Source organism: Jiangella ureilytica, assembly GCF_004348545.1.
GTDB lineage: Bacteria > Actinomycetota > Actinomycetes > Jiangellales > Jiangellaceae > Jiangella > Jiangella ureilytica.
Genome location: NZ_SMKL01000050.1, coordinates 1 through 44,743 on the forward strand (window position 1 = coordinate 1; position 44,743 = coordinate 44,743).

Consider the following 44,743-nt stretch of genomic DNA (forward strand, 5'->3'; position numbering starts at 1 on the left):
GTGCCCGCCCGTAGGGTGGGACTCCCTCCCGGCCACACCCCGCCCGGCCGGGAGGGAGTCCCACCCTACGGGCGGGCACCGACAGCCGCCGTCGACGACGCGGCGGCTCTCTCGGGCCCGGGCACGGCCCGCCCGGGCCCGGTCGGCGTCGTCGGGACGGGGCGCATGGGCGCGGCCATGGCCGGGCGGCTGCGCGCGGCCGGCCTCGACGTCGTGCTGTGGAACCGCTCGCCCGCGCGGGCGGCCGGGGTGGCGGCGGACATCGACGCCCGCGCCGTCGACACCGCGCGCGAGGCGGCCGCCGCCGGCCCTGTCGTGCTGGTGTCACTGGCCGACGACGCCGCCTGCCGGGCCGCCTACGAGGGGCCCGACGGCGTCGCCGCGGGAGCCGGGCCCGGCACCGTCGTCGCCGACACCAGCACCGTGGCGCCGCAGACCGCGATCGACCTGGCCGCCCTGGTTCGCGCACGCGCGGGCGGCTCGATGCTGGACACCCCGGTCTCCGGCAGCGTGCCGGTGGTCGAGCGCGGCGAGCTGACCATCATGGCCGGCGGCGAGGCCGCCGACCTCGACCGCGCCCGCCCCGTGCTCGACGTGCTGGCCAGGCAGATCTTCCACGTCGGCGACCACGGCGCCGGCGCGACCATGAAGCTGGCGGTCAACGCGCTGGTCCACTCGCTGAACCAGGCCGTCGCCGAGGCTCTGGTGCTGGCCGAGCGGTCCGGCGTCGACCGCGCCGCCGCCTACGAGGTCTTCGCCGGCAGCGTCGCCGGCGGGCCGTTCGTGCAGTACAAGCGGGCGGCGTTCGAGCGGCCCGAGGACACTCCGGTCGCGTTCCGGCTCGACCTCGTCGCCAAGGACCTCGACCTCATCCTCGACCTCGCCGCCCGGGCCGGCGCCCCGATGCCGCAGGCCGTCACCAACCGCAGGGCCGTCGCCGATGCCGTCGCCGCCGGGCTGGGCGACGAGGACATGAGTGCGATCGCGCGGTTCCTGCGCGGCAGCAGCTGACCGGCCCGCGCCTGATCACGGCACAGCCTCCCCCGACCCGCCGCCGGGGCCGACCCGCTGGAAGCCGCCCAGGTAGGCGAGCACGCGCGAGGTGACGAAGCCACCGTCGGAGATCCCGACCGTGGCCGCCGCCCGCGCCGGAATGACCACGTTCACCACCCGATTCCCTGCCACACCAGGCCTGCAGGCCTCGTGAACCAGGAGACGTCCTCGTGACGTGCCCGGCGGACGGCGAACGGCGAACGGCGCCGCTCGCTCCGTCAAGGGCGCGCTACTGCGGCCAGAGCAGCAGTGACCCGCCCTTCACGACGCTGAGCCCGGGGCTCGTCCTGGTCCCTCGTCACTCCTGGTCTCACGTCACGTCCTCGTCCCCCGTCACGTCCTCGTCCCACGTCACGTCCTGGTCACGTCACGTCCTGGTCCCCCGTCACGCCGGACGCCGCCTCCGCGCCGAGAGCCGTGACACCGAACCTGGACGCAGACCGCGCGCCAACCGCCCAACCCCCGCGTCCCCTGATGGCTGCCGGTTCTCAGACCGCGGGCGCGCGGGTCAGAGAACGGGCAGCAGGGACGCGGAACCCAGCCCGACGGACGGCCCGTCCGCGTCAGTCGCAGACGGCCCCGTTGGCGGCCGAGCCGACCAGCTTGGCGTACTTCGCCAGCACGCCGCGCTGGTGCTTGGGCGCCGGCGGCGTCCACGCGGCCCGGCGGCGGGCGAGCTCGTCGTCGTCGACCAGCAACTCGAGGGTGCGGGCGGCGAGGTCGAGGCGGATGCGGTCGCCGTCGCGCACGAACGCGATGGGCCCGCCGTCGACCGCCTCGGGTGCCACGTGGCCGATGCACGGCCCCGTCGTGCCGCCGGAGAACCGGCCGTCGGTGACCAGCAGGACGTCCTTGCCCAGGCCCGCGCCCTTGATGGCACCGGTGACGGCGAGCATCTCGCGCATGCCGGGGCCGCCCTTGGGGCCCTCGTAGCGGATGACGATGACGTCGTTCTTCTCGAGCGTGTCGTTCTCGACGGCGTCCATGGCACCGCGCTCGCCGTCGAACACCTTGGCGGTGCCCTCGAAGACGGCGGTGTCGAAGCCTGCGGACTTGACGACGGCGCCCTCGGGGGCCAGCGAGCCGCGCAGGATCGTCAGGCCGCCGGTCTGGTGGATCGGGTTGCTCATCGCGTGGATGATCTTTCCGTCGACGTCGGGCGGCGCGATGTCGGCGAGGTTCTCGGCCAGCGTCTTTCCGGTGACGGTGAGCGCGTCGCCGTGCATGAGGCCGGCGTCGAGCAGTGCTTTCATGATGACCGGCACGCCGCCGACGCGGTCGACGTCGGTCATGACGTACCGGCCGAACGGCTTCACGTCGGCCAGGTGCGGGACCTTGTCGCCGATGCGGTTGAAGTCGTCGAGCTCGAGCTTCACGCCCGCCTCGTGCGCGATGGCCATGAGGTGCAGGACGGCGTTGGTGGAGCCGCCGACCGCCATGACGACGGCGATGGCGTTCTCGAACGCCTCCTTCGTCATGATGTCGCGGGTGGTGATGCCCAGGCGGAGCAGGTTGACGACGGCTTCGCCGGACTTGCGGGCGTAGCCGTCGCGGCGGCGGTCGACGGCGGGCGGCGCGGCGCTGCCGGGCAGCGACATGCCGAGCGCCTCGGCCGCGCTGGCCATGGTGTTGGCGGTGTACATGCCGCCGCACGCGCCCTCGCCCGGGCAGATGGCCCGCTCGATCTCGTCGACCTCTTCGCGGGTGATGAGGCCGCGGGCGCAGGCGCCGACCGCCTCGAACGCGTCGATGATCGTCACCTCGCGGTCACCGACCCGCCCGGGCAGGATCGACCCGGCGTACAGGAACGTGGCGGCGACGTCGAGGCGTGCGGCCGCCATGAGCATGGCCGGCGCCGACTTGTCGCAGCCGGCCAGCAGGACGGCGCCGTCGAGCCGCTCGGCGCCGAACACCGTCTCGACGGAGTCGGCGATGACCTCGCGCGACACGAGCGAGTAGTGCATGCCCTCGTGGCCCATGGAGATGCCGTCGGACACCGAGATGGTGCCGAACTCCATGGGGAACCCGCCGCCGGCGTGTACCCCTTCCTTCGACGCCTTGGCGAGGCGGTCGAGGGACAGGTTGCACGGGGTGATCTCGTTCCAGGACGAGGCGACCCCGATCTGCGGCTTCTCCCAGTCGTCGTCGGTCATGCCGACGGCGCGGAGCATCCCGCGGGCGGCGGCACGTTCGAGACCGTCGGTGACCGCCCGGGAGTGTGGCTTCAGGTCCGGCTTCGAGGGTGTCACGGTCATGCGGACACGCTAGTCCCGTCGTCCGGCAGGAAACGCACGAGGTCCGAGATCCGGACACGACGCTCGCGGGGTGGACAGGCGACGAGCCGCGCGATGTGACGGGCCAGGGCGGCCGGCTGGTCGAGCGGGACGAGCGTGCGGCTGTCCGCGACGGTGACGTAGCGGCCGTCGGCGAAGCAGGCGGCCAGCCGGCTCGCGTGCTCCGGCGGCATGACCCGGTCCTCGCCCGCCCACACCACCAGCGCCGGGCCGTGGAACGCGGCGAGGTGGGCGGCCGCGGCCGTGAGGTCGGTGTCCGGGATCGCGCGGACGAACGCGGTGAGGTCGCGGCGCACACCGCGGCTGGTGCGCAGCGGCCGGAACCAGTCGTCGAGCAGGTCACGCGGGATCGGCCGCTTCGCCATCCACCCCCAGGTGACCGGCAGCCGTGCGGCCAGGGGCAGCCGCATCGAGTGCGCCGCCAGCGCCAGCCCGCCGGGAACCCGGGCCGCGGCGGCGGAGACGCGTCCGGGCAGGCCGGGCGGGAGGTTCTCGAACGCCTCACAGGAGACGAGGACGACCCGGCCGACGCGGGCTCCGTCCGCCCCCTCGGCGAGCAAGAGCTGCGCGAGCGCGCCGCCGGTGTCGGCACCGACCAGCGGACGTCGTTCAGGCCGAGGCGGTCGAGGAACTCGCCGACCAGGCGGGCGACGCCGCGCGGGGTGAGGTCGGCACCGTCGCGCATGGGGGTCCGGTGCGCGCCGAGCGGCAGCGTCGGGACCACGCAGCGGTGCGACCCCTCGAGCAGCGGCACGACGCGGCGCCAGAGACCGCCGTCCATGTGCAGCCCGTGCAGCAGGACCAGCGGCGGGCCGTCGCCGCGGTCGTCGTAGTCGATGGGACCGGCCGAGAACTCGATGGTCGCCATTCCGGGTCTCCTCGCGAGCGATGTAATCACTTGATTATGCGCTACAGTAATCATATGATTACGGACGGCGCAAGCACCAAGGACCGGCTGCTCGCCGAGGGCATGCGGCTGTTCGCGCTGCAGGGGTTCCGGGCCACGACGGTCGGCCAGATCGAGGCGGCGGCCGGGCTGCAGCCGCGGCGCGGCGCGCTCTACCGGCACTTCCCCAGCAAGGAGGCGCTGCTCGACGAGGCCGTGCGGCGGCATCTCGACTCCGTCCGCGCCCGGCGCACCGAGGTGGTCCGCGGCGAGGTCGCCGACGTGTACGACGAGGCGCTGGCGCTCGGCCGCTACGTCCTCGACGAGCTCGCGTCGCAGCGGGCCGTCGTCGACGTCTTCGAGCACGAGGGCGATCGCGTCGCCGAGCAGCGCGACGCCTTCCGGGAACAGGTCTCCGACGCCGGCTACCGCGTCATGGCCGAGGCGCTGCGGCGCTGGATCGGCGGCGACCCGGCGCCCGGGTTCGACGTCGACGGCGCCGCGGTCCTGCTGCTGGGCGCGCTGATCAACGTGCACCGGTCCACGTGGACGTTCGCCGGAGCGCCCCTGGGGCTGGACGAGGCACGGATACTGGCGGCATGGTCCCTGCAGTGCGTGACGGTGGTGGCGGCGGCGCGGTCCTGACGGCGCGCCGGTCGGAGCTGCGCTGGCCGGGGCTGCGGTCGGTGTACTGCTGGCAGCCGCCGACAGGGCGGGTCGGGGTCAGCGAGCCACAGCAGATCGGGGTCTCGTTCGCGGAGCACCGCGGCGTGGTCGCCGAGTCCGGCGGGCACGGCGACCGGTTCGACATCCGGCCCGGCGACGTGTTCGCCAACGGCCGGTCGCGGGTGTACTGGAGCGAGGTCGTGCGCCCCGACGAGCTGGTCGAGATGTACCCGGGCGACGACCTGCTGCGGGCCGCGGCCGGGTCGTCGCGGACGCCCGAGATCGAGCCGCTGCGGGGTGTGCGCGACGCCGTCGTGCTGGGGGCGGCGTCGATCCTCAAGCGGGCGCACGTCGGCGCCGCGTACGTCGACACCGTCCGCGCCAGCGCCCTCGCCCACCGGCTGGCCGAGCACGTCGTCGGACACTATGCGGGCATCGCGCCGCCTCGCCGGGCACTCGCCGGGCGGCTGGACCGCGTGCTGCTGGACCGGGTCGCCGACGTGGTCGAGACGCGGCTGGGCGACCCGCTCACCGTCGACGACCTCGCCGCGGCCGCGACGCTGAGCCCGTTCCACTTCGCCCGCGCGTTCAAGGCGACCACCGGCCTGGCGCCACACGAGTACGTCACGTCGCGGCGCATGGAACGGGCCAAGTCGCTGCTGCTGAACGGGCGGCTGAGCGTCCCCCAGGTCGCCTACTCCGTCGGGCTGTCCAACCTCAGCCACTTCCGGCGGCAGTTCCGCCGTCACACCGGCTATCTGCCGTCGCAGCTGAGAACCGCAGGATCGGACCCTCCCGGCGACGGTGTCGGCGCGGCAGGATCGGCGGCATGAACGATCCGGTCACCGCGCTGCTGCACGCCGTCGACACGCTGGACTGGGACGGCGTGCTGGCCGTCCTGGCCGACGAGGTGCGACTCGACTACACCTCGCTGTGGGGCGGGTCGGCCGAGACGGTGGCCGCCGCCGACGTGGTCGCGCGCTGGCGCGGGCTGCTGCCCGGCTTCGACGCGACGCAGCACCTCACCGGCCCCGTGCTCGTCTCTCCCGGCGGCCGCTGCACGACGACCGTGCGCGCCTACCACCGCATCGTCGACGGCGACCGCTCCGGCACGTGGCTGGTCGCCGGCCGCTACGACATCCGGGTCGACGACGGCGCGGGCGGCCGGGTCGCGGCGTGACCGACGGGGCCGCCGCCGTCGCCGTCGTCACCGGGGGCAACCGCGGGATCGGGCGTGAGGTCGGCCGTCAGCTCGCCGCCCGCGGGCACACCGTCGTGCTGACGGCCCGCGACCTCGCGGCCGCCGAGTCGGCGGCGCGCGGAATGGCGGGGCCGGGTGCCGTCGTCCCGTACCGGCTCGACGTCACCAGCGCCGCCGACGCCGACGCGCTGGCGGGCTTTCTCCGCGCCGAGTACGGGCGGCTCGACGTGCTGGTCAACAACGCGGCGATCCACTACGACACCTGGCAGCGCGCGGCCACCGCCGACCTCGACGTCGTCCGCGAGGCCGCCGAGACCAACGTCTACGGGCCCTGGCGGCTGGCGACGACGCTGCTGCCGCTGCTGCGGGCGAGCGCGCACCCGCGGATCGTCAACGTGTCGAGCGAGGGCGGGTCGCTCGCGAGCATGGGCGGCGGCACGCCCGCGTACAGCCTCACGAAGGCCGCGCTCAACGCCGTCACCCGGATGCTCGCCGCCGAGCTGCGCCGCGACGGGATCCTGGTCAACTCGATCTGCCCCGGCTGGGTCGTCACCGACATGGGCGGCCCGGGCGGGCGGCCGGTCGCCGACGGCGCGGCCGGCATCGTCTGGGCGGCCACCCTGCCCGACGACGGTCCGACCGGCGGCTTCTTCCGCGACGGCCGCCCCGTCCCCTGGTGAGGCCCGGCCCGCATCCCGGGTGCACGTCCCAGCGCGCGCGCTCTGTCGGTGCCCGCCCGTAGGGTGGGCACCCTCCCACCGGGCGGGGACCACCTGCCCCCGACCAGGGCCGCCGACCAGCGCCGGCACGTCCGTTGATCACGGAGAAGGTCGGCTCCCGGTCGGCTCCCGGCCGGCTCCACGCCCGACCTTCTCCATGATCAACCGGAATCGCGAGCGTGATCGGTCGCCGCCGACTTCACCGGACGTTCACGCCGTCGCTGGGGCGGCGTGGGTACGGTGCGCCGCATGACCGATGCGTACCGTCCGTCCCGTCCGTCCCGTCGTTCCTTCGTCGCCGGTTCGCTGGCCGGCCTCGGCCTCGCCTCTCTCGGGGGTGCGACGACGGCGTCGGCGTCGCCCCGGCCGCCGCGGATCCTCGTCGCCACCAACGAGCCGTGGGGCACCTACCACGTGCGGCCGCTGCTGCCGGAGATCGCCCGCCGCGGCTGGGACGTGCGCCAGCTGGTCCCCGACCTGACCCAGATCGCACCCGGTGAGACCGTGCCCGTCGTCACCCCGGCCGACGACCCCGCGGCCGACCTGCTCGTCGTCACCGGCGCCACCGACTGGCCGGCCGACTGCGCCGCCGCGTTCGGCCGGCACACGCCGCTGGCCGCGACGTCGCTGGCGTACCTCAACGCCACCGAGGCGCCGCGGGCGCACGAGTTCGAGCGGCGGCTGCGGCTGGTGACGTCGTCGTCGGCCGCGGAGGGCCGGTCATTCGCCGGGCACCTCGGCACCCGCCGCCGGGTCCGTGTCGTCGGCTCGCCGCAGACCGACACGCTGCCCACCCCCGCGCCGGAAGCCGGCACCGTCCTCGTCCTCACCAGCGTCACCTACCCGGACCAGACCGGCGGCGCGGCGCCCGGGACGCAGCTGCTGCTCGACTCCGCGGCCGCGCTGGAGGCGGCCGGCAAGCACATCCTCGTCGGCCTGCACCCGCGGGAGAACCCGGCGCTGTGGAGCCGCTACGAGATCAGCCCGGTCCCGTCGCTGCAGGCGTCGGCGCGGGCCGAGGTCGCCATCGGCATCCCGGGCACGGTGTTCCCGCTGATCGCGGCCGCCGGCGTGCCCGTCGTCGGCTGCGTCGACCCGCGGCTCGTGGTCCCGGACTACCTGCTCGCCGTCTGCTCGTCGGTGATCGACACCGCGGCCGAGGCGCTGCCCGCCGTCGAGACGGCGACCCTGCCGGCCGACCTCGAGGACGTCGTCGGCCCGATCGGCGGCTCGTCCGCGCGGCTGCTCGACTCGTGGGGCCGGGCGGCCCGTCCGAGCCGCGGCTGACACCGTCGTCGCCCGTCGTCCGTCTGGCGTTCAGCAGGATTGCAATCCGACATTGCAATCCTTTTCCGACACCTCCCCGTACAGCTCCATCGAGGGTCAGTACCCCACCATCGATGGAGGCAGGCGTGGAGACGACAGCAGGGACGCCCGAGGGCGTGAGCCGGCGCGGGTTCCTCACCCGGGTCGGGGCGGTAGGCGGAGCGACGGCGCTCTACGGGACGATGGAGGCGCTCGGCCTGATCGCCACGCCGGCACACGCGGCGCAGGAGGCGGGCGACTTCGAGGCGCTGCGCCCCAGCGACCTCCCGGCCGCGGCGAACGGCACGAAGGTCGCGATCCTGGGCGCGGGGACGGCGGGGCTCGCGGTCGCGTACGAGCTGGGCAAGGCGGGCTACGACTGCCACGTCATCGAGGCCCGGTCCAAGCCCGGCGGCCGGGCGCTGACCGTCCGCCGCGGCGACCGCCTCACCGACACCGACGGCGTGACCCAGGTGTGCAGGTTCGACGAGGGCCACTACTACAACGCCGGCCCTTCGCGGATCCCGAGCCACCACCTGACCATCGACTACTGCCGCGAGCTGGGCGTCGCGATCGAGCCGATGGTCAACGCCAACGCGCAGGGCCTCTACTACCACGAGAACACGCCGACGGTGAACTACGGCCCGCTGGCCGGCACCGCCGTCACGCACCGGCAGGCCAAGGCCGACGTCTACGGCTACATCTCCGAGTTGCTCGCGGCCGCCGTCGACCAGGGCGCGCTCGACGACCGGCTCACCGGCACCGACGGCCAGCGCCTGGTCGAGCTGGTCAACAGCCTGGGCGGGCTGACCGGCGGCCGGTACACCGGCAACAACCGCCGCGGCTACAGCGTCGCGCCGGGCGCCGGCAACGAGCCCGGCACCGTGGCCGGCCCGCCGCCCGCACTCTCGGACATCCTGCAGAGCCGGTTCGGCACTCGGTTCGCGACCGAGTTCGGATTCGACCAGGCCATGATGATGTGGCAGCCGGTCGGCGGCATGGACCGGATCGCGGCCGCGCTGGCGTCGGCGATCGGCGGGCGCCGTCGCATCACCTACGACGCCCCCGTCACCGGGATCGACAACACGTCGACCGGCGTGCGCGTCAGCTACCGCCTGAACGGCCGGATCCGCACGCTGGACGCCGACTACTGCGTCGTGACGATCCCGCCGATGGTGCTGCGGAACCTGACGACGAACTTCTCCGCCGAGACCAAGGCCGCGCTGACCGTCCCGGCCGGTGCCAACAGCGGCCGCATGGGCATCCAGTTCAAGCGCCGGTTCTGGGAGCAGGACCTGGACATCTACGGCGGCGTCACCCACACCAACATGGACATCTCCGGCATCTACTACCCGTCGTACGACTACTTCTCGCAGAAGGGCGTGCTGGTCGGCTACTACTCCGGCTCCTACACCAACCTGTCCGTGGCCGAGCGGGAGGCGCGTGCGCTGGCGCAGGGAGCGAAGATCCACGGCGACGTGTACCACCAGGAGTTCGACAACTCGTTCTCCGTCGCGTGGCCGAAGGAGCCGTACAGCCTGGGCGCCTGGGTGAGCTGGCCCGGTGGGCGGGGCGCGGCCTACCAGCACCTGCTGCAGGCCGACGGCAACACCTACTTCGCCGGCGACCACCTGAGCTACTACACCGCCTGGCAGACCGGCGCGTTCCTGTCGGCGCGCAAGGTCGTGACCGACCTGCACACCCGGGTGGCGGCAACAGCGGCCTGACGGATCATGGCGCTCCTTCTACTGCCCTGGCCGTAGAAGGAGCGCCGTCAGCAGACGCGTACTAGGGTGTGTCTCCCAAGTCCATGGCCTACTGCGCGACGCCCAGGCGGCGCCTCGCTGCGTTCTCGTCGGTCGTCATAGAACCCCGCTATGACTCCCTCCTCGGCCTTGCGAGGCATCCGCCTGGACGCCGCTCGCTACGGCCGAGACTTGGGAGACACACCCTAGGCGACCCCGACGGTCAGGATGAGCACGGAGTCCTGGTCGGCGACGAGGTCGTGACGCTCCGGCGGGGCGTCGACCAACTCGCCCTCGGCGACGGCGACGGCGCGCTCGCGCGTGTGCAGCGTGACGTGCCCGCGCAGGCACAGCACCGTCGCGTCGCCGGGGCTCTGGTGCTCGTTCATGCGGGTGCCGGCCGTGAGCGCGATGAGGGTCTGGCGCAGGCGCGTGCCGCTGTGCAACGTCCGGGACGCCCGGCCGGCGGTGGAGATGCGGGCTTCCTCGAGCTGGTCCGTGCCCATGGTCAGCAGCGTCATGTTGGACGGCGTACCCAGTGCTGGACTGCGGAAACGACGCCGGTGGGAGCGGGTACCGCTCATGTGGGCCCTCCTCGCGGGTCAGGTGGCCGCGGCGACCTCGGTGCTCGTGACGATGACGTCGACGCCCGCGGCCCGGAATCGCTCGACCTCGTCGAGAGGTGCGCCGTCGTCGGTGACCAGGGTCCACGTCGCGGGCATGCGCGCCCACGCGTGGAAGGGGCGCCGGCCGAGCTTGCTGGCATCGGCCAGAACGTACACCCGCCCGGCGCGGGCCATCATCATCTCCTTGAGGCGGGTCTGGTCGAGGTTGGCCTCGCAGATCCCGTGCTCGACGGTGACCGCGTCGGCGCCGAGGAAAGCACGGTCGGCGGTGATGCGTTCGAGCGCCGCCTCGGCGAACGGCCCGACCAGGCCCTGGCTGATGTGCCGGAGCCGGCCGCCCAGGCACAGCACCTCGACGCCGTCGGCCTCGGCCAGCTCGTTGAGCACCGTGAGGCCGATGGTGACGACGGTGAGGCGGTCGCGGTCGCGCAGTTCGCGCGCGAGCTGGCCGGTGGTGGTGCCGGCGTCGAGCAGGACGGTCTCGTCGGGACCGATCTGCTCGGCCGCCCACGCCGCGATGGCCTGCTTCTGCCGGAACGCCTCGCGCGAGCGCTGGCCCAGCGGCGTCTCGGGCGCGTGGCCGTGGGCCATGGCGCCACCGTAGGTGCGGGCCAGCCGGCCCTCGGACGTGAGCAGGGCGAGGTCGCGGCGGATAGTCGACTCGGTGACGCCGAAGTGCAATGCCAGCTGACCGACCCCGGCCCGCCCGTCGGTCCAGGCGAGGTCGACGATGGCCCGGCGCCGTTCGCGGGCGTTCAGCCGATCGGTCGTCATCCCCCACCTCGCTCGCTACGGGCTCGGCGCGAGCGCGGCGGCCTGGCGCAGAGCCTCGATCATGCTACCGGCGTCGGCGGTTCCGGTGCCCGCGATGTCGAACGCCGTGCCGTGGTCGACGGACGTACGGATGACCGGCAGCCCGACGCTGATGTTCACGCCCGCCTCGAGCCCGAGCACCTTGACCGGGCCGTGCCCCTGGTCGTGGTACATGGCGACGATGAGGTCGTAGTCGCCGCGACCGGCCAGGAAGAACGCGGTGTCGGCGGGCAGCGGCCCCTGCACGTCGATGCCGTCGGCCCGGCAGCGCTCGACCGCCGGGACGATCTTCTCCGCCTCCTCGCCGCGGCCGAACAGCCCGTTCTCGCCGGCGTGCGGGTTGATGCCGCAGACGCCGAGGCGTGGGCGGGCCAGTCCGGAGTCGCGCAGGGTCGCGTCGCCGCGGCGGATGGTCCGTTCGACCAGGGCGTCGTCGATGCGCTCGATGGCGTCGACGAGCCCGATGTGCGTCGTGACATGGATGACCTTCACGGTCGGCGTCGACAGCATCATGGACACTTCGTCGACGCCGCACAGCTCGGCGAGCAGCTCGGTGTGACCGGGGTACGGGTGGCCGCCGGCGTGCAGCGCCTCCTTGTTCAGGGGCGCGGTGCAGATGGCCTGCACGCGTCCAGCGACGGCGAGCTCGCTGGCCACCTTCACATACTGATAGGCGGCGTCACCGGCGACGGCGGACAGCACACCGAAGGGGAGGTCGGCCGGCAACAGGTCGAGATCGATCACCTCGACAGTGCCCGGCTCGAACGTGGCCTCCTCGGGCGAGTCGACCGCGCGCAGCTCGACCTCGACGCCCGTGATGCGGGCGGCGTCCTCCAGCCGGCGGAGGTCGCCTACGACCACCGGCCGGCACACCGCGCGCACCTCCGGGTCGGCGAGCGCCCGGACGACGACCTCGGGGCCGACGCCGGCGCCGTCGCCCATGGTGACGGCGACCAGTGGTGTCTTCATGTGTCCTCCTGATGCGGGCTGTGCTCGGCATGCAGATGCCATCGGGTGCTGGGAAGGCGCTGTGCGATGTGCACCAGCGTGCGCGGCCGGCCGAACGCGCCGGGCTTGGTGACGACGACGCGCCCGCCGGGCGCGGTGCTGACGACGACGCCGTCGGCCCAGGACTCGCGGACGTGCAGCTCGCCCACCCCCAGGGCGGCGAGCACGGCGCGCGCGGTCTCGCCGCCGGTGAGGACCAGCGCGGGGTGGGCGCGGGCGGCTGGCGCGACCAGCCGGGCCAGTGCGGCGACGACGCCGGGCGAGCGGGCGGCACCACGAGCGTCGGCGAGGTGGACGGCGGCGGTGCGTCCGGCAGTGCGCTCGGCGAGCTCCCGCGCCTTGTCGGCCTCGGCGTCGGCGAGCCCCGCGGGATCGAGCTCGATCACTGTGCCGATCTGGCGTCGCAGCCAGACGAGCTGGTCGCGCGCCGGCGGCGCCGCCGTTCCGACGATGAACAGGATCGGCCCCAACGGCGGCGGTGCCGGCCCACGCGACGGCCGGATCTCGGCGAGCCGCACCTCCATGACCCCCGGGGCGTCCGACGGTGTCGTGTCCGTCGGCGTGGCCCCACCCACGCGCCGTGCCTCCGTGGCAGCAGACCCACCCACCGTCTCGGGCGCGTCCGCCGGAATCGCTCCCCCGGCGGCCGCGTACGCGCGGGCGAGGGCCTGCGCGAGCCCGGCGGAACCAGCCCATCGCAGCGTCCGGTCATTTCGGCGAAGCAGTTCGCCCGCCGCGACGATGCGGTCCAGGTCGTCCTCGGTCTCGGCGTCGCAGATCGCGAGCCGGTCGCCGTCGGCAGCGGCACGCAGCACGTCGGCCAGACCCACGGCACTCCCGCGCACCACCGTCAGGTTTACGACCGACACCGGCAGCGGCGCGAGCGCCTCTGCCACGGACGCCGGGGCCGGCCGCGGCTCGGCGGCCCAAGCGTCCGATCGCTCGAGCGGCACGCCGTCGACCCGGACCGCTCCGCCGACGACGGTCCGGCCCAGCGAGGGCAGCGCCGGGGCGACCACGAGCAGGCAACCCGGCGCACGCAGCGCACCCAGCTCGGCGGCGAGCGGGCCACGCAACGTGGAGTCGAGCTTCTTGACCACGACGCCGCCGGGCGGCAGCAGCGCGAGCGCGGCCGCGATGCCATCGGCGGCTGTCAGCGGCGTGGCGTAGCGTGAATCGGTGTCCACGGCGACCACACAGCCGCTGTCGAACACGTCGCGCGTACCGCGCACCATGCGCAGATCGACGATGCGCGGTGTGCGCGCCACGAACGCGGCCGCCGCCTCCGCCGCACCCGTCAGGTCATCGGCGAGCAGCAGCACGGGAATGTCCACTGAACGCTCTCCTTCCTGCGCAGATGCGACGATTCACCACCGATCGGGGACTCGGGCCGACTCATCTCGGCGAGAGTGAACGCTACGTTACTTGCGCGTTTCGCGCAAAGATGCGAATGTGATCCGCACGACTCCCGCAGACCTCCGGAGGTGACGATGGACGGCAGCGCACGGCAGCGCCGCGGCCTGAGCCGGCGCGACCTGTTGCGGGCCGGTTTCGCGGCCGGCACCGGGCTCGCGCTGGGTCCGGTGCTCGCGGCCTGTGCCGGACCGACCGGCACGTCCGGCGCCGGCACCCTGACACTGGCGCTGAACCGGTCGTTGGTCAGCCTGGACAACAAGCTCAACCAGTTCGACGCGCACGTCACCGTCCAGCGGGCGGTGCGGCAAGCGCTCACCCGCATCGGCGACGGTCTGCGGGCCGAACCCGTACTGGCCGAGAGCTTCGAGCTCGTCTCCCCCACCGCTTGGAGAGTGCGGCTCCGGCCCCAGGCCGTGTACTCCGACGGCACGCCGGTCGCGGTGGCCGACGTCGTCGCGGCGCTCGACATGTACCAGCAGGTCGACGCCTCGTTCGTCGGCAACCAGTTCCCCGAGTGGCCGGTGGTGCAGCAGCTCGACGAGCACACGTTCGACCTCGTCACGCAGCGGCCGTTGGTCGGCCTCGACGCCCTCATGAGCAACATCCTCGTCACTCCGGCGGCGGCCAACCTGCCCGAGGAGTTGTCCGACGGTGTCGGCAGCGGCCCGTACGTGGTCACCCAGGCCAACCGCGGCACCGGCGACTACACGCTCAGCGCCAACCGCGACTACTGGGGTCCGGCGCCCGGCGTCGAGCAGGTGCGCATCCGGTTCCTGCCCGAGGAGACCAGCCGGGTGCTGGCATTGCGCAGCGGCGAGGTCGACGTCATCGACTCCATCTCCCCCGACTCCGCGGAGCAGCTCGACGGCTTGCCCGGCATCAGCCTGCTGCAGGCCGAGGGCACCCGCCTGGTGCAACTCTTCTACAACTTCCGCAAGCCGCCCGAGCATCCGTTGTCCAAGGCGTCGGTGCGGCAGGCGCTGAGCCTGGCCATCGATGGTCAGAGCATCGTGCGCGACGTCCTGCTCGACAGCGTCACCCCCACCAACGGCGTAGTGCCGCTCAGCCTCGACGGCGCGGTCGAGGTCGGCCGGTTCGAGTTCGACCCGCGCAAGGCCCGGCAGCTGCTCGACGCCGAGGGGGTCGACGACCTCGAGCTCACGGTCATCTGGGAGTCCGGCGAGTTCGCCTCCGACGCGTATGTCATGGAGGCGATCGCGCAGATGCTCGGCGACATCGGCGTGCGGGTGCACTTACGCCAGTTCGAGCCCGGCGGCGACCTCCCCACCTGGCGGCAGGGGCGCGGCGGCGACTTCGACCTCATCGGCAACGGCTACGGCAACCAGACCGGCCTGGCGCTCACCAGCCTGCAGGGCCTGTTCGCCGGCACGCCCGAGATGGAGAAGACCGGCGACGCGTTCATGGGGTTCGTCTACGACGACATCGCCTCCGGCATCACGGCGGCGGCGGCCGAGACCGACGACCAGCGCCGATCCACGCTGCTCGAGGACGTGCAGCAGTCCATCTGGGACCTCTGGCCGGCCATGTGGGCGTTCACCCAGGACGTCCTCCTCGCCCACCGCGACGTCGTGAGCGGCCTCGATCTGCTGCCCATCAACTCCTACGACCTCGCCGCCGTGCGGCTCGAGGAGGGATGACCATGGCCCGCTATCTGGCGCTGCGGGTGGCGCAGAGCCTGCTCACCGTCTTCCTCATCGTCTCGACGGTGTTCGTGCTGGTCCGGCTCGCCCCCGGCGACCCCGCCGCGGCCATCGGCGGGCCCACGGCGACGACCGCCGATCTCCAGGCCATCCGCGATGAGCTCGGCCTGGTCGGCTCGATCCCGTCGCAGTACTGGCATTTCGTCACCGGGCTGCTTCAGGGCGACGTCGGCCTCTCGTACTCCTTCCGCGAACCGGCGCTCGACGTCGTGCTCGAGCGACTGCCCTACACCATCACGCTGGCAGGGGCAGCCACCGTGCTCACGGCCCTCATCGCCATCCCGCTCGGCATCTTCACCGCTCGCCGGGCCAACAGCAGCTGGGACGTCGGCGCCAACATCGGCACCATCGCCGGGCAGTCCATGCCGGAGTTCTGGACCGGCATCATGCTGCTCACGCTGCTCGCCGTGGTGGTGCCGGTCTTCCCGGCGTCCGGGTTCACCTCGTGGTCGGGGCTGGTGCTGCCCGCGGTCACCATCGCGCTGCTGCAGATCGCGCTGATCTCCCGGCTGGTGCACCGCGAGATGGCCAGCAACCTCGCCGCCCCGTACATGACGGTGGCACGGTCGCGCGGCGTGGCGGAGCGGGCGCTGACGTGGCGGTACGCGTTCTCCAACTCCTCCATCGCGGTCGTCACTGCGCTCGGCACCCGGTTCGCGGCGATGCTCAACGGCGTCGTCGTGGTCGAGGTGGTGTTCGCCTGGCCGGGCATCGGCTCTCTGGTGGTCCGGGCGCTCGAGACCCGCGACTACCCGCTCATCCAGGCGACCGTGCTGGTGACCAGCCTGCTGGCCATCGGCGTGCAACTCCTCGTCGACCTCCTGTACCCGCTGTTCGATCCGCGGGTGCGCGTCGGAAAGGCGGTGTCGCGATGACGACGCGGACACAGGCCGCCCGGCCCAGTGCGGTCACGGCCGACCGGCTCCGGGCCTCGGCTGCGGCGCTGCAGCGGCGGGCCAGCCGGCTCAAGATCGTGCTGGGTGCGGTGCTGACCGGCATCGTGGTCGTGCCGATCCTGCTGGCGAACGTGCTGCCGCTGCCCGACCCGCTCGAGCAGGACCTTTCACAGCGCCGGCTGCCGCCGTTCACCGACGGTCACCTGTTCGGCACCGACCAGCTGGGCCGCGACCTGCTGTCGCGCGTTCTGCACGGCGGTCAGGTGTCTCTGACCATCGGCGTGCTGGCGGTGGTGGTCTCCGGCGTGGTCGGCGTCATCGCCGGCGCGGCCGCGGGCTATTACGGCCGCTGGGTCGACTCTGTCGTCTCGCGGCTGCTGGAAGCCCAGATGTCGGTGCCGCTGCTGCTCCTGCTGCTGCTCGTGGTCGCCCTGTTCGGGCCGTCCATCACCGTCATCACACTGGTCATCGCGTTCGCGCAGTGGCCCGAGCCGGCCCGGCTGACCCGGGCGATGGTGCTGGTCGAGCGCGAGAAGCCCTACGTCGCCTCGGCCCGGGTGCTCGGCCTGCGACACGCAGCGGTGCTCCTGCGCCACGTGGTGCCGAACATCATCAACCAGGTCGTCGTGGTCATGCTGCTGCTCCTGGCACAGGCCGTGCTGCTCGAGAGCGCACTGAGCTTCCTCGGCGCCGGCGTCGAGCGGCCGCACCCGACGTGGGGCCGCATCATCGCCGACGGCCAGGGCTACATCACCACCTCGTGGTGGCTGGTCACCCTCACCGGCCTGGTCATCGTGCTCCTGGTGGTCGGCGTCAACCTCCTCGGCGACGGGCTGCGCGACCGCGTTGGCCGGTCCCGGCCGGCGAAGGGAGAGTCGCAATGACACTGCTCGACGTCCAGGACCTGCAGGTCGAACTCATGACGGCCGGTGGGGTCGTCCGCGCGGTCGACGGCGTCTCGTTCACCGTCGGCCGGTCCGAGACCGTCACACTCATCGGCGAGTCCGGCAGCGGCAAGTCGACCACCGCCATGGCGGTGCAGGCACTGCTGCCGCGCAACCTCGCGGTCGTGTCCGGGCGCTGTCTCATCGACGGCGTCGACGTGGTCGCCCGGCCCAAGGAGGCGGCGCGGCTGCGCGGCCGCACGATCGCGATGATCCCCCAGGATCCGATGACGGCGCTCAGCCCGGTGGCCACCGTCGGCCGGCAGCTCGGCGAGGTGCTGGCCCGCAAGGATCCCGGGCTGTCCCGCACCGCCCGTCGTCACCACGCCGCCGACCTCCTCGACTCGGTCCGCATCACCGAGCCGCGGCGCCGGCTCGACGCCTACCCGCATCAGCTGTCCGGCGGCATGCTGCAGCGAGTGCTCATCGCCATGGCGCTGGCCATCGACCCGCACCTCCTGGTCGCCGACGAGCCCACCAGCGCGCTCGACGTCACGGTGCAGGCCGGCATCCTCGACCTGCTCATGGACCTGCAGGACCGCACCTCGGCGGGCATCCTCATGATCACCCACGACATCGGCGTGGCCCGGCTGGTCAGCGACCGCGTACACGTCATGCGCGACGGCCGGTTCGTCGAGAGCGGCGAGGTCGAGACCGTCGTCGGCGCGCCGACACACGACTACACCCGCCGGCTGCTCGACGCCGTACCGAAGCTGGGCACCTGGGATGGAGACGTCGCATGACCGAACCGCTGCTCTCGGTGCGTGACCTCACCGTCGAGTTCACCACCCACGGCCACCGCAACCGGGTCGTCGACGGCGTGAGCTTCGACCTCGATGCGGGCCGCACGCTGGCCGTCGTCGGCGAGTCCGGCTGCGGCAAGTCCACGCTCGCCCGCACGCTGGTCCGGCTCGAGACCCCGGCCGCCGGCTCCATCCGGTACGCGGGCCGCGATCTCGCGACGCTCGGCGAGAAGGAGCTGCGACCCGTCCGCGGTGACCTCCAGATGATCTTCCAGGACCCGTACGGCTCACTGGACCCACACCTCACCGCCGCCGGCATCGTCGCCGAGCCGCTGCGGCTGCGCGGCGTCAGCGGCCGCGGCGAGCGGCGCAAGCTGGCCGTCGAGCTACTCGAACGGGTCGGGCTGACACGCGAGCAGGCCGACCGCCGGCCATCGGAGTTCTCCGGCGGGCAGCGTCAGCGCATCGGCATCGCCCGGGCGCTGGCCAGCCGGCCCAAGGTCCTCATCTGCGACGAGGCCACCAGCGCGCTCGACGTCTCGGTGCAGGCGCAGGTGCTCGACCTCTTGCGCGAGCTGCAGGAACAGGAGGGCATCGCGTACCTGTTCATCTCACACAACCTCGGCGTGGTCCGCGAGATCAGCCAAGAGATCGCCGTCATGTCACAGGGCCGGTTCGTGGAGCAGGGGCCGACCGAGCAGGTGCTGAGCCGGCCGCGGCACGACTACACCCGCCAGCTGCGCCGCGCGGCGCTCGACCCGGCGCTCATCACCGGTCGCAAGCCGCGGCTCTTCGCCCCAGCGACCAGCGCGGGAGCCGTCTCGTGACCCGCGCACGGCGCCCGGTCCGGCCGGGCACGTCCGTCACCACCACAGGAGCCGTCTCGTGAGGGTCCCCCGCGCCGTCCTCGGCACCATGACGTTCGGCGACACCGTCGACCACGACACCGCGGCCGGCCTGCTCGACCTCGCCCACGACGCGGGCGTCACCGAGATCGACACCGCCAATGCCTATGCCGGCGGGGCGACCGAGGACCTGCTCGGCGAGCTGCTGGCGCGGCGGCCGGGCCGGTTCAGCGTCGCGACGAAGGCCGGCATCGCGCATCCTGACGCCGGCGACGCGGCGCCGCTGTCACCGCGGGCCATCAGGGCAAGCCTCGAGGGAAGCCTGCGCCGGCTCCGGCTCGACCACGTCGACCTGTTCTACCTGCACCAGCCCGATCCCGCGACACCGTTGGCCGACACCGTCACCGAAGTCGCGGCGCTGGCTGGCAAGGGGCTCATCGGCCGGGTCGGCGTCTCCAACTTCGCCGCGTGGCAGATCGTCGAGCTGAGGCAGCTGTTCGCCGCGGCAGGGGTGCCGGGTCCGGTGGTCGCGCAGCAGCTCTACAACCTCGTGGCCCGCCGCATCGACGACGAGTATGTGGCGTTCGCGCTGGCCAGCGGCATCGAGACCATGGTCTACAACCCGCTCGGCGGCGGCCTGCTGTCCGGCCGCTACACCTTCGAGGCCGCGCCCGCCGAGGGTCGCTTCGCGACGTCGCGGCTCTCGCCCATGTACCGCCAGCGCTACTGGGACCCACGGATGTTCGAGGCGGTCGGCGCGCTGTCGGCCATCGCCGCCGACGCCGGGGTGTCGCTGCCGGAGCTCGCCCTGCGCTGGCTCGTGTCGCGGCCAGTCGTCGGATCGGTGCTGCTCGGGGCGTCGAGGCCGGCGCAGCTGACGGCCAACCTCGAGGCTCTGGCCCGCGGCCCGCTGCCCGCCGAAGTGGTCGAGCGCTGCGACGATGTGGGCCGGCAGCTGCGCGGTCCCATGCCCGCCTACAACCGCTGAGAGTCTGGAGTCCCGCACCGTGAGCACCTCCCCCGCCTTCGAGGCCGTCGAACGCATCCGCCGCCGCAAGCGCTCCGTCGGCTACTGGATCGCCACCGACAACCCCGTCGGCACCGAGCGCATTGCCCGGGTCGGCTACGACTACGTCGGCATCGACGCCCAGCACGGCCTCATCGACTACAAGGGCTGGCTGGCCGCGCTCCTGGCCATCGAGGCCGGCGGGCGCAGCGCGGGCCTGGTGCGGGTCCCGTCCAACGACCTCACCTACATCGGCCAGGCACTCGACGCCGGCGCACACGGCGTCATCGTCCCGCTGGTCGACACCGCCGAGCAGGCGGCCGCGGCGGTGCGGTCCTGCCGCTACCCGCCCGAGGGCGGGCGCAGCTACGGCCCCATGCGGGCGGGCTTGCGCATCGGCCCCGCACCGGCCGAGACCAATGCACACGTGCTGTGCGCGGTCATGATCGAGACGCTGACCGCGCTCGACAACCTCGAGGCCATCGCGGCAACGCCCGGGCTCGACGGCATCTACGTCGGGCCGTCCGACCTCACCCTGGCGCTCGGCGGCGCGTCGTCCACCGACCCCGCCTACGCCGATACGCTCGACGAAGCGTGCGGCCGGGTCTGTGCGGCGGCCGCCGAGCGAAGCATCGCGGCCGGCATCCACTGTCCCGACGGCGCGACTGCGAATCGCCGGCTGGCGCAGGGGTTCACGTTCGCGACGGTCAGCTCCGACCTCGTGCACCTCGAGCAGGCCGCCGCGGCACACCTGGCGGCGGCGCAAGGCTGACGTCATGGAGTCGATCGACGATGCGCTGGCCACCGGACGACGTGGGCTGCGCACCCGCCCCGGCACGTTGCTGCTCGGCCCCACCGGCGCCCGCCTCTGGGCCGACTACCTCGAGCAGCGGCCCGGCTTCGTCGGCGCGATCGACCTCGTGCACAAGCTCAACATCCCGATGCTGTTCACCGTCGCAGGCGTCGAGCTGCCGGAACCATGGGAGGCGCACTGGCGGCCCAGCCGGCTGACGGTGTCAGCGGCGGGCGGTGCGGGCGCGAAGGTGGCGTTCGCCGAGGACAAGTTCGTCACCTGGGACGACTGCGCGGTGTCGCGGCAGGTGTGGACGAACCGGAGCGCCGAGCCGGTGACCCTGCGGCTCGAGGTCGACCGCTCCTGGATCGACGGCGACGGTTTCGGCTCGCGGCGGGTCGAACGACACGGGTTCACGGTGCTCACGCTGGTGCGCCCCTCCCACCCGGCGCTGTGGGACGGCCTCCTCGTCGGCCCCGGTCAGCGGGTCGAGTTGGTGGTCGCGGCGGCGCTCGGGCTGTCCGAGACCGAGACCCGCGACGACCTCGAGCGACGCCTCGACGATGTTCTGGCCACAGGCCCGGCCACAGGCCCGACGAGACCGCGGGCTGACGCCGTCGTCGATCGCCAGGAGCGCGAGTACCAACAGTGGTTCGACACCGTGCCGTCGTTCACCTGCAGCGACCCGGTGCTGACCCGCCTGTGGGCGTACCGGTGGTTCCTGCTGCGGCACAACCTCGCCGTGCCCGGGGTCGGCGGGCTGCGCGACTCGCTGTTCTACGAAGGCCGCGCGCACAAGATGACCAAGTCGCCGTGGGACCCCGGCGGCTGGGAATTCAGCAAGCTCATCCCGCTGTCCAGCCCCATGCACCTGCTCGAGGCGCGCTGGCATCCAGACCCGTCGCTCGGCGCCGGGCTGTGGCGCACGCTGCGGGCGGCCCAGGGCGACGACGGGCTTTACCGCAGCCGCACGGTCGCCAGCGAGTTCCACGCCTACGCCAACTTCCTCGGCTGGGCGAGCTACCAGTACGCCCTCGTCCACCGCGACACCGACGGCGCTGCGGAGATGCTGGCCTCGCTGGCAGCGCAGGTCCGCGGCGAGCGGCTGAAGCTCGCCACCGGCGGCGACGAGCTTCCGATCGAGACCGAGCACATCCTCACCGGCAAGGAGTACCAGCCAAGCTACTGGGCATTCCACGACTGGCCCGCCGACCCGCGCGACCGGTCCGGCTACACACCGCTCAAGCGGGTCGACCGCGCCGTCTACCACCACCTCAACGCGCGCGGCGTGGCCGGCCTGGCGCGGCTGCTGGGGGCAATCGAGCCGAAAGCCGACGAGTTCGACGCGCTCGCCGGCACCGTGGCGGCGCAGGTGCTGGCCAAGCAGTGGGATTCCGCCACGGGGTTCTTCTACGACCTGCACCACGCCACCGACCAGAAGGCCATGGTCCGCAACGTCGTCGGGTTCTACCCGTACTGGGCCGGCATCACCGGCGCGGAGCACCTGCCCGGCCTCGAGTCGGCCCTGCGACTCTTCGACACGGGTGCGCCACTGCCGTCCACCTCGCCCGGCTCGCCCGTCTACAGCCCCATCGGCGACTGGCGCGGAGTGTTCGTCAAGGGCCGCAACGGCTGCTCGTGGAACGGCCCCACCTGGCCCTACACCAACGGCGTGGTCATCGACGGCGTCGGCGCGACCAGCCGCCGGTTCGGCCATCGCTACGACGCCGAGTTCGGCCGGCTGCTGCGCTCGTACGCCCTGCTGCACTTCCAGCAGCGCGACGGCCGCACCCCGTATCTCGTCGAGCACTATGACAGCGAGACCGGCGAACCCATCAGCGACGAGGTCGACTACCTGCATTCTTACGTCATCGACCTCGTCGTCCGCTACGTCGCCGGCCTCGAGCCCGGCACCGATGGCTCCACCGTGACGGTCGACCCCCTCGACATCGGGCTGGACCGGTTCGCGCTCACCGGGGCGCGCATCGCCGGGCACGCCGTCGACATCGCCTACGACCGCGCCGACGGGCTGCGGGTGTCCGTCGACGGCATGCTGGTCGCCGCAGCGCCGGGGCTCAGCCCGCTGACCGTGCCGCTGGGTCCGCCCGCGCCTCGGCCGTCGACGCCGCGATGAACTCCGCGGCCCGTTCCAGCGCCTCGGCCGCCTCGGGCAGGAACGACCAGTACAGGTGGAACACGTGCGTCGACACCGGGTACAGCTCCAGCCGCGCGTCGACACCTGCCGCCGTCGCGCGGTCGACCAGGGCCCGGCACTCCGGCAGCGCCGGCTCGCCGGTGGCCGCCTGGACGAGCAGGGGCGGCAGCCCGGCGAGGTCGGCGTAGAGCGGGTTGACCAGCGGGTCGTCAGCCGGATGACCGTCGAGGTAGATGCCCGCGAACCGCTCGGTGAGATCGACGATCCCCATGGGCTGCGGCTCCGAGTGGTCGCGGACGACCCGGCAGGTGAGGTCGACGCCGGGGCTGAGCAGCACGACCCGGCCGGGCAGCGGCGCTCCGTCGGCCCGCAGCCGCAGCAGCGCCGACATCGCCAGCCCGCCGCCGGTCGAGTCGCCGCACAGCGTCAGCGCCGCCGGGTCGTGCCGCTCGGCCAGCCAGGTGTACGCGGCCACGACGTCGTCGGCGGCGGCCGGGAACGGATGCTCGGGCGCCAGCCGGTAGTCGGGCACCAGCACGGTCGCGCTGGCCGCGACCGCCAGCGCGCCGGCGAGCGGCCGATACCCGTACGCCGATCCCACCACGTAACCGCCGCCGTGAACGTGCAGGATCGACGGCAGCTCGCCGTGGTCGCGGCCGAACGCCAGTGACGGCACTCCCCCGGCCGTGACGGGGCGCATCTCGATGCCCGCCGGGGTGGGGAACTGGGCACTGAGCTGCTCGTTCGCCGCCCGGAACGCGTCGAGGTCGTCGACCGACTCGGCCAGCGGCCGCAGCAGCCGCTCGACCCGCTCGTAGGTCTCGCCGCCGACCGACCGCGTGACCTGCACGGCGTCGTCGAGGTCGGCGAGCACGGTCTTCACGCGGTCGAGCAGCGCCTCACCGGCCAGCGTCAGCTCCACCCGCTGGGTCGTGCGGCGGAGCAGGTCGACGCGGAGCAGCTTCTCGAGCGAGCTGATCTGCCGGCTCAGCGCCGGCTGCGACAGGTAGAGCCGCTCCGCCGCCCGGCTGAAGTTCAGCTCCTGCGCGACGGCGACGAACGCTCGCAGGTGCCGCAGCTCGATCGCCTCAGGGGCGTGCGGAAGCTCGATCAGCCGGCCGCGGGGCTCGTTGTCCATGACCCGAGTATGGCCTAGATCGGGCCGGCCGGCTCATGCCGTTCGTGCATGACGTTCATGCATGAACGGTCTTTCCCTGCAGGTCAGGGACGGTGCCAAGGTGACGCCATGAGCACGTTCCACACCTTGACGCCCTGTGCGGCGGGCTACGCGACCCTCGTGCTGCGCGGTCCCGACGGGCCGGTGTACAGCAAGGTCCGCTGGCCGCGGCCGCCCGTCCTCGACCCGGTCGACGCGCCGGAGCAGCCCTACCCGGTCACCGTGGTCGTGTCCCCGCGGTCCGGCGCGACGCCGCCGGCGGACACGCTGGCGTGCTCGTTCGCGGCCGCCGGCTCGCTGGTGCTGTCGCTGACGGTGCCGATCGACCCGGCCGGCCAACCGGCCGGCCACCCGGGCGGCGGCCGGAGCGGCGACGCGGGGGGCGACAGGCGCGGCGACCCGGGCGGCGACGCCGCGGCCGCCGTCGGCGCCGTCCGGACCGCGATCGAGTGGATCGCCGACCACGCCCGCGAGCTCGACGGCGACCCGCGCCGGCTGACGCTCGTCGGCCAGGCCGGCGTCACCGGGCTAGTCGCCGACGTCGCCGCCACGGCCGAGGAGAACGGCGGGCCGGCGATCGGCCAGCTCCTGCTGCTCCGCACGGGGCCCGATCCGCCGCCGTCCGCGACCGTCACCCGCCTCGTCCCACCATCCGAACGGAGACCGTGATCATGAGCATCGAACTCGACCCGGCGACCCAGGCGGCCCCGGCGCCGCCCAGGGCCGGGCGCAAGGCCTGGCTCGGGCTCGCCGTCCTGGCGATGCCGACGCTGCTGCTGTCGCTGGACATCAGCGTGCTGTACCTCGCACTGCCGGCGCTCAGCGCCGACCTCGGCGTCACGTCGACGCAGCAGCTGTGGATCAGCGACATCTACTCGTTCATGATCGCCGGGTTCCTGGTGGTCATGGGTTCGCTCGGTGACCGGGTCGGACGACGGCGGCTGCTGCTGGTCGGCGGCGCGGCGTTCGCGGCCTGCTCGGTGCTGGCGGCGTACGCGTCCAGCCCGGAGATGTTGATCGTCAGTCGGGCGCTGCTGGGCATCGCGGGCGCCACCCTGATGCCGTCGACCATGGCGCTCATCCGGACGCTGTTCCCCGACCCGGCGCAGATGGCGGTCGCGCTGAGCATCTGGTTCTCGTGCTTCATGGGCGGGATGACCATCGGGCCGCTGGTCGGCGGCGTCCTGCTGGAGCACTTCTGGTGGGGCTCGGCGTTCCTCCTGGGAGTGCCGGTGATGCTGCTTCTGCTGGTGCTCGGTCCATCGCTGCTGCCGGAGCACCGCGAGACCACGGCGCCGGGCCGGCTCGACCTGGTGAGCGCCGGGCTCTGCGTCGCGGCGATCCTGCCGGTGATCTACGGGCTCAAGGAGTTGGCGCGTGACGGCGCCGGCGTGGGTGCTGTGCTGTCGATGGCTGCCGGGCTGGCCCTCGGGGTCGCGTTCATCCGTCGGCAGCGGCGGCTCGCCGACCCGCTGCTCGACCTGCGGCTGTTCGCGAACCGCCGGTTCACCGTCTCGCTGGGCGCGTTCCTGCTCACCGGCGTCGTCATGGCCGGCGTCTCGTTCGCCGCAGCGCAGTACCTGCAGCTCGTGGTCGGGCTGTCGCCGCTCGAGGCCGGGCTCTGGCTGATCCCGCAGAACGTGGGCATGGTCGCGGCGACGCTGACGGCGCCGCGGCTGCTGCAGCGGTACCAGGCCGCCGACCTGCTGGCCGGCGGGCTGGCCGTGGCCGGAGCGGGGCTGCTGCTGCTCACCCAGGCCGGCACGGACTCACTGGCCCTGCAGGTGACGGCGATGACGGTGGCGGCGGCCGGCATCGGCGTGCCGATGGCCGTCGTGACGAACCTGATCCTCGCCGCGGCGCCGCCGGAGCGGGCCGGGTCGGCGGCGTCGCTGTCGGAGACCGCAGGCGAGTTCGGCATCGCCCTGGGCATCGCCTCGCTCGGCAGCGTCACGGTCGCCGTCTACGGCGGGCGCATCGGCGAGCTGCTCCCGTCGGGCACGCCGGAGCCGCTGGCCGCCGCGGCGCACGAGAGCCTCGCGGCGACTGCGACGGCCACGGCTTCCGCCGGTGGGGCGGGCGCTGGGGTTCTCGAGGCCGCTCAAGTCGCGTTCACCAGCGGGTTCATCGTCGTCAGCGGCATCGGCGGCGCGGTGCTGCTGCTGGTCGCCGTCGTCGCCCGGGCCGGGTTGCGCGCGAGGTGAGCTGACGCCGTCGTCGATCAGGTCGTCGGTCCCGGGGTGTCAGGCTCCGGGGCCGACGACGACGTTGGCGAGCGGCTCGCCGGCGGCGAGGTGGGTGAGCTGCGACTGCACGAGCCGCCGGGCCCGCGGGTGGAACGCCGACGACAGGCCGCCGACGTGCGGCGAGATCAGCGCGCCGGGCAGCGTCCAGAGCGGGTGGCCGGGCGGCAGCGGCTCGGGCTCGGTGACGTCCATGGCGGCGCGGAGGCGACCGGCCGACACCTCGGCGACGAGCGCGTCGGTGTCGACGATCGGCCCGCGCGCGACGTTGACCAGCACCGCGCCGTCGCGCATCTTCGCGAGGAAGCCCGCGTCGACCATGCCGCGCGTCTCGTCGGTCAGCGGCAGGATGAGGATGACGACGTCGGCCCGGCCGAGCAGCTCCGGCAGCGAGTCGAACCCGGCGACGCCCTCGCGCGCGGTGCGGGCGACCTTGAGGACGTCGCACTCGAACGGCTGCAGCCGCGCTTCGATGGCCCGGCCGATGGCGCCGTAGCCGACGATGAGCACCGTCCGGTCGGCGAGGGAGTCGTACCAGCCCTGCAGCCACTCGCCCGTCGGCGCGGCCCGGACGAACGCCGGGATGTCGCGAAGCGTCGCCAGCGTCAGCGTGACCGCGAGCTCGGCCGTGCTGGCGTCGTGCACGCCGCGCGCGTTGCAGAGCGTGAGGCCGTCGCGCAGGTGCGGCAGCACGTGCTCGTAGCCGGCGGTCAGCGTCTGGACGGCGCGCAGCTTGGGCATCCGCTCGATCAGCTCGGTGGCCGGCGCGGAGAAGCCGTACGGGATGACGTAGTACTCGACCCGCTCCAGCACGTCTCGCGGCGGGATGTCCGAGGTGTCGTTGCTGGTCAACATGTCGGGCCCGGAGATCACCGTCGGCTCGCCGGCCCAGACGTGCACGTCGAGCCCGGCCGGCAGCGCCAGCGAGTCCGCGGGGAACGGGATGAGGACGTCCACCATGGTCCTCGAACCTACCCCTCCGTGCGTGACACGATGGGCCGGTGTCCATCCGGCGGATGATCATCGTCGTCGCGGCCCTGGCCGTGGTGGGTGCGTCCTGCTCGGACTCGTCGTCAGACGGCGCGTCGCCGACGGGGTCCGCGTCCGAGCCGTCGTCCGGTGCGCCGACGTCGGGTGCCCCGTCGCCGTCGTTGTCGCCGGGAACGCCGCCGGCGCCGTCGTCCCCCGTCGCCCTGCCCGGGCCGGTGACGCCGTCGGCCGTGGAAGAGATCGTGACGGGGCTGGCCGCGCCGTGGAGCATCGCGTTCGTGCCCGGCGCCGAGGGGCAGGCGCTGGTGACGCAGCGCGACGAGGGCACGATCGTGCTGGTCGACGCCGGCGGCACGGTGACTCCCGTAGGGTCGGTGCCCGGTGTCGACGGGAGCGGCGAGGGTGGGCTGCTGGGGCTGGCGTTCGACCCTGCCGCCCCTGGTGAGCTGTACGTCTACGCGACCATGGGGTCGCAGAACGTGGTGCAGCGGACGACGTACGCGGACGGTGTGCTGGGGTCGTTCTCGGTGGTGCTGGATGGGATCCCGGCAGGCACCCGGCACGACGGCGGGCGGCTCGCGTTCGGGCCCGACGGGATGCTGTACATCTCGACCGGCGAGGGCGGGGTGCCGGAGGACGCGCAGGACCTCGACAACCTGGGCGGGAAGATCCTGCGGATCACGCCCGCGGGCGACGTGCCGCCGGACAACCCGTTCGACGGGTCGCCCATCTGGACCTACGGCCACCGCAACGTCGAGGGCCTCGCCTTCGACGACGACGGCCGGCTGTGGGCGTCGGAGTTCGGCGACCGGTCGGCGGACGAGGTCAACCTGATCTCGCCGGGTGAGAACTACGGGTGGCCGTTCGTCGAGGGCATCGGCGGCGCGCCCGACTACACCGACCCCGTCGTCGAATGGCGCCCCACCTCCGAGGCCTCGCCGAGCGGGCTCGCGTACGTGCGCGACACGCTGTTCGTGGCCGCGTTGCGGGGTGAGCGATTGTGGCAGGTGCCGCTCGCGGCAGACGGGTCGGGCTCGGTTTCGGCGGGTGAGCCGGCGGAGTTCGTGACCGACTACGGGCGGCTGCGTGACGCCGTCGTCGCACCCGACGGGACGCTCTGGGTGCTGACGAACAACACCGACGGGCGCGGCTCGGCTCGCGACGGCGACGATCGGATCCTGCGGCTGACGCTGACGCCGTAGGTTCTTTCCGCTGGTCGAAGGCCATTTCGGGCGTAGTGGGTCAGGGTGGTCCCCGGTCCCGGAATCAGGGGACGATCGTCACCGAGACGGAGCCTTCGGAGATCGATTCGGTTCTAGCGTGGAGGCATGTCCAACGAGACTCGGTCCGTTCCTCCCGCTGCGCCGGCCGGCCGCCGGTTGCCCGTGCGGCGTGGCCTGTCGTTCGCCGCTCTGGGCGCCACGGCGTTCGCCGGGCTGACCGCGCTGTCGTGGATCACGAACTCGCACGACACGGTGAGAATCGAGGAGCGCATCGACCGCGTCGAGATCGACGTCTCGTCGGGCCGCGTCGAGATCGTCGGATCGTCGTCGGGCGAGACGCGGCTGGACTTCTCGGTGAAGTCGGGCTGGAGCCGCGACGGCGGCATCGACCACGCGGTGGTCGGCCGGACGCTGCAGGTGACGGGCGGCTGCGACTCGGGGATGATCCTCGGCATCTGGTGCGAGTCCGACGTGACCATCACCGTGCCGTCGTCCGCGGTGGTGACGGCGGACGCGTCGGCGGGGACACTGGTGGTGTCGGGCCTCTCCGGCGACACGGCCTTGGAGTCCGATGCGGGGTCGATCACGGTGACCGACCAGCGGGGTGCGCTGACGGCGCACTCCGATGCGGGCTCGGTGACGGTGACGGGCCTGGACACCGAGGTCGCGAAGGTGACGTCGAGCGCGGGTGCCGTGTCGGTGGCCGCGGTGTCGGCGCCGCGATCCTTGGACGCGGAGTCCAGCGCCGGGTCGGTGCACGTGTCGGTGCCGTCCGGGGTGGCGTACGACGTCGAGACCGATTCCGCCGTGGGCCGCGAGGTCGTCGCGGTCGAGACCCGCTCGGGCGCGCAACATGAGATCCGCGCCTTCTCCTCCGCCGGCGAGGTCTCGGTGGTGCCCGGTCCCGGTTCCGATGGTTGAGGGAATGGTGCCGCCCTGGCGACACCGATCCCTCAACCAATCTTCGGCGCCTCAGCTGGTCTCGATGACCTGGCGCTCCCCGATTCTCACTCGTGCTACTGCGGTGGGCTCGGGTGGTTCGAGCGTTCCTTCGGCTCCGGTGGACGCAGTCCAGGTGGCGGTCCAGTTCGCGGTCGCGGTGACGGTGTAGGCGGTCCCCGGCTGGCCGGCGCTGGTCTGCGTGTAGCTGTGGCCGCAGGTCGGTGACGGGCGGACGCCGAGGCTCGGCCGGTACGGGTCGCCGGGCTCGGCGCACGTGACTGTGTGACCGTCGCCCATGTCCCAGGTGACGTTCTCGACCTCGGCCGTGACGGTGACCGAGACGCCGCCGACTGTGGCTGCCTCCTGAACCGGTCCCCAGGTGGTCGGGCCGGCGTTGGTCACCCACATCCACACGGGCGCGCCGACCAGCCCCATGCTCTGCGGGTCGGTCTCGAGCGGTCGTGGCGCGAGCCCCACCTCGAGCGCTTCGAACGACATGCCGTCGAGGATCTGCTGGGCAACCACTTCCGGATCGACGACGATCACCGGCTGCTCCCACGGCCCCTCCGCCAGCCACATCAGCCCTCGATCGCCCCAAGCGAATGAGCCGACTGACCAACTTGCCGCGAGCTTCCGCCACTCGAACATCCACCCCTGATCTGCGGGTCCGGCCCAGTACCCGAGGTAGCTGAGGTCACCGTCAGGCGGCCTGTATCGCTCGTTAGAAACCGGTGCCAACGGCATCAGGTATCGATCCAAACCCGCATCAAACACGAAGCCGTCAATCTCACAGGGCACATTCACGAGCGCTGGATCACCTTGATCGCAACCAGTCTCTATGTCGCCAGGTGGCTCACCGTCCTCCTCGCAGAAGGCACCGTTCCATAGGGTCCCCGGCAGACAACTCGTCGCCCGTTCGCGAACTAGCAGGGCTTCCGGCCCAAATGACAACAGCGCGAGTGCCATCAGTACGGCCGTTTGGGGCATCAGCACGGCTCATCCAGAGCAACCACGATTCGCCCCAGATACCAACCCGGCTCGTCGGTGCCAGATTCGTGATGCGCCGCAGGTGCGTAGCTCCACGACATCTGCCAGCGCTGATGGCTTGGCGGTACCGCCGGCAATTGTGCTGTGGCGCCAAGGTAGTCCACATAGTCCAGTTGAGACATATCCAAGCACCCCACCGACGTCGCTTCGTGAACGCCATGGTCGGTAACGTCGTAGTCCAACTTGAGCACCTCATGGTTGGCAACAGAGGTGCTGCCGATCTGTTCGATCTCAGATGACCGCCATGCCGCGATCCAGTTCGCAAGGTCTGCGTTGGCTGCACCTTCAACGTTCCACTGACCGACTAGTTCGGCATTCCAGCCAGGCGTGCCGCCGTAGTCGCTGGCGTTGGCTTTGAAGTCGTCCCATGAGGTGATGAGTTCCTCGAAGGTCGCCCGGATCTCGGCCTCAGCCTGCTGCTCCGCAGTGAGAGCGGGCGGAGCGGTGATCGCAGGGTCCGTCGTCGGCGCGGGCGAGGGCGAAGGTTCCGAGCCACCGCCACCACAAGCAACAAGAACCACCACGACCACCGCCACCACCGCCGTCGCGCGATGAGCCGCGAACATCACCTGAACCTCCGCCATCACGTGCCGAGCGAGCCGAGCCGGGCCGGGCCGGGCCGGGCCGGGCCGGGCCGGGCCGGGCCGATGATCTTACGCACTCCGCGCAAGCCCACCTGTCATCTATAGGTGCTTTCCGAACCCCGAACGTGACAGCCACCCTGGCACCGACCGTAAGTCGATGGATAAGATGCTCATATGGCCAAGGAGAAGATGACCGTCACCCTCGACCCATCGACCCTGGCCGATGTCGATGCCGACGCACGGCAGGCGGGGCTGAACCGCTCGGAGTTCGTCGAGCGGGCGCTGCGGCGCGAGCACTACCGCCGCCTCCTCGACCGCGCCGGGCGACCCGCGCACCCCACCCCGAACGCACCCGCGGAAAGCGACCAGCAGCTGCGTGACCTGCTCGCCTGGCAGCGCAATCCGTCGTGAATCCGGGTGAGGTCTGGCGGCTCGAGGACGGGTCGCTGCGGATCGTGCTGAGCAACGCGATCTACAACACCAGCCAGCTCAACCAGGTGATCACCGCGGTGGTCGGACCGCCGCCGGAGCAGTTCGAGCCGTTCGCCGTCGCCACCGACGCGGGCACCGTCTTCGCCGATCGCGTCGCCATGCATCCGCGGCACTGGCTCACCCAGCATGTCGCCACCATCAGCGTGCGACAGCTCGCCGACACCCGCCGGCACCTCACCTTCCTCCTGCACGACGACTGACGAGGAGCGACGACGGCGTCAGCCGGCAGCGCATCGCGGGTCCCCACGCGAAACCCGACGCCCTCTTGACCGTCGACAGCTAACGGTTATAGTCAAGGCTAACGGTTATAGGGAGGTCCGATGCAGCAGGAAGTGGTTCTCGCGCTGCTGGCGAAGGAGCCGTCGCACGGCTACCAGCTGCGCGCCCGGCTGCGGCAGGCGCTCGGCCCGGTCGGCGAGGCGATGAACGCCGGTCAGGTCTACGTCGTCCTCACCCGGCTCGAGAAGGCCGGCCTCGTCACCACCGAGCGCCCCGAGCGTCCGAACCCGGCCAAGACGGCCAAGGACCCCGCCGACCGCAAGACCTACGTTCTCACCCCGCAGGGCCAGCAGCGCGTCGCCGAGTGGCTGACCGAGGTGAGCTGGCCCAAGCCCGATCTCGCCGAGTTCCACCTCAAGCTGGTCGCCGCGGCGGCCGCGGGGCTCGCCGACCCGCTCGGCATCGTCGACACCCAGCGGCGCGAGCTGCTGCGCCGGCTGCGTGAAGCGCAGCGGGCCGCGATGGCCGAGCCCGACGGCTCCGACGCCGCCCTGCTGCTGGAGGGCATCGTCCTCCGGCTCCAGGCCGACCTGCGCTGGCTCGAGGCGTGCGAACGCAGCTGGACGACCCGAAGGAGCACGTCGTGACCACCGCTGAACCACGCCTCGCCCTCGCCACCCGGGGGCTGACGAAGACCTACGGCGACGGCGAGAGCCTCGTCCGCGCCGTCGACGCCGTCGACCTCGAGGTCGCGCGGGGCGAGACGGTCGCCGTCATGGGACCCAGCGGCTGCGGGAAGTCGACGCTGCTGCACCTGGTCGGCGGCCTCGACCGGCCGAGTTCGGGTGAGATCGACCTGGCCGGGCGCCGCATCGACCGGCTCGGCGAGCGGGCGCTGGCGCGGCTCCGCCGCACCGACGTCGGCTTCGTCTTCCAGGCCTTCCATCTGATGGACGAGCTCACCGTCGTCGAGAACGTCGAGCTCCCCGCCCTGCTCGCCGGGCATTCCCCGCGCCGGGCGAGGGCGCGCGCCATGGCGCTGCTGGATCGCGTCGGCGTCGAGCACAAGGCCGGCAGCCTGCCCACCGCGCTCTCCGGCGGCCAGCGCCAGCGCGTCGCCGTCGCCCGCGCGCTGAGCAACGAGCCGGTCCTCGTCCTCGCCGACGAGCCCACCGGCAATCTCGACAGCGCGGCCACCCTCGACGTGCTGCGGCTGTTCGAGGAGCTGCACGAGTCCGGCCAGACGCTGGTCATCGTCACGCACGACGAGCGCATCGCGGCGACGGCGGACCGGCTCATCACGATGCGCGACGGCGCATTCGTCGACGAGACCCGCCTGACCGGCGGCACGAGCGGGCGCCTCGGCGCGCTCGCCGGGTTCGAGAGCTGACGGCGATGGGCCGGCTTCTCCTGGTGGCCCGGCTGGCCGCCCGCGACCTGCGACGGCGTCCGGCCGAGGCCGCGCTGCTGCTGCTCGCCATCGCCGCCGCGACGACGACGCTGACCCTCGGCCTGGTGATGCACGGCGTCGCCGGCGACCCCTACCAGCGCACCCGCGAGGCGACGTCCGGCCCCGACATCGTGGCCAGCGTCGCACTGAACCCCTTCACCGGCGCGGCGGCCGACCCCGCCCCGCTCGAGGACCTGGCCGGCGCCGACGGCGTCACCGCCGGCAGCGGCCCGTTCCCGGTCGCCGGCTCCGAGATCGAGGTGGGCGGCCAGACGGCGGACGTGCAGCTCATCGGGCGCTCGGTCGAGCCGGCCGACGTCGACCAGCCGGCCGTCACGGACGGCGACTGGCTCCGCGACGGCGCCGTCGTGGTCGAGGCCGCCTTCGCCGGCGCGCTCGGCATCGAGGCCGGCGACACCGTCACGCTCGACGGCGAGACCGTCGAGGTCGCGGGCGTCGCCGTCACCGCTGCCATGACGCCGTACCCGTGGTCGAACTGCCTCGTTCTGTGCGCCCCGTTCCGCGACGACGACGGCGAGGGTGAGGGCGCGGCGGGTGGCGGCCCCGCACGGCCCGAGCCCCAGGTCGAGTCCCTCACCGACCCCGGGCTGGTCTGGGTCATGGAGGACGAGCTGACGGCGTTCGCCTCGTCGCCCGACGCGCTGTCCTACGTCACGTATCTGCAGCTCGACGACCCCGACTCCGCTCAGGCCTTCGCCGATGCCCGACAGCCGCAGGGACCCGGCGACGAGGACAAGCCGTTCCTCGAGCCGTGGCAGCACATCGTCGAGCAGGTCACCCACGTCGAGCGCAACGCGCAGCGGGTGCTGCTGACCGGCGGCTGGCTGCTCGGCATCCTGGCCGTGGCCAGCGTCGCCGTCCTCGTCGGCGGCCGCATGGCGGACCAGACCCGGCGGGTCGGGCTGCTGAAGGCGGTCGGCGGCACGCCGGCCCTGGTCGCCGCCGTCCTGCTCGCCGAGTACGTCGTCGTCGCCCTCGTCGCGTCGGCCGCCGGGCTGGTCGGCGGGCGGCTCGCGGCGCCGGCGATCACGGACCGGGCGGCGGGCCTGCTCGGCGGCGCGGCCGCCCCGTCGCTGACCGCCGGCGCCGTGCTGACGGTGACGGCGGTCGCGCTGGGCGTGGCCGTGCTCGCGACGTTCGTCCCGGCGATCCGCGCGGCCCGCACCAGCACAGTCGCCGCCCTGAACGAGTCCGCCCGGCCGCCCCGCCGGGTCGGCTGGCTGGTCGCGCTCTCGTCCCGGCTGCCGGTCGTGCTGCTCATCGCGCTGCGGGTGGCCGGACGGCGGCCGCGGCGGGCCCTGCTCGGAGTCGCCAGTGTCACCGTCACCGTCAGCGGCCTCGTCGCCGCACTCGCCGCCCATGCGGAGCTCGATGCCCAGCTGGCCGCCAACCCGGACCCGCGGATGGAGCGGCTGGGCGACGTGCTCGTCGTCATCACCGTCACGCTGGTCGCGCTGGCCGCCGTCAACACCGTCGTCAGCACCTGGGCGACCGTGCTCGACGTGCGGCACGCGTCGGCGGTCACCCGGGCGCTCGGCGCCACTCCGGCACAGCTCAGCGCCGGCCTGTCGCTCGCGCAGGTGGTGCCGGCGTTCGCCGGCGCCGTCCTGGGCTCGATCGGCGGACCGCTGCTCTACGACGCGGTCGACCAGGAGGACGTGGTCATGCCGCCGGGGTGGTGGCTGGTCGCCGTGGTCGCCGGCGTCGTGGTCGCGGTGTCCGTGCTGACGCTGGTTCCGGCGCGGCTCGCCGCCCGCCGTCCGGTCGCCCCGATCCTGCAGGCGGAGACGGCCTGACCGGCGGGGGCCGCGGCCCCGCCGCCCCGCTTCAGCCGGGCGGGGCCCGGGGCGCCCCGCCTCAGCGGACGACGTCGCCGAGCACCGCCCGCGCGGCGTCGTGGTCGTCGACGCACAGCACGCCGACGAACTGCGCGTCGGACACCCGCACCGGCAGGAACACCTCGACGTTCACCCCGGCGTCGGCCAGCGTGCGGAACGTGGCGGCGCCGGCGCCGGGAGCGTTCTTGAGGCGCACCGTCAGCGCGTCCCGCTCCCGGGCGTCGAACCCGGCGTCCTGCAGCGCCGTCCGCGCCGCCGACTCGTCGTCGGCGATGAACGCGACCGTGCCGGTGTCGCCGCGCGCGACGCCGCAGATGACCAGGTTGACGCCGCGCGCCGCCATGACCTCACACAGGTCGGCGAGTCGTCCGGGCTGGTTCTCGAACTCGACGGTGAAGGCGCTCATGGCGCTCACCTCCTACGACAGGAGCCCTCGCCGCCCAACGTACTCCCGTCTGCCGCTCCTCGACCGCGCCAGACCGTGCCTCTCGCCCATGCGACGCCGGCGTCCGCTGGCCAGCGGGATCATCCCCACAGCGTCACTGCTCAGCGACCGCAGCGGTCCACACGCTCCCAGGGCCAGGCGGTGGCGAGCCAGCTCGCGACAGCGTCGGCCAGTGGCACGTCCAAGCCCGATCTGTCGGCCCGCACCCAGGACCGCACCCTGACGTCCCACTCGTCGGAGGCCGAGGGATACATGTAGACGCAGCCGATGACGTCGTCGTCGCCCGGGTCGAGGACCGTGAAGGTGAAACCGGCGCGCCGCGTGAAGTCGTCGGCGTGGCGGCGAAGGTCGGCGAGGTTCTCCTCGAGCGTCATGCCATTGCTGGGTGGCCAGTTGCCGTGGGGATAGCCAGGCGTGGAGCGTATGTGCTCGATGCTCGACATCCAGGCGGCATGGTCCGCGTGATTGTGTTGCGGCCCCAGCGGTTCGAGGTGGAACTGGTCGGTGGCGAGTGACGTCGGCGGCTCGAAGCCGACAGGCACGAACTGTTCCGATGTCATGACCGGGACCATACCGGGCGGGCCAGACCTCCGGCACTCGAGCGTCTCGGCGGCATGCCGAAGGCCGATGCCTTCTGTTCCGCAGCTGAGCGCGCTCGGCAGGCGGCATGACCCTTGTCCGGTCGCACCACTCGTTGCGCGGATCGCGACACGACAGGCAGTTCGCGGATGCATCCGGATGCGGCAGCAGGAGGGTGCGACGCCCGGGTCAGGAGGGCTGTGGCCCTATGCCACCGACGCGAGCCGCCTCGAAGCCGGCCGTGTCGGGTGCGGTCTCCTTGAGCTCCACGAACAGGATGTGCGTGGGAGTGCCGCCGATGTTTTCGCCGTGATGGCCTTGAGCCGGCAGCCAACCGACCGCACCCGCCTCCAGTTCCACCTCCCGCACAACGTCGCCCGACACCAGACGCCTGCGAAAGGCACTCAACGTGTACATGATGCTGTCCGGGTGCTGATGCGGAGTCGTCTTGTCGCCCGGCTGATCCGAGTACTCGAGCACTCGAACCCGCTCGTTCTCGAAGACAACCTTGTAGTACTCCGGATTGCTGGCAACGGGATCGAGGGTCATACAGGCAGCATGCCAGCTCAGCGGCCCCGTGCGGACCTCGCCGGACCTGCGCGATCACGCGAAGCCGACCAGGCCGGGTTCCATGGGACTCGAAGCCCCGACGGGACCATCCCCCGCGTGCGGGGGAATGAGAGCACGCACCTTCCGAGCTGCGGCGATCGTGAGCTGCAGCCCGACTGGGTCGGTTCATGCTCAGCCGATGGAGCGCAGCCGCGGGAGCAGCTCGGCGACGGCGTTCGCCTGGGCTTCGGCGGAGCCGGGGCGGGTGATGACGATGATGTCGTCGGCGCCGACGGCGGCGAACTCCTCGACCCGCGCCAGGATGTCGGCGGGGTCGTCGCCGAGACGCAACTGCATGGTCCGCCGGATGGCCGCCGGGTCGCGGCCCACGTCACCACAGTGAGCATCCAACACGCCGGACAGCTCGGCGAACTCCGCCGGCTCGACGCCGGTGGCGTTCCAGGCGTCGGCGTAGAGGGCGGTGATGCGCAGCGTCCGCTTGCGCCCGCTGCCGCCGATCCAGATGGGCGGGTACGGCGACTGGACCGGCTTCGGCTCGGCGACGGCGTCCTGCACCTGGTAGTGCGCACCGGAGAAGGTGGTCCGCGGCTGCGTCCACAGCGACCGGATGATCTGGCAGGCCTCCTCGAGCCGGTCGAGCCGCTCCCCCGCGGTCCCGAACTCGAGCCCGAACATCGTGTGCTCGTACTCCGCCCACGCCGCGCCGAGACCGAACTCGAGCCGTCCGGCGGACAGGTGGTCGACGGTGGTGGCGATCTTGGCGAGCACGCCCGGGTGCCGGTACGTGTTGCCGGTGACCATGCAGCCGATGCGCACCCGCGTCGTCGCCTCGGCCATGGCCGCGAGCAGCGCCCAGGCGTCGAAGATGTCGCCGTCGGGCTCGCCGCCGATGGTGGCGAAGTGGTCCATGTTCCACACGTGGTCGAAGCCCGACTCGTCGGCGACCCGCCAGACCGCGCGGTACTCGTCGATGGGGGCCTGCTGGCTCAGCTTCAGTCCGTAGCGCACGTCGTCAGTCAACCACGCGCCGTCAGGCCGCTGCCGGCACCCGCGCCAGGAACTCCCTGATCTCCACGGCGGCGTCGCGGCCGGCCCGGTTGGCGCCGACGGTGCTGGCGGACGGCCCGTAGCCGACCAGGTGGATCCGCGGGTCGCGCACCACGCGGGTGCCGTCCATGCGCACCCCGCCACCCGGCTCGCGCAGGCCCAGCGGCGTCAGGTGACCCAGCGCCGCCCGGTACCCGGTCGCCCACACGATCACGTCGGCCTCGACCACCGTCCCGTCGGCGAACCACACCCCGGACGGCACCAGGCGCGCGAACATCGGCCGCCGGTTCAGCACGCCCTTCTCCATCGCCTCGCGCACGACGTCGGTGTAGCCGAGCCCGGTGACCGCGACGACGCTGAGCGGCGGCAGACCGGCCCGCACCCGCTCCTCGACGTCGGCGATGATCGAGCGGCCGACCTCGGGCGAGAAGTCGCCGTAGCGGAACTCCGGCGGCCGGCGCGTCACCCACGTCACCGAGGCCGCGACGTCGCCGATCTCGGAGAGCACGTGCGCCGCCGAGTGCCCGCCGCCGACGACGACCACCCGCCGGCCCGCGAACGACGACGGCCCGCGGTACTCCGACGAGTGCAGCTGGCGCCCCCGGAACTCCCTGGCGCCGGGGTAGTACGGCCAGTGCGGACGGGTCCAGGTGCCGGTCGCGTTGGCGACCACCCGCGCCGTCCACCTCGCGCCGTTCGACGCGGCCACCCGCAGCCGCCCGTCGTCGAGCGACTCGACCGAGGTCACCCGCACGGGCCGCAGCACGGGCAGCTCGAAGCGGCGCTCGTAGCCGGCGTAGTACTCGGCGACCACCCCGGACGCCGGCCGCGCGTCCTCGCCCGGCTCCGGCACCCGATGCGCGCCGGGAAGGTCGAAGACGCCGTGCACCTTGGCCATGGTCAGGGTCGGCGGCCGCGACGCCCACGCCCCGCCCGCGGCCGGCGCCCCGTCCAGCACGACGAAGTCGACCCCCAGCCGCCGCAGGTGGTACGCCGTCGACAACCCGGCCTGGCCGGCTCCGATCACGACGACGTCAGTCACATCTGTGTGAACGACGGCGGCAGCTGCGGTCTTCCCCGACTACCGCAGGGCGTCGAGCACGGAGGCGACGTTGAACCAGACGGCCCCTCCCACGACGGCGGCGAACGTGAGCAGCCACACGGCGCCGGGCACGAACGAGCGCCGGCCCATCAGGTACGCGTCGGACGCCTCGACGCCGCGCCCGCTCGTGTGCGCCCGCACGACCGCCCACAGCCCGCGCACCGCGCCCACCGTCAGCAGCCAGGCGAATCCGTAGACGACGACGGTGCACAGCCAGGCCGACCCGTACCACCCGACCAGGCCGAACGCGATCCCCGTCGTCAGCACCACGGCGACGGTCAGCAGGCTGCGCGAGAGCAGGAACACCAGCGCCAGGCAGAGCACGAGGATGCCGAGTGCCAGCCGGGCCCAGCCGTGTGTGGCCGCCCACACCAGCGCCCATCCGACCACGGCCGGCGCCGGATAGCCCCACCACATGGTCCAGAGCGTGCCCGGCGTGCTGTGCGACCAGAAGTTCGTCGCGCCGGACAGGTCGCCGCGCACCGTCACCCCGCGCAGCCGGAACCCCGCCGTCAGGGCCGCGACCACGTGCCCCAGCTCGTGCACGATGGTGACCGGGTAGCCGGCGAACCGCCAGGCCGGCCCGTACACCGCCAGGACGACGCCGGCGAGCGCGAACCCCAGCACCACGGACGACGGCATCGTCGCCAGCGTCTCGTCGACCCGGACGTTCGCGAACCAGTCGCGCACCCCGTTCGCCGCCCCGTCCGCCGTCCCGCCGCCGGACCCCGACTCAGCCATCACCGCCCGACCCTAACCGACGATTCCCGATACCCTTCATCGGTGCGGTCCCGGGCTCCGGGGCCTCGCAGCACTCTCCGCTGGGGGCACGGAGGACATCCAGGTGCGGACCGCACGCGAACACAGCCGTCTGGCGAAGGGCGCTCTCGCCGGCGCCGTCGTCCTCGGCGGCGTGCTGGGCTGGCAGGTCTACGGCGTGTGGGCCGGGTCCGGCACGGTGGAGCACGCGCCGCGCCTGCTGATCGTCCTCGCGACGTCGGGCGGCGACCGCCCCTACGAGATCCACGCCGACGTCCGGGTCGACGACCTCGACGGCGACCTGTCGTTCGTCTTCTACGGCCAGGGCGACGGCCTGGCCGATGAGTGGGCGTACGTCCCGATCGACGTCCAGGTCACGTTCGCGAGCAGCGGGATCGACGCACCGATCACCTGCGGGCCGGACGGCGAGCACGCGGCCGGCGCGGGCTTCGACGAGCTCTCCGCCGGTGCGAAGTGGGCGGTTCAGGTCGACCTCGTCAGCGACCGCCGGTCGGCTCTCAACTACCGCGAGGACGACGGGGTCACCGTCGACACGGCGGCCGGCGACGGCGACGGCGGCCCGCAGCCGCCGGGCGAGAACCCGGCCGACGACGTCCCCGCCCCCGAGTCGGCCGACTACCAGGTGTTCAGCAGCACCCTCGCCCTCCTGACCGAGAACAACTCCACGACGAGCCGCTGGTTCGACGGCGAGTCCGGCGTGGTCTGGGCGGAGCAGTGCACCATCCCCAGGGACTACGTCTGGCGCAGCTCGAAGAACTCGCTGTACGAGCTGGCGGCACGCGAGACGTTCCTGATGCCGCAGGTCAACGTCGTCGCGCAAGCCGGCGACGACCTCGTGCACCAGACCGGCCTCGTGGCCGACACCAGCGTCGCGCGCGAGTCGGGGCGCGATGTCCTCACGTCCTATCCGCCGTTCACCGTCGGCTACGAGGGTTGGTTCACGACGGTCACCGCGCAGCGCAGCGGCACCAAGCTGCTGTTCACCGAGCAGCCGGTGCTGATCCTCGAGAACCGCGACGCCGCACAGCGCAAGGAGCTGGTGCTCCTGCTGTACGGCGTCGCGGCCGGAGCCGCGGGCTCCCTGCTGGTCGCGGCCGTGTCGCACCTGACCGCGGCGCGCGCGGCCGCGGCGCGCGAGCGCGAGCGACCTACTGCAGCCGCTCCAGGATGAGCGCGCGCGCCCGCTTGGCGTCGGCCTGACCCTTGGTGGCCTTCATGATCGCGCCGATCAGCGCGCCCACCGCGCCGAGGTTGCCGCCACGGATCTTCTCGGCGACGTCGGGCTGGGCGGCGATGGCGTCGTCGACGGCGGCACCGAGGGCGGCGTCGTCGTTCACGAGCACGAGCCCGCGCGCCGCCACGACCTCGTCAGGGGTGCCCTCGCCGGCCAGCACGCCCTCGACCACCTGGCGGGCCAGCTTGTCGTTCAAGGAGCCCTCGGCGATCAGCGCCTCGACGCGGGTGACGTCGGCCACGGAGATCCCCGCGTCCTCCAGCGACACGCCGCGCTCGTTGGCGACCCGGGCGACCTCGCCGAGCCACCACTTCTTGGCGCCTCCCGCCGACGCGCCCTCGGCGACGGTGTCGAACACCAGTGACAGCGCGCCGGCGTTGACGACATCGCGCATCTCGAGGTCGGTGAAGCCCCACGCCTCCTGCAGCCGCGCCCGTCGCACCGCCGGCGGCTCCGGCAGCGTGGCCCGCAGCTCGTCGACCCACTCGCGGGCCGGCGCGATGGGGACGAGGTCGGGCTCGGGGAAGTACCGGTAGTCCTCGGCCTCCTCCTTGACGCGTCCCGAGGTGGTCTCGCCGGTGTCCTCGTGCCAGTGCCGGGTCTCTTGGACGATGGTGCCACCCGACGAGATGACGGCGGCCTGCCGGCGGATCTCGTACGTGACCGCGCGCTCGACCGACCGCAGCGAGTTGACGTTCTTCGTCTCGGTCCGCGTGCCGAAGGGCGCGTCCGGGAGCCGCAGCGACACGTTGGCGTCGCAGCGCATCTGGCCCAGCTCCATGCGCGCCTCGGAGACGCCGAGCGCGCGGATCAGCTCGCGCAGCTCGGTGACGTAGGCGCGGGCGACGGCGGGCGCCACCTCGGCCGGCACTTCGATGGGCTTGGTGACGATCTCGATGAGCGGGATGCCGGACCGGTTGTAGTCGAGCAGCGAGTGCGAGGCGCCGTGGATGCGGCCGGTGGCGCCGCCGACGTGCAGCGACTTGCCGGTGTCCTCTTCCATGTGCGCCCGCTCGATGCCGATGCGGTACTCGACGCCGTCGACGGTGACGTCCATGTACCCGTCGAAGGCGATGGGCTCGTCGTACTGCGACGTCTGGAAGTTCTTCGGCATGTCCGGATAGAAGTAGTTCTTCCGGGCGAATCGGCACCACTCGGCGATGCTGCAGTTCAACGCCAGCCCGATGCGGATGGCCGACTCGACGGCGATCTTGTTGACCACCGGCAGCGACCCGGGCAGGCCGAGGCACGTCGGGCAGGTCTGCGAGTTCGGCTCCGCGCCGAACGCCGTCGAGCAGCCGCAGAACATCTTCGTGGCGGTGCCGAGCTCGACGTGCACCTCCATGCCCATGACGGGCTCGTACGTCGCGATGGCCTCGTCGAACGAGGGCAGCGCGGTGGTCACCGTCATTCGTCGTCCTTCAGCTCGACCAGTGGCTTGTTCTCGTCCTGCGCCTGACGGAGCTCGCGCACGATGATCGCGATGGTGATGGCCACGGACAGGATGCTGAGGACGGCGTCGACCATCCGCAGCTTGTCGCCCTCGCGGCGCGCTCTGGTCAGGCTGCGCGCGGCGCCCACGGCGCCCATGGCCGATCCCCCGAACTTGGCCAGGTACTTGACGTTCATCAGTGGATCCCCTCCAACGCGGGTGCCTGTTCCAGCAACGTTCCCCCCCATTGCGCGGCGTATGCGCTCTCGACCGCCGCCCCCACCAGGTACAGGCGGTCGTCGGCCAGGACCGGCGCCATGACGTGCAGGCCCACGGGGAGGCCGTCCTCGTCGGCCAGCCCGACCGGGAACGACGCCGACGCGTTGCCGGCGAGGTTGCTGGGGATGGTGCACAGGTCGTTCATGTACATGGCCAGCGGGTCGTCGACCTTCTCGCCGATGGGGAACGCCGTGGTGGGCGTCGTCGGCGAGACCAGAACGTCGACCTGCGCGAAAGCGGCCTCGAAGTCGCGCGCGATGAGCGTGCGGACCTTCTGCGCCTGGCCGTAGTAGGCGTCGTAGTAACCCGAGGACAGCGCGTACGTGCCGAGCATGATGCGCCGCTTCGCCTCGGCCCCGAACCCGGCGCCGCGGGTCAGGCTCATGACCTCTTCGGCGCTGCGGCTGCCGTCGTCGCCGACACGCAGGCCGTAGCGCATGGCGTCGAACCGGGCCAGGTTCGACGACACCTCGCTCGGCAGGATCAGGTAGTACGCCGCGAGGCCGTAGGTGAAGTGCGGGCAGGACACCTCGACGACCTCGGCGCCCAGCTTCGACAGCAGCGCGACGGCGTCGTTGAACCGCGCCTCGACGCCGGCCTGGTAGCCCTCGCCGCCGAGCTCCTTGACGACGCCGACGCGCAGGCCGGTGAGGTCGCCCTCGGCCCCGCGCCGGGCGGCGCCGACGACGTCGGGCACCGGCTGGGCGATGCTGGTGGAGTCCAGCGGGTCGTGACCGGCGATGACGGTGTGCAGCAGCGCGGCGTCGAGCACCGTCCGGGCGCACGGGCCGGCCTGGTCGAGGCTGGACGCGCAGGCGATGAGACCGTAGCGGCTCACCCCCCCGTACGTGGGCTTGATGCCGACGGTGCCCGTGACGGCTGCCGGCTGGCGGATCGAGCCGCCGGTGTCGGTGCCGATGGCCAGCGGCGCCTCGAACGCGGCCAGCGCCGCGGCGCTGCCGCCGCCGGAGCCGCCCGGGATGCGGGTGAGGTCCCACGGGTTGCGCGTGGTGCCGAACGCCGAGTTCTCCGTCGACGAGCCCATGGCGAACTCGTCGAGGTTCGTCTTGCCGAGGATGACGATGCCGGCCTCGCGCATGCGCGTGGTGATGGTGGCGTCGTACGGCGGCCGCCAGCCCTCGAGGATCTTCGACCCGGCCGTGGTCGGCATGTCCGCGGTGACGATGACGTCCTTGAGCGCCAGGGGGACGCCGGCCAGCGGGCCCAGCTCGTCGCCTTCGGCGCGCCTCTGGTCGACGACGGCGGCAGCTGCCAGCGCGCTCTCGGCGTCGACGTGCAGGAACGCGTGCACACCGGCCTCGGCGGTGCCGTCGACCTCGGCGATGCGGTCGAGGTGTGCCTGGGCGACCTCGACGGCGCTGACCTCGCCCTGCTTGATGGCGGCCGCGAGCTCGGAGGCTTTCGCGCGGGTGAGACTGTTCATGCCGGTCACCCCTCCTCTCCGAGGATCTGCGGCACCCGGAACCGGCCGTCCTCGGCGGCGGGCGCGGCGCCCAGGACGGCCTCGGCCGGCAGGCACACCTTCGGCTCGTCCTCGCGGAACACGTTGGTCAGCGGCAGCGCGTGCGAGGTCGGCGGGATGTCGTCGGCCGCGACCTCGGTGACCTGCGCGACCGCACCGAGGATCTGATCGAGCTGGCCGGCCAGATGGTCCAGCTCGTCGGGGGCGAGGTCGAGGCGAGCGAGGCGCGCCAGGTGCGCGACCTCCTCGCGACTGATCGAGGGCATGGCGAACTCCATGGTCGGGGAACGCACCCGATCCTATGGCGACGGCGACCGTGCTCGCTCACCACCCGCCGATCATCTCCAAGCACGGGTCGGCCGGGCTCCTCGCCGAGTCGTTCGGGGGTGGTGAGGTGGGCTCCGTCCCCCCTGCTGCCCATTCTCTTAGCCCCGGCCACCCGCCTACCGCCGCTCTTCGCCGGATGGTTCGCCGGGGTGATGGGGTTCGCCGGGTGATGAGGTGGGCTCCCCGTCCCCCTTGCTGCCCATTCTCTTAACCCCGGGCACCCGCCTCAAGTCCGCGCGCTCTGTGCTTGCGCGCCGCCGAGGTCGGGGCGCTTGGACTTGACCCGGGCACCCGGGGCCTAAGAACGGGCAGCTATCAGGGGGACGGGGAGACCCTGGGCACGCCTCACCGCTTCGCGTGCCCGTTTCGTCCCGGTTCGCCGGGCTGTGCACCGCGATGATCAT

45 protein-coding genes and 1 pseudogene are annotated in these 44,743 nt (G+C 72.6%); 25 read left to right on the forward strand and 21 right to left on the reverse strand.

The window, feature by feature from the left end; genetic code table 11:
- The coding region (locus E1212_RS19985; protein WP_203417027.1) for an NAD(P)-dependent oxidoreductase at positions 1 to 1,011 on the forward strand (1,011 nt) is incomplete at its 5' end.
- 15 nt (positions 1,012 to 1,026) lie between these two features.
- Here E1212_RS19985 and E1212_RS29560 read toward each other — a convergent pair.
- The 3 genes and pseudogenes from E1212_RS29560 to E1212_RS19995 form a co-directional block, all read right to left on the reverse strand.
- A complete protein-coding gene (locus E1212_RS29560) occupies positions 1,027 to 1,167 on the reverse strand; it encodes a hypothetical protein (protein WP_162605553.1) in 141 nt (46 codons plus the stop codon).
- Positions 1,168 to 1,616: 449 nt separating this feature from the next.
- Positions 1,617 to 3,308 carry a dihydroxy-acid dehydratase gene (gene ilvD / locus E1212_RS19990; protein ID WP_131985685.1) on the reverse strand — a complete coding sequence of 564 codons (1,692 nt, stop codon included), beginning with the start codon at positions 3,306 to 3,308 and terminating at the stop codon, positions 1,617 to 1,619.
- Positions 3,305 to 4,215, reverse strand: a pseudogene (locus tag E1212_RS19995) (alpha/beta fold hydrolase). Before E1212_RS19995 ends, ilvD begins: the two are co-directional and overlap by 4 nt.
- 54 nt (positions 4,216 to 4,269) lie before the next feature.
- On the opposite strand from E1212_RS19995, the gene E1212_RS20000 reads away from it, so the two are divergent.
- The 6 genes from E1212_RS20000 (at position 4,270) to E1212_RS20025 (ending at position 9,851) form a co-directional block, all read left to right on the forward strand.
- On the forward strand, positions 4,270 to 4,878 hold the full coding sequence (locus E1212_RS20000) for a TetR/AcrR family transcriptional regulator (RefSeq protein WP_131985687.1): 609 nt from the start codon (positions 4,270 to 4,272) through the stop codon (positions 4,876 to 4,878).
- On the forward strand, positions 4,833 to 5,732 hold the full coding sequence (locus E1212_RS20005) for a helix-turn-helix transcriptional regulator (RefSeq protein ID WP_131985688.1): 900 nt from the start codon (positions 4,833 to 4,835) through the stop codon (positions 5,730 to 5,732). The genes E1212_RS20000 and E1212_RS20005 overlap by 46 nt, the downstream gene beginning before the upstream one ends.
- Positions 5,729 to 6,079 carry a nuclear transport factor 2 family protein gene (locus E1212_RS20010; protein ID WP_131985690.1) on the forward strand — a complete coding sequence of 117 codons (351 nt, stop codon included), beginning with the start codon at positions 5,729 to 5,731 and terminating at the stop codon, positions 6,077 to 6,079. Before E1212_RS20005 ends, E1212_RS20010 begins: the two co-directional genes overlap by 4 nt.
- Complete coding sequence (locus E1212_RS20015; RefSeq protein ID WP_131985692.1) at positions 6,076 to 6,780, forward strand: SDR family oxidoreductase; 705 nt, start codon at positions 6,076 to 6,078, stop codon at positions 6,778 to 6,780. Before E1212_RS20010 ends, E1212_RS20015 begins: the two co-directional genes overlap by 4 nt.
- Before the next feature lie 288 nt (positions 6,781 to 7,068).
- Positions 7,069 to 8,106, forward strand: coding sequence for a hypothetical protein (locus E1212_RS20020; RefSeq protein ID WP_131985694.1), 1,038 nt, complete (start codon positions 7,069 to 7,071; stop codon positions 8,104 to 8,106).
- A gap of 125 nt (positions 8,107 to 8,231) precedes the next feature.
- Positions 8,232 to 9,851 (forward strand): flavin monoamine oxidase family protein, encoded by a 1,620-nt coding sequence (locus E1212_RS20025; RefSeq protein ID WP_203417029.1) that lies wholly within the window; start codon positions 8,232 to 8,234, stop codon positions 9,849 to 9,851.
- 224 nt (positions 9,852 to 10,075) lie between these two features.
- Here E1212_RS20025 and E1212_RS20030 read toward each other — a convergent pair whose 3' ends face one another.
- The 4 genes from E1212_RS20030 to E1212_RS20045 all read right to left on the reverse strand — a co-directional run bounded on the left by E1212_RS20030 (position 10,076) and on the right by E1212_RS20045 (position 13,650).
- On the reverse strand, positions 10,076 to 10,390 hold the full coding sequence (locus E1212_RS20030) for a cupin domain-containing protein (protein ID WP_131985698.1): 315 nt from the start codon (positions 10,388 to 10,390) through the stop codon (positions 10,076 to 10,078).
- 81 nt (positions 10,391 to 10,471) lie between these two features.
- Positions 10,472 to 11,269, reverse strand: a complete 798-nt coding sequence (locus E1212_RS20035) for a DeoR/GlpR family DNA-binding transcription regulator (RefSeq protein ID WP_131985699.1) — start codon at positions 11,267 to 11,269, stop codon at positions 10,472 to 10,474.
- Between the two features lie 15 nt (positions 11,270 to 11,284).
- Positions 11,285 to 12,277, reverse strand: a complete 993-nt coding sequence (pdxA, locus tag E1212_RS20040) for a 4-hydroxythreonine-4-phosphate dehydrogenase PdxA (RefSeq protein WP_131985701.1) — start codon at positions 12,275 to 12,277, stop codon at positions 11,285 to 11,287.
- Positions 12,274 to 13,650: a four-carbon acid sugar kinase family protein gene (locus E1212_RS20045; RefSeq protein WP_131985703.1), complete on the reverse strand. Its 1,377-nt coding sequence runs from the start codon at positions 13,648 to 13,650 to the stop codon at positions 12,274 to 12,276. The genes pdxA and E1212_RS20045 overlap by 4 nt, the downstream gene beginning before the upstream one ends.
- A 156-nt stretch (positions 13,651 to 13,806) precedes the next feature.
- On the opposite strand from E1212_RS20045, the gene E1212_RS20050 reads away from it, so the two are divergent.
- From E1212_RS20050 to E1212_RS20085, 8 genes are all read left to right on the forward strand, one after another.
- On the forward strand, positions 13,807 to 15,390 hold the full coding sequence (locus E1212_RS20050) for an ABC transporter substrate-binding protein (protein ID WP_131985705.1): 1,584 nt from the start codon (positions 13,807 to 13,809) through the stop codon (positions 15,388 to 15,390).
- Positions 15,391 to 15,392: 2 nt separating this feature from the next.
- Entirely contained in the window at positions 15,393 to 16,328 is a 936-nt protein-coding gene (locus tag E1212_RS20055; RefSeq protein WP_131985707.1) for an ABC transporter permease, read from the forward strand.
- Positions 16,325 to 17,233, forward strand: a complete 909-nt coding sequence (locus E1212_RS20060) for an ABC transporter permease (protein ID WP_131985709.1) — start codon at positions 16,325 to 16,327, stop codon at positions 17,231 to 17,233. Before E1212_RS20055 ends, E1212_RS20060 begins: the two co-directional genes overlap by 4 nt.
- Complete coding sequence (locus E1212_RS30530) at positions 17,230 to 18,036, forward strand: ABC transporter ATP-binding protein (RefSeq protein ID WP_131985711.1); 807 nt, start codon at positions 17,230 to 17,232, stop codon at positions 18,034 to 18,036. Before E1212_RS20060 ends, E1212_RS30530 begins: the two co-directional genes overlap by 4 nt.
- On the forward strand, positions 18,033 to 18,863 hold the full coding sequence (locus E1212_RS30535) for an ATP-binding cassette domain-containing protein (RefSeq protein WP_131985713.1): 831 nt from the start codon (positions 18,033 to 18,035) through the stop codon (positions 18,861 to 18,863). The genes E1212_RS30530 and E1212_RS30535 overlap by 4 nt, the downstream gene beginning before the upstream one ends.
- Positions 18,864 to 18,951: 88 nt before the next feature.
- The gene (locus E1212_RS20075) at positions 18,952 to 19,869 is read left to right on the forward strand and encodes an aldo/keto reductase (protein ID WP_131985759.1); all 918 of its coding nucleotides are present in this window, start codon (positions 18,952 to 18,954) and stop codon (positions 19,867 to 19,869) included.
- A gap of 19 nt (positions 19,870 to 19,888) precedes the next feature.
- Positions 19,889 to 20,659: an HpcH/HpaI aldolase family protein gene (locus E1212_RS20080; protein WP_203417031.1), complete on the forward strand. Its 771-nt coding sequence runs from the start codon at positions 19,889 to 19,891 to the stop codon at positions 20,657 to 20,659.
- Positions 20,660 to 20,663: 4 nt separating this feature from the next.
- Positions 20,664 to 22,814: an MGH1-like glycoside hydrolase domain-containing protein gene (locus E1212_RS20085; protein ID WP_131985717.1), complete on the forward strand. Its 2,151-nt coding sequence runs from the start codon at positions 20,664 to 20,666 to the stop codon at positions 22,812 to 22,814.
- On the opposite strand, the gene E1212_RS20090 is transcribed toward E1212_RS20085, so the two are convergent.
- Positions 22,756 to 23,973: an alpha/beta hydrolase fold domain-containing protein gene (locus tag E1212_RS20090; protein WP_131985719.1), complete on the reverse strand. Its 1,218-nt coding sequence runs from the start codon at positions 23,971 to 23,973 to the stop codon at positions 22,756 to 22,758. The genes E1212_RS20085 and E1212_RS20090 overlap by 59 nt on opposite strands.
- A 108-nt stretch (positions 23,974 to 24,081) precedes the next feature.
- Here E1212_RS20090 and E1212_RS20095 point away from each other — a divergent pair, with 108 nt between their 5' ends.
- Positions 24,082 to 24,681, forward strand: coding sequence for an alpha/beta hydrolase family protein (locus E1212_RS20095; protein WP_131985721.1), 600 nt, complete (start codon positions 24,082 to 24,084; stop codon positions 24,679 to 24,681).
- A gap of 2 nt (positions 24,682 to 24,683) precedes the next feature.
- Positions 24,684 to 26,216 carry an MFS transporter gene (locus E1212_RS20100; RefSeq protein ID WP_131985723.1) on the forward strand — a complete coding sequence of 511 codons (1,533 nt, stop codon included), beginning with the start codon at positions 24,684 to 24,686 and terminating at the stop codon, positions 26,214 to 26,216.
- Between the two features lie 39 nt (positions 26,217 to 26,255).
- Here the strand turns inward: E1212_RS20100 and E1212_RS20105 are convergent, their stop codons facing one another.
- A complete protein-coding gene (locus E1212_RS20105; RefSeq protein ID WP_131985725.1) occupies positions 26,256 to 27,215 on the reverse strand; it encodes a 2-hydroxyacid dehydrogenase in 960 nt (319 codons plus the stop codon).
- A gap of 41 nt (positions 27,216 to 27,256) precedes the next feature.
- Between E1212_RS20105 and E1212_RS20110 the strand changes: the two genes are divergently transcribed.
- Both E1212_RS20110 and E1212_RS20115 read left to right on the forward strand, forming a co-directional pair.
- Complete coding sequence (locus E1212_RS20110) at positions 27,257 to 28,447, forward strand: PQQ-dependent sugar dehydrogenase (RefSeq protein WP_203417032.1); 1,191 nt, start codon at positions 27,257 to 27,259, stop codon at positions 28,445 to 28,447.
- Between the two features lie 126 nt (positions 28,448 to 28,573).
- Positions 28,574 to 29,389, forward strand: a complete 816-nt coding sequence (locus E1212_RS20115) for a DUF4097 family beta strand repeat-containing protein (protein ID WP_131985726.1) — start codon at positions 28,574 to 28,576, stop codon at positions 29,387 to 29,389.
- Between the two features lie 51 nt (positions 29,390 to 29,440).
- On the opposite strand, the gene E1212_RS20120 is transcribed toward E1212_RS20115, so the two are convergent.
- Complete coding sequence (locus E1212_RS20120) at positions 29,441 to 30,376, reverse strand: hypothetical protein (RefSeq protein WP_203417033.1); 936 nt, start codon at positions 30,374 to 30,376, stop codon at positions 29,441 to 29,443.
- 20 nt (positions 30,377 to 30,396) lie between these two features.
- Positions 30,397 to 31,044 (reverse strand): hypothetical protein, encoded by a 648-nt coding sequence (locus E1212_RS20125; RefSeq protein WP_131985730.1) that lies wholly within the window; start codon positions 31,042 to 31,044, stop codon positions 30,397 to 30,399.
- A 171-nt stretch (positions 31,045 to 31,215) separates the two neighbouring features.
- Here E1212_RS20125 and E1212_RS20130 point away from each other — a divergent pair, with 171 nt between their 5' ends.
- From E1212_RS20130 to E1212_RS20150, 5 genes are all read left to right on the forward strand, one after another.
- Positions 31,216 to 31,452 carry a ribbon-helix-helix domain-containing protein gene (locus E1212_RS20130; protein WP_131985732.1) on the forward strand — a complete coding sequence of 79 codons (237 nt, stop codon included), beginning with the start codon at positions 31,216 to 31,218 and terminating at the stop codon, positions 31,450 to 31,452.
- A complete protein-coding gene (locus tag E1212_RS20135; protein WP_131985734.1) occupies positions 31,449 to 31,733 on the forward strand; it encodes a hypothetical protein in 285 nt (94 codons plus the stop codon). The genes E1212_RS20130 and E1212_RS20135 overlap by 4 nt, the downstream gene beginning before the upstream one ends.
- 120 nt (positions 31,734 to 31,853) lie before the next feature.
- Positions 31,854 to 32,399, forward strand: coding sequence for a PadR family transcriptional regulator (locus tag E1212_RS20140; RefSeq protein WP_131985736.1), 546 nt, complete (start codon positions 31,854 to 31,856; stop codon positions 32,397 to 32,399).
- Complete coding sequence (locus tag E1212_RS20145) at positions 32,396 to 33,142, forward strand: ABC transporter ATP-binding protein (RefSeq protein WP_238992420.1); 747 nt, start codon at positions 32,396 to 32,398, stop codon at positions 33,140 to 33,142. The genes E1212_RS20140 and E1212_RS20145 overlap by 4 nt, the downstream gene beginning before the upstream one ends.
- 5 nt (positions 33,143 to 33,147) lie before the next feature.
- The gene (locus E1212_RS20150) at positions 33,148 to 35,019 is read left to right on the forward strand and encodes an ABC transporter permease (protein ID WP_131985738.1); all 1,872 of its coding nucleotides are present in this window, start codon (positions 33,148 to 33,150) and stop codon (positions 35,017 to 35,019) included.
- A 61-nt stretch (positions 35,020 to 35,080) separates the two neighbouring features.
- Here the strand turns inward: E1212_RS20150 and E1212_RS20155 are convergent, their stop codons facing one another.
- The 6 genes from E1212_RS20155 to E1212_RS20180 form a co-directional block, all read right to left on the reverse strand.
- Positions 35,081 to 35,467: a hypothetical protein gene (locus E1212_RS20155; RefSeq protein WP_131985740.1), complete on the reverse strand. Its 387-nt coding sequence runs from the start codon at positions 35,465 to 35,467 to the stop codon at positions 35,081 to 35,083.
- 140 nt (positions 35,468 to 35,607) lie between these two features.
- Entirely contained in the window at positions 35,608 to 36,066 is a 459-nt protein-coding gene (locus E1212_RS20160) for a GNAT family N-acetyltransferase (RefSeq protein ID WP_131985765.1), read from the reverse strand.
- A gap of 208 nt (positions 36,067 to 36,274) precedes the next feature.
- Complete coding sequence (locus E1212_RS20165) at positions 36,275 to 36,634, reverse strand: cupin domain-containing protein (RefSeq protein WP_131985742.1); 360 nt, start codon at positions 36,632 to 36,634, stop codon at positions 36,275 to 36,277.
- Positions 36,635 to 36,826: 192 nt separating this feature from the next.
- Positions 36,827 to 37,663, reverse strand: coding sequence for an LLM class F420-dependent oxidoreductase (locus E1212_RS20170; RefSeq protein ID WP_131985744.1), 837 nt, complete (start codon positions 37,661 to 37,663; stop codon positions 36,827 to 36,829).
- 22 nt (positions 37,664 to 37,685) lie between these two features.
- Positions 37,686 to 38,744, reverse strand: coding sequence for an FAD-dependent oxidoreductase (locus E1212_RS20175; protein WP_131985746.1), 1,059 nt, complete (start codon positions 38,742 to 38,744; stop codon positions 37,686 to 37,688).
- A 39-nt stretch (positions 38,745 to 38,783) separates the two neighbouring features.
- Positions 38,784 to 39,545, reverse strand: coding sequence for a M50 family metallopeptidase (locus E1212_RS20180; protein ID WP_238992421.1), 762 nt, complete (start codon positions 39,543 to 39,545; stop codon positions 38,784 to 38,786).
- Positions 39,546 to 39,648: 103 nt separating this feature from the next.
- Between E1212_RS20180 and E1212_RS20185 the strand changes: the two genes are divergently transcribed.
- Positions 39,649 to 40,755 (forward strand): hypothetical protein, encoded by a 1,107-nt coding sequence (locus tag E1212_RS20185; protein WP_131985750.1) that lies wholly within the window; start codon positions 39,649 to 39,651, stop codon positions 40,753 to 40,755.
- Here the strand turns inward: E1212_RS20185 and gatB are convergent.
- Genes gatB through gatC form a run of 4 tightly spaced genes read right to left on the reverse strand, consistent with a single transcriptional unit; the run spans position 40,733 to position 44,278 of the window.
- Positions 40,733 to 42,229 (reverse strand): Asp-tRNA(Asn)/Glu-tRNA(Gln) amidotransferase subunit GatB, encoded by a 1,497-nt coding sequence (gatB, locus tag E1212_RS20190; RefSeq protein WP_131985752.1) that lies wholly within the window; start codon positions 42,227 to 42,229, stop codon positions 40,733 to 40,735. The genes E1212_RS20185 and gatB overlap by 23 nt on opposite strands.
- Positions 42,226 to 42,447, reverse strand: a complete 222-nt coding sequence (locus tag E1212_RS20195; protein WP_131985754.1) for a hypothetical protein — start codon at positions 42,445 to 42,447, stop codon at positions 42,226 to 42,228. The genes gatB and E1212_RS20195 overlap by 4 nt, the downstream gene beginning before the upstream one ends.
- Positions 42,447 to 43,973 carry an Asp-tRNA(Asn)/Glu-tRNA(Gln) amidotransferase subunit GatA gene (gatA, locus tag E1212_RS20200; protein WP_131985756.1) on the reverse strand — a complete coding sequence of 509 codons (1,527 nt, stop codon included), beginning with the start codon at positions 43,971 to 43,973 and terminating at the stop codon, positions 42,447 to 42,449. Before gatA ends, E1212_RS20195 begins: the two co-directional genes overlap by 1 nt.
- A 5-nt stretch (positions 43,974 to 43,978) precedes the next feature.
- Positions 43,979 to 44,278, reverse strand: a complete 300-nt coding sequence (gene gatC / locus E1212_RS20205) for an Asp-tRNA(Asn)/Glu-tRNA(Gln) amidotransferase subunit GatC (protein WP_131985757.1) — start codon at positions 44,276 to 44,278, stop codon at positions 43,979 to 43,981.
- Positions 44,279 to 44,743: the final 465 nt, after the last annotated feature.

Bases quoted from the DNA above. Each gene is read 5' to 3' on its own strand.
- ilvD (WP_131985685.1), bottom strand. From the start codon at position 3,308: ATGACCGTGACACCCTCGAAGCCGGACCTGAAGCCACACTCCCGGGCG.
- E1212_RS20000 (WP_131985687.1), top strand. From the start codon at position 4,270: ATGATTACGGACGGCGCAAGCACCAAGGACCGGCTGCTCGCCGAGGGC.
- E1212_RS20005 (WP_131985688.1), top strand. From the start codon at position 4,833: ATGGTCCCTGCAGTGCGTGACGGTGGTGGCGGCGGCGCGGTCCTGACG.
- E1212_RS20010 (WP_131985690.1), top strand. From the start codon at position 5,729: ATGAACGATCCGGTCACCGCGCTGCTGCACGCCGTCGACACGCTGGAC.
- E1212_RS20020 (WP_131985694.1), top strand. From the start codon at position 7,069: ATGACCGATGCGTACCGTCCGTCCCGTCCGTCCCGTCGTTCCTTCGTC.
- E1212_RS20030 (WP_131985698.1), bottom strand. From the start codon at position 10,390: ATGACGCTGCTGACCATGGGCACGGACCAGCTCGAGGAAGCCCGCATC.
- E1212_RS20035 (WP_131985699.1), bottom strand. From the start codon at position 11,269: ATGACGACCGATCGGCTGAACGCCCGCGAACGGCGCCGGGCCATCGTC.
- pdxA (WP_131985701.1), bottom strand. From the start codon at position 12,277: ATGAAGACACCACTGGTCGCCGTCACCATGGGCGACGGCGCCGGCGTC.
- E1212_RS20050 (WP_131985705.1), top strand. From the start codon at position 13,807: ATGGACGGCAGCGCACGGCAGCGCCGCGGCCTGAGCCGGCGCGACCTG.
- E1212_RS20055 (WP_131985707.1), top strand. From the start codon at position 15,393: ATGGCCCGCTATCTGGCGCTGCGGGTGGCGCAGAGCCTGCTCACCGTC.
- E1212_RS20060 (WP_131985709.1), top strand. From the start codon at position 16,325: ATGACGACGCGGACACAGGCCGCCCGGCCCAGTGCGGTCACGGCCGAC.
- E1212_RS30530 (WP_131985711.1), top strand. From the start codon at position 17,230: ATGACACTGCTCGACGTCCAGGACCTGCAGGTCGAACTCATGACGGCC.
- E1212_RS30535 (WP_131985713.1), top strand. From the start codon at position 18,033: ATGACCGAACCGCTGCTCTCGGTGCGTGACCTCACCGTCGAGTTCACC.
- E1212_RS20075 (WP_131985759.1), top strand. From the start codon at position 18,952: ATGACGTTCGGCGACACCGTCGACCACGACACCGCGGCCGGCCTGCTC.
- E1212_RS20085 (WP_131985717.1), top strand. From the start codon at position 20,664: ATGGAGTCGATCGACGATGCGCTGGCCACCGGACGACGTGGGCTGCGC.
- E1212_RS20090 (WP_131985719.1), bottom strand. From the start codon at position 23,973: ATGGACAACGAGCCCCGCGGCCGGCTGATCGAGCTTCCGCACGCCCCT.
- E1212_RS20095 (WP_131985721.1), top strand. From the start codon at position 24,082: ATGAGCACGTTCCACACCTTGACGCCCTGTGCGGCGGGCTACGCGACC.
- E1212_RS20100 (WP_131985723.1), top strand. From the start codon at position 24,684: ATGAGCATCGAACTCGACCCGGCGACCCAGGCGGCCCCGGCGCCGCCC.
- E1212_RS20105 (WP_131985725.1), bottom strand. From the start codon at position 27,215: ATGGTGGACGTCCTCATCCCGTTCCCCGCGGACTCGCTGGCGCTGCCG.
- E1212_RS20115 (WP_131985726.1), top strand. From the start codon at position 28,574: ATGTCCAACGAGACTCGGTCCGTTCCTCCCGCTGCGCCGGCCGGCCGC.
- E1212_RS20120 (WP_203417033.1), bottom strand. From the start codon at position 30,376: ATGGCACTCGCGCTGTTGTCATTTGGGCCGGAAGCCCTGCTAGTTCGC.
- E1212_RS20130 (WP_131985732.1), top strand. From the start codon at position 31,216: ATGGCCAAGGAGAAGATGACCGTCACCCTCGACCCATCGACCCTGGCC.
- E1212_RS20140 (WP_131985736.1), top strand. From the start codon at position 31,854: ATGCAGCAGGAAGTGGTTCTCGCGCTGCTGGCGAAGGAGCCGTCGCAC.
- E1212_RS20150 (WP_131985738.1), top strand. From the start codon at position 33,148: ATGGGCCGGCTTCTCCTGGTGGCCCGGCTGGCCGCCCGCGACCTGCGA.
- E1212_RS20155 (WP_131985740.1), bottom strand. From the start codon at position 35,467: ATGAGCGCCTTCACCGTCGAGTTCGAGAACCAGCCCGGACGACTCGCC.
- E1212_RS20160 (WP_131985765.1), bottom strand. From the start codon at position 36,066: ATGACATCGGAACAGTTCGTGCCTGTCGGCTTCGAGCCGCCGACGTCA.
- E1212_RS20165 (WP_131985742.1), bottom strand. From the start codon at position 36,634: ATGACCCTCGATCCCGTTGCCAGCAATCCGGAGTACTACAAGGTTGTC.
- E1212_RS20180 (WP_238992421.1), bottom strand. From the start codon at position 39,545: ATGGCTGAGTCGGGGTCCGGCGGCGGGACGGCGGACGGGGCGGCGAAC.
- gatB (WP_131985752.1), bottom strand. From the start codon at position 42,229: ATGACGGTGACCACCGCGCTGCCCTCGTTCGACGAGGCCATCGCGACG.
- E1212_RS20195 (WP_131985754.1), bottom strand. From the start codon at position 42,447: ATGAACGTCAAGTACCTGGCCAAGTTCGGGGGATCGGCCATGGGCGCC.
- gatA (WP_131985756.1), bottom strand. From the start codon at position 43,973: ATGAACAGTCTCACCCGCGCGAAAGCCTCCGAGCTCGCGGCCGCCATC.
- gatC (WP_131985757.1), bottom strand. From the start codon at position 44,278: ATGCCCTCGATCAGTCGCGAGGAGGTCGCGCACCTGGCGCGCCTCGCT.